We start from the raw sequence: 56,448 nt of genomic DNA on the forward strand, positions 1-56,448 counted from the left end.
GAGCTGGTCGCGGCCAACGCGGTGCTGTTCGCGCCCTTCGCGGAAATCGTGCGCACGCGGGACTGAAGGCCGGCGCTGCGGCCGGGCTGAAGCTGCTGCGACTGACGCCTCACGTCCTCCGCGACGGAACCCGCCGCCCCCCGCCCCCCACCGAGACGCATGTTCCGGCGGTAACGGCTGCAATCGGTGTTTTGCGATCGCGGTCAACGTGTGCAGCGCCTCGGGACCGATCCTGAGGGCATGATGGCAGGTCACGGCCAGCCTTCCGGCGGCTGGTTGCGAACCTGCCCCGATGCAGCCACGGCGGTTGCGGTTTCCATCCTGCGCCTGTCGCATTTCTGCGACAGCCCAGTCTCGCGGCATCGAACCGGCCCGCCGCGCGACGTTCCCGCTGTCCGCCCCGTTGACTCTGTCGGCCCTTGGGGCGACCGCTGGCTGGCGCCGCATGGGCGCGTCGGAATGTCGCGATGAGCCACTCTCCCCCCTCTTCGCCGGTGACGCAGGCCGGGGCCGCGTCCGGTTCGGCGCTGGCGACAGCGCCGCCCGCCGCCCAGCCCGCCGCCCAGCCCGTGGCCCGGCCCGCCCCACCGACGGCCACGCCGCGCGACAGGCAGGCGCTGGCGATCGGCATCATGTGCCTGGTCAGCTTTATCTTCGCCATCCAGGACGCGCTGTCGCGGCAACTGGGCGCGGCCTATCCGCCCGTGCTGATCGTGATGATCCGTTACTGGTTCTTTGCGCTGTTCGTCGTGACGCTGGCGGCGCGGTCGCAGGGGGGCCTGCGCGCGGCGGTGCGGTCGCGCCGGCCGGGGATGCAGGTCGCGCGCGGGCTGCTGCTGGTGGCCGAGGTGGTGGTGATGATCGTGGCCTATGTCCAGCTGGGCCTGGTCGAGACGCATGCGATCTTTACCGTCTCGCCCCTGCTGGTGGTGGCGCTGTCGGGGCCGGTGCTGGGCGAAAGGATCGGCTGGCGGCGCTGGGTCGCGGTGGCCGCGGGCTTCGCGGGCATTCTTGTCATCCTGCAGCCGGGGCTGCGGGTGTTCTCGCCCTGGGCGGCGCTGCCGCTGCTGGCGGCGCTGATGTTCGCGGCCTATGGCCTGCTGACGCGGATGGTGGCGCGCGACGACAGCGCGGCGGTCAGTTTCTTCTGGACCGGCCTGTCGGGGGCGGTCGGCATCACGCTGGTCGGCGTCTGGCGGATGGAACCCATCGCGCGGGCGGACTGGCCGGCGCTGGCGGCGCTGTGCGCCTGCGCGGCGGTGGCCCATTACCTGCTGATCCGCGCCTATGAGCTGGCCGAGGCGTCCAGCCTGCAGCCCTTTGCCTATACCCAGCTGGTCTGGGTCAGCCTGATCGGGTTCGTGGTGTTCGGCGAACGGGTCGGGCCGAACGTCGTGATCGGGGCGACGGTGATCGTCGCCGCCGGGCTGTTCACCTGGTGGCGGTCGGTCCAGCGGGCGCGTCCGGCAGCGCATACGCCCCGGGGCTGAGCCGCAGGATCGGCGCGGCGGGCCACGGGTCCGCGTCCAGCCCGCCGTCGGCCAGCGTGCGCGGGTCTGCGGCGGACGCAGGGGCGGCGACCGGCGCTTGCGCTGTCGCGACGGCGGCCGTCGGCGGGACGGCGGCGCGCCCGTCCGCCGACGCGACGGGGGCGGCCGGAGCAGCGGCCGCCAGCGCATCCTCGGCCGCGGCGCGGGCCAGCACCCAGCCGGGCGTCGTCCGCGGCCGGTCAGACAGCGCCAGCACCAGCCCCGAGATGCGGGGCGGCGGCATCAGCCCGCCCCCGCGCAGATCCCACGTCGGCACGAGGGGCACCGGATGCCCCGCGATCCGCGCGCGATACAGCGGCAGCGATTCCGCCACGCGCATGACATAGGTGCGGGTTTCATCGAAGGGGATCATCTCGACCCAGTCCACCGGGTCGGCCGCCCCGCGCCCGGTGCGCCGCAGGTCGCCGAAATCGCGCAGCCAGCGCGCCGATCGCCCCGGCCCCGCGTTATACCCCGCCGCGACCAGCGCGACCGAGGTGCCGAACCGCGCCTGCAGCCCGTCCAGATACGCCGCGCCCAGCCGCGCGTTATAGGCCGCGTCGGTGGTCAGGCGCGCCAGCTCATAGGGTTCGCCCAAGGTGCGGGCCATCATCCGGGCGGTGTCGGGCATGACCTGCATCAGCCCCAGCGCGCCCGCCGGGCTGCCGACGGTGTGGTTGAACTCGCTTTCGCGCCGCGCGATCGACAGCACCAGTTCCGGCGGCAGGCGCAAATCGGCGCGTTCCAGGCCGGTCAGCGGGAAATAGGCGGCGGGATAGATGCCGCCGCGGGCCGCCGCCGCCTTGGCCAGCCGCAGCGCGTCCCAGGGCCGGTGCAGTTCCAGCATCAGCCGCGCCATCCGCGCGATGTCGTCATGCGCCGCAGTCTCGGCCAAGTGCAGGAAGAACCGCTGCGCCTGCTGGGGCTGGCCGCCCGCGACCAGCCATATCCCGGCCTGGAACAACGGGCTTTCCATCAGCGCCGAACCCCGCCAGTCGGGCAATGTCTCGACCGCGCGCCCGGCGACGGCCAGCGCGGGGTCCATCGGCGCGCCGATCCGTTCGGCGGCAAGCTGGCCGTAAAAGGCCGACTGATGCGCCGCCGCGTCGGCAAAGGCTGTGCGGGCGGCGGCCGCATCGCCCATCGCCTCGGCGGCGCGGGCGCGCCAGTAATGGGTGCGCGACAGGGTGATGGGGCCGCTGTCGCGGTCGGGCAGCCGGGCGAAATGCGCCGCCGCGCGGTCGGGCGCGCCCGCGCGCAGCGCGGCGTAACCGGCCAGCCAGTCCAGATCGACCGCATCCTCGCCGCCCGGCAGGAAATGCGCGGCCGCCAGCCGTTCGGCCAGCGCCCAGTCGCCCGCCCGCAGCGCGGCGCGGGCGAAATCGCGGCGCGCGCCTGCCCACCGCGCAGGATCGCGCAGCGCCTCGGCCGAGGTCGAGCGTTCCAGCATCAGCGCCTGCGCGCCGTCGCGCTGCTTGACCGCCAGCCGCCAGCGGAACCGGTCCATCGCCAGCCCCGCGTCGTCGCGCAGGGGCGCGGGCAGCGCCAGGATCAGCGCATCGACGCCCGTGCGCCGCGCCTGCACCGCGATGCGCGCGCGCCAGATCGGCGTCGGGGCCGCCGACCAGCGCCAGCATCCGTTCGGCCGCGCGCCATTCGCCCGCGTCCAGCAGCGCCCGCAGCCGGGCGGCGTGGTGGGGCGCGGCCTCGGTGCCGAACTCGGTCAGGAACGCCGCCTCGTCGGCGGGTTCCAGCGCGGTGTGGGTCCAGAAATCGGCGATGGCATCGGCGCGCGCGGGGCCTGACAGCGCGGCGAACAGCGCCCGCGCCCCGACCGGCGTCTGCGGGCGGCGGCTGCCGAACCATGCCGCGACGTCGGGCGCGGGGGGGACCGGCAGCATCGCCGCCTCGCCCCGTTGCAACAGCAGGTCCATCCCCGGCCAGTCGGGATTGCGGGCCGCAAAGTCGCGGTATTGCGCCCATGTGCCCTGGCCCGCGCGCAGTTGCTGCCACGCCACCAGGTCGGCGGCGATCGGCCCCGACTGGCGGGCGGCCGCGTCCGCCGCGGCCCAGTCGCGCGCGCCCGCCGCTGCCAGCGCCCGGCGCAGCGCGCCCGCATCCTCGGCCACGGCAGCGGCCGGCAGGGCCAGCGCCGCGGCGGTCAGCCACGCGGTCAGGGTCAGACGGGTGCGCCTCATGCCCGCCAATCTGGGGGCACGGGTCGGGCGGGGCAACTCACATCCTCGGCAGGGCCGCTTGGCAACCCCGGCGCGCGGTTGTATGCCCCCCCAAACCCCTGTCAGGACGCCCCCGATGTTCAAAGGTTCCATGCCCGCGCTGGTCACGCCGATGACGGCCGACGGCGCCGTCGATCTGGCCGCGCTGGAACGCCTGGTCGAATGGCAGATCGAACAGGGCAGCCACGGGCTGGTCCCGGTCGGCACCACCGGCGAAAGCCCGACGCTGAGCCATGACGAACACCGCGAGGTCGTCGAGCGCGTCGTCCGCACCGCCGCGGGCCGCGTGCCGGTCATCGCGGGCGCGGGGTCGAACGCCACGGCCGAGGCCATCGACCTGGCAAGCCACGCGCAATCCGTGGGCGCCGACGCGGTGCTGGTCGTCACCCCCTATTACAACAAGCCGACGCAGGCCGGGATGGTCGCGCATTTCACTGCCGTGCACGACGCGACCGACCTGCCGATCATCATCTATAACATCCCCGGCCGGTCGGTCGTGGACATGACGCCCGAGACGATGGGCGAGCTTGCGCGCCTGCCCCGCATCGCGGGCGTCAAGGACGCCACCGGCAAGCTGGAACGGGTCTGCTGCCAGCGCATCACCTGCGGGACCGATTTCATCCAGCTGTCGGGCGAGGATGCGACCGCGCACGGGTTCAACGCGCAGGGCGGCGTCGGCTGCATCTCGGTCACGGCCAATGTCGCGCCGCGCCTGTGCGCGCAGATGCAGGAGGCCTGCCTGCGCGGCGATTACGCCGCCGCGCTGGAGCTGCAGGACCGGCTGATGCCGCTGCACATCGCCATCTTCCTTGAACCGGGGCTGGTGGGCGTGAAATACGCGCTGTCGCGGCTGGGCAACGGTTTCTGCGCCGAAACCGTGCGGCTGCCGCTGACGCCGCTGACCGCCGGGGTCCGCGCCCGCATCGACGCGGCGATGGCGCACGCCGGGCTGATCTGACCGGCAGGGGACCGCGCGCATGGCCTATGCCGTCCTGACCATCGCCATCGTGCTTGAGGTGATCGCCACCTCGTTCCTGATGATGTCGCAGCAGTTCACCCGCCCGCTGCCCACGATCATCATGGCGCTGTGCTATCTGCTGTCGTTCTATTTCCTGTCGCAGGCGCTGCGCTTTGTCCCCCTGGGCGTCGCCTATGCGGTCTGGAGCGGGCTGGGCATCGTGCTGACCGCCGGCATCGGCCTGGTCGTGTTCCGCCAACAGCCGGACCTGCCGGCGGTGATCGGGATCGGGCTGATCCTGGCGGGCGTGATCGTCATCAACGGATTTTCGCAGACCAGCCTGCACTGAGCGGCGCGGTCAGCCCCGCGCCTCAGACCCCGCCTCAGCCGCGCGCCTGCGCCAGCGCGCCGGGCAGCGTCTCGGCCAGCGCGTCCAGTTCCGCATCCGGGCCGCAGCTGACGCGGATGCAGCGGTCCTGCGGCGCCACCCACGGCATGCGCGCGAAGATCCCGCGCTCGGCCAGCCCCGCCAGCACCCGGCGCGACAGCGCGCCGTCCGCGCCGCAGTCGATGGTGACAAAGTTCGTGGCCGACGGCAGCGGGTCCAGCCCGTTGTCGCGGGCGATCCCGGCGATGCGGTCGCGGGCGGCGGCGACCTGCGCCACGGTCCGGGCCAGCCACGCGGCATCGTCCAGCGCCGCCAGCGCGCCCGCCTGCGCCATCAGGTTCACGCCGAAGTGATTGCGGACCCGGCCAAAGGCGCGGATCAGGTCGGGCGCGCCCAGGGCATAGCCGATCCGCGCGCCCGCCATGCCATAGGCCTTGGAAAATGTGCGGAACCGCAGCACGCGCGGGTCGTCGGGGTCGATCCGCGGCAGGGCGGGGGCGAACTCGGCATAGGCCTCGTCCAGCAGCATCACGCAGTCACCGGGCACCGCGGCCACCGCCGCCTCGATGATCTCGGGCGGATGCCAGCCGCCCATCGGGTTGTCGGGGTTGCACAGATAGATCACCCGCGCGCCGCTGTCCCGCGCCGCGGCGATCAGCCCGGCCGGGTCTTGCATGTCGGCGCGATAGGGCACGGTCCGGCGCAGTCCGCCAAAGCCCGCGACGTGGAAATCGAACGTCGGATAGCCCCCCTGCGAGGTCACGACCGCGTCCCCCGCCCCGACCAGCAGCCGCACGGCCAGACCCAGCAGCGCGTCGATCCCCTCGCCCATCACCAGATGGTCGGGGGTGCAGCCCAGCCGCGCGGCCAGCGCCGCACGCAGGTCGTGGCTGGTCGGATCGCCGTATTTCCACGCCTCGGGCGCGGCGGCCTGCATCGCGGCGATGGCGCGGGGCGAGGGGCCGAAGCCGTTCTCGTTCGCGCCCAGTCGCGCGCGGAAGGGGGCACCGCGCTGACGTTCCAGCGTTTCGGGGCCGACGAAGGGAACCGCGTCGGGCAGGCTGGCGGGGATGGGCGCAAGGCGTGGGGTCATGGCGAAGGCAAAGCGCAAAGCCGCGCGCCTTGCAAGGCTGCACCGGCGGCAGGGCGGGAAAGCGGCGAGTGGACGGTGTCCGCCTGACCTTGCCGACGCGCGCCGGTCCCGGTCCGGGTCCGGGTCTCGACCTCGGCTTCGGTCCCGTTCCCGGTCCCGGTCGCCGTCCCGGTCGCCGCCCCGCTCGCGGCTCCCGGCCCCTTCCCCGTTCTTGGGAAACGCGCCAAGGCCCCGTAGCTGCACAACATTTGTTTCGTTGCGCAACCAAACGCTCACGGCGTTGTTATGGCCCTGACAAGGCGCCGGCGACCTGGCCCTTTTGCAGTCAGGAGCAGGCATGAACAGACGCATCGTCGCCGTATCGGATTTCTGCGACTTCGCGCCCCCGTGCCCGTCCGAACTGGATTACAGCGACTTCCACGCCGCGTGGTCGCGGATGGCCCTGCCCGCGTCCGGCGCCCCCGGTCCCGGCCCCGTGGTCGGCGGCTATCTGGAACGCCTGCCGCTGGCGGCGGTGGCCGCCGGGCTTGCCGACACCGCCGAGGTCTGGAGCTTTGCGGGCCGCGACGACAGTCCCCGCGACAGCGCGGGGCTGGTCTCGGCCGCGCCCGCCGGGCTGACCCGGCGGGTGTTTCGCGCCGACGGCCATGCCGCGCCTTACGGGTCGGCCGACGCTCTCGCGCATATCGCGGTCCACGGCGCGCCCGACATCCTGTGCGTCTGGGGACTTGGCGTGAACGAGGCGCTGCTGGACGCCTGTCAGGACAGCGTCATCATCTATAACTCGATCGACGCGCCCGCGATCCGCATCCCGCCCGCGATCAGCCGGCATGTGGACATCTTCCTGACCGGGGCGGACTGGCAATCGGCCGAGATCCTGGCCCGCCACCCCGGCGCGCTGTGCAGCGTGCTGCCGATCGGCCCCGAGTTCGCGTCCGACATCACCTTTCACCCGACCGGCGCCGCCAAGGACTATGACGTCGTGTATGTGGCCGCGACCCAGCCCTACAAGCGTCACGACCTGCTGCTGGACGCGCTGGCGGGCCGGCCGGGCACGCGGGCGCTGTGCGTCGTGGGATACGGCCACCTGACCGGGGCGCTGCAGGATCAGGCCCGCGCGCGGGGCCTGGACATCGACTGGGTCGGCCCGGTCAGCCATGACGAGGTCAACGCCCTGATCAACCGCGCCCGCGTCGGCGTCGTCTGCGGGGTCGATGACGGCGCACCCGCGATCCTGACCGAATACATGCTGGCCGGGTTGCCCGTGCTGGCCAACGCGGGGCTGGTCTGCGGCCGCCAGTATATCCGCCCCGACACCGGCCTGACCGCAGCCGAACCCGACTTTGCCGCCGCGCTGGACCGGCTGATCGCCCGCCACGCCACCTATGACACCCGCGCCGTCGTGCAGTCCAAGTGGACCTGGCCCCATTCCGTCGGCCGCCTGTCCGACCTGATCGACGCAGCACTGGTCCGCCACGCCAGAAAGGTTTCCGCATGACCATCGCCCCGCTGAACGCGCCCGCCCTGCCCGTCCACGCCCCCGCCGTGGCCCCGCTGATCTGCTTTTCGCACCTGCGCTGGGATTTCGTTCTGCAGCGCCCCCAGCACCTGATGGGCCGCTTTGCCGCCGACCGCCCCGTCTGGTTCTGGGAGGAGGCGATCCCCGCCGACCACCACCTGCCCTATCTGGAGTTCCACGCCTTTTCCGGCACCACCGTGCAGGCGATCCGCCCGCGCGTGCCGCGGCATTTCTCGGCCGACGATACGACGCGGGCGCTGGCCGGGCTGCTGGACCAGATGCTGGCGGTGACGCGGACGCAAAAGCCGGTGCTGTGGTTCTATACGCCGCAGATGTGGCCCTTCGCCCGCCATGTGGACGCCGGCGCCGTGGTCTATGACTGCATGGACGAGCTGTCGAACTTCCGCTTTGCGCCCCCCGACCTTGCCCGGAACGAAAGCGACCTGCTGGCCGCCGCCGACGCCGTCTTTACCGGCGGCCACAGCATCTATGAGGCCAAGCGCGGCCGTCACGACAACATCCACCCGTTTCCGTCCAGCGTCGATGCGGCGCATTTCGCGCAAGCCCGCGGTGCCCGCCCCGACCCGGCGGATCAGGCGGGCATCCCGCGGCCGCGGCTGGGCTATTACGGGGTCATCGACGAACGGCTGGACCTTGACCTGATCCGCGCCACCGCCGCCGCCCGGCCGGACTGGCAGATCGTGATGGTGGGGCCTGTCGCGAAGCTGGCCCCCGGGGATCTGCCCCGCGCCCCCAACATCCACTGGCTGGGCCAGAAATCCTATCACGATCTGCCGTCCTATCTGGCGGGCTGGGACGTGGCGCTGATGCCGTTCGCGATCAACGACGCCACCCGCTTCATCAGCCCGACCAAGACACCGGAATACCTGGCCGGCGGCTGCCCCGTCGTGTCCACGCCGGTCCGCGACGTGGTGCGCCATTACGGCGACATCGCCGCCGTGCGCATCGCCGACGGCGCGGCGGCGTTCGTGGATGCCTGCGCCGCCGCCATCGCCTCGCGCGCGGACCCCGCCCCCTGGCGGGACGAGGCCGACCGCGCGCTGGCGACGCTGAACTGGGACACCACCTTCCGCCACATGAACCGCCTTGTGGCCGAGGCCGCGCACGCCCGCACCACGCGCCGGTCCGACGACCGCTTTCCCGCGCCGGGGATCCGGCGCGGGGCGCGCCGCTATGACGTGGTGATCGCGGGCGCGGGCTTTGCCGGGTCGGTGCTGGCCGAGCGGCTGGCCGAGGCGTCGGGCCAGCGCGTGCTGGTCGTGGACAAGCGCGACCATGTCGCCGGCAACGCCTATGACCACGCCGACGCCGCGGGGCTGCTGGTCCACCGCTATGGCCCCCACATCTTCCACACCAACAGCGACGACGTGGTCGGCTATCTCAGCCGGTTCACCCGCTGGCGCCCGTATGAACATCGGGTGCTGGCGCAGGTCGGCGACCGGCGCCTGCCGATGCCGATCAACCGCACCACGATCAACGGGCTGTATGGCCTGAACCTGACCACTGACGCCGAGGCGGCCGCCTTCCTGGCCGCGCAGGCCGAACCCGTGGCGGACATCCGCAACAGCCGCGACGTGGTGGTGAACGCCGTCGGAACAAGGCTTTACGAGACGTTCTTTCAGGGATACACCCGCAAGCAATGGGGGCTGGACCCGTCGCAGCTGGACAAGTCCGTCACCTCGCGCGTGCCGACGCGCACGAACGCCGACGACCGCTATTTCACCGACAGCTTTCAGGCGATGCCGCTGGACGGCTTTACCCGCATGTTCGAACGGATGCTGGATCATCCGCTGATCGACCTGGCGCTGGGGCAGGATTTCCACGACCTGCCCGCGCGCGACCTCGCGCCCCTGACGATCTATACCGGGCCGATCGACGCGTTCTTCGGCCACCGCTTCGGCCACCTGCCCTATCGCAGCCTGTCGTTCCGGCACGAGACGGTGAACCAGCGCCGCTTTCAGGAGGTGGGGGTCGTGAACTATCCGGCCGAGGACGTGCCGTGGACGCGCATCACCGAATACAAGCACCTGACCGGGCAGATCCACCCGCAGACCTCGATCACCTACGAGATCCCGTCCGACGTGGGCGAGCCGTATTACCCGATCCCGCGCCCCGAAAACCAGGCCCTGTTCAAGCGTTACGAGACGCTGGCGCTGGAACGCCCCGACGTGATCTTTGCGGGGCGGCTGGGCAGCTATCGTTACTATAACATGGATCAGGTCGTCGGGCAGGCGCTGTCGATCCATCGCCGCATGGCGGCGCGGCTGGCCGAGCGCCGGGCGGCGGGAACGCTGGTCGCCGGGGAATAAGACGTGATTTCAACTGCGACCGTGGTGCTGGCGACCGACAGCGCCGACCCCTCCGGCGTGGGCCGGCACATGCTGACGCTGGCCGCCGCGCTGGCGCGGGCCGATGGCGCGCCCGCGCCGCGGCTGCTGTTTCCGGCACACGCCCCCGGCCGCGCGCTGGTGGCCGAGGCGGCGGCGCGCGGGCTGGACGCCGCGACCGTCCGGCGCGACGGGTGGCCCGCGGCGCTTGCGGGCGCGCGGCTGGTCCACGTCCACGCCGGGATCGGATGGGAGGGGCACGGCATCGCCGCCGCCGCCCGCCGGGCCGGCGCGGCGGTGGTGCGCACCGAACACCTGCCGTGGCTGATCACCTGCCCGGACCAGCGCGCCGCCTATGCCGCAATGGTGGGCGGCGTGGACGCCGTCATCACCGTCAGCCGCGCCGCCGCGCATGGCTGGCGGCCGGTGCTGGCGACGATGCCCGGGCCGCGCCTGCCGATGGCCTGCATCCCCAACGGGATCGAGCCGCCCGAGCGTCCGGCCGCGCGCCCCGCAGGCGATGCGCCCACGATCCTGTGCGTGGCGCGCTTTACCCCGCAAAAGAACCATCGCACGCTGATTTCGGCGCTGGCGCGCCTGCGCCGCCGCCACCCGCGCGTGCGGCTGGCGCTGGTCGGTTCCGGCCCGGAACAGGCCGCGATCCGCGCCCGCGCCGCCCGGCTGGGGGTCAGCGACGCCGTCGATTTCCTGGGCAACCGCGCCGACGTGCCCGCGCTGATGGCGGCGGCGGATGTGGCCGTTCTGCCCTCGAACTTCGAAGGGCTGCCGCTGGTCGTGCTTGAGGCGATGGCGCTGGGCACCCCGGTCGTCGCCACCCGCATCGGCGGCGTGGTCGAGGCGCTTGGCCCCGATCACCCGTGGCTGGTCGCGCCCGGCTGCGCGCGCGCTGGCGGATGCGCTGGCCGACGCGCTGGACGACCCGGATCGCCGGGCCGACACCGCGCTGGCGCAGCGCGGGCGTTTCGACGATTTCTATACCGCAACCCGCATGGGCGACGACACCGCCCGGCTTTACGCCGCCGTCCTGCGCGGCAGACCAAGGACAGACCACATGACGACACGGCTGGGATTCATCGGCGCGGGCGGCATCGCGCACCGCCACTTTGGCGTGCTTGAGACGATGGACGACGTCCGCATCGTCGCCGTGGCCGACCCCGACCGGTCGCGCGCGGACGATGCCGCCCGCCGCTTTGGCGCCCAGTCGTTTTCAGACCACGCCGCGATGCTGGACGAGGTCGAACTGGACGCCGTCTATATCTGCGTGCCGCCCTTTGCCCACGGCGACGCCGAACGCGCCTGCATCGCGCGCGGCCTGCCGTTCTTTGTCGAAAAGCCGCTGTCGCTGGATCTGGCGCTGGCCGAAGAGATCGCGGCCGAGGTGGAACGCGCGGGCCTGATCACCGCCGTCGGTTATCACTGGCGCTATCTGGACACGGTGGACGAGGCACGCGCCCTGCTGGCGGGCAACCCGGCCCAGCTGATGACCGGGTTCTGGCTGGACCAGACGCCGCCCCCGCAATGGTGGTGGCGCGACGACGCCTCGGGCGGGCAGGTCGTCGAGCAGGCGACCCACATCATCGACCTGGCCCGGTTCCTGTCGGGCGACGTGACCGAGGTGTTCGGCCTGGCCAGCCACCGCGAGCGCGCCGATTTCCAGGGGCTGACGGTCCCCACGGCGACGACGGCCACGCTGCGCTTTGCGTCCGGCACCATCGCCAACCTGGCCGCGACCTGCCTGCTGCGCTGGAACCATCGGGTCGGCCTGCATGTCTTTGCGGATGCGCTGGCGATCGAGATCACCGACCACGACATCATGATCGACACCGGACAGGGACGCCCCGTCCGCCACGCGCAGGGCGATCCCGTCTGGCGCGAGGATCGCGACTTCATCGACGCCGTGCAGGGCCGCGAGAACCGCATCCGCTGCCCCTATGCCGAGGCGCTGGAGACCCACCGGGTCGCGCTGGCGGTGTCGAAATCCGCGGCCTCGGGCGCCCTCGTGACGATGGAGGTGCTGCGGTCCAACCCGCAGCCCTTTTTTCGTCCGTCCGCTGCGCAGGATGCCCACCCTGCCGCATGAGCACCGCCACATCCGCAGCCTTGGGGTCGAGCGTCCGAACGAGCCGTATTTCTTCGGCTATGACGAAGGGCCTGCGGGCGACGGGCAGGTGCGGCTGGACCTGATGTTCACGGGCCTGTCCGCGGGCACGGAACTGACCTTCATGAAGGGGACCAATCCCTATCTGCACAGCCGCTGGGACGACTGGCAGGGCGTGTTCGTCCCCGGAGAGCCTTCGGCGCGGTTCCCCGTCAACTTCATGGGCTATATGGAGGTCGGGCGCGTCATCGACAGCCGCGCCCACGGGTTCGCCCGCGGCGACGTGGTGGCGACGACATTCGGCCACAAGACCGGCCACACCGCCGACCCGGCCCGCGACCTGCTGCTGACCATGCCCGAGGGCATCGACCCGATGCTGGGCATCTTCGTGGCGCAGATGGGGCCGATCGCGGCCAACGGCATCCTGCACGCCGACGCCGAGCAGTTCGGCGCGGCCGTGCCCTATCTGGGCGCGGGGGTCGAGGGGCGGCCGGTCCTGGTCTGGGGGGGCGGCACGGTCGGCCTGTTCTGCGCGCTGTTCGCGCGCCAGGGCGGCGCATCCGACATCGTCGTCGTGGATCCCTCGCCCTGGCGGCAGGATCTGGCCCGGCGCATGGGCTTTGACGCGATGGGCGAGGACGAGGCGTGGCGCCACGCCAAGTCCCGCTGGCACCACAAGGTCGGCGGGCGCGGCGCGGATGTCGTGTTCCAGACCCGCGCCCGGTCCGAAAGCCTGAACCTTGCCCTGCGCGCGCTGCGCCCGCAGGGGACGGTGATCGACCTTGCCTTCTATCAGGGGGGGCTGGACTGCACCCGGCTGGGCGAAGAGTTCCACCACAACGGCCTGGCAATCCGCTGCGCGCAGATCAACCGCATGCCCCGGCAGCTGGCGCACGCCTGGGACCAGCGGCGGCTGGCGCAGGAAACGCTGCACCTGCTGGCCGACGAGGGCGAGCTGATCCGGGAACACATGATCACCCATGTCGTCCCCTATGATGACGCGCCGGGGTTCCTGCGCCATCTTCTCACCGACCGACCCGAGTTCCTGCAGATCGTGTTCGCCCATGAATGACCACCACCCGCTGACCGAACGCGACGCGGCGGCGCTGACCGTCTCGCCCGCCGCATCCGACGACCAGCCCGCCCACCACGGCGCGACCGGCCTGACGCAGCGTGAACTGGACGACCGCGAGGCGGCCGCGGCGATGCAGTCGGTCCACATCCCGCAGCCGAACCCCGACGCGGGCAAGATCCGCATCCTGTGGGTCTTTGCCTGGCTGGTCGTCGGCGGCGAGGAGACCGAGGTGCGCTTGCTCGCCCGCACGCTGGACCGCTCGCGCTATCGCATCGACGTGATCCCCTGTTTCCGGCGCGAGGGGATGCCGGACCAGAGCCACGAGCAGCTGCGCGCTTTGGGCGTGCATGTGGATACGACCGCCTATGGCCTCAGCTTCGAGGACACGATCGACTATCTGCGCCGCAAGCTGAACGGCGCGGACATCGTGATATCCTCGCAGGACGTGGCCGACATCTATCCGGCGCTGGAACGGCTGGCGGTGCGCCCGCCCCTGATCGAACACGGCGGCCTGGTGTCCGAGGCGCTGTCGGGGCCGAAGCACTTCACCGCCCGCTATGTCGGCGTCTGCGATTCCATCCGCGAGGCGGCCGCGTCCCGGATGCCCGACCGGCGGCAGCACGCGCTGGAAATCCCGTCGATGGTCGATCTGGCCGAGTTCCGCCCCGAGGCGCGCGGCCCGGTCCGCGCCAGCCTTGGCATCCGCGACGGCCAGATCCTGATCGGCTGGGTCGGCCGGCTGGATCGCAAGAAGCGGGTCGAGGATTTCATCCGCGCCGCGGCCATCGTCGCCGGGCAGGAACCGCAGGCGCGGTTCGTCGTGGTGGGCGGGGCCGACGCCTTCATGCCGGAATACCGGGACGAGCTGCACCGGCTTGCCGCGGACCTCGGGCTGGACGGGCGGCTGCAGTTCACCGGCGACCGCAAGGACGTGCCCGACCTGCTGGCCGCGATGGACGTGTTCTGCTGGCTGTCGCGCGGCGAGGGGATGCCCCATGTCATCGCCGAGGCCGGGGCCGCCGCCCTGCCGGTGATCGCCACGCCCGACAACGGCGCGCTGCAACAGATCCGCGATGGCGAGACCGGCATCTTCGTTCCCCACGAAGACCCGCAGGCGGTGGCCGAGGCGATGACACGCCTGATCCGCGACCCCGCCCTGCGCCGCCGCCTTGGCGACGGGCTGCGCGATCATGTCGTCGCCAGCTATTCGGCGGCGGTGGTCGTGCCCCAATGGGAACGGCTGTTCGCCGAGGTGCTGGCCGAACGACCCGCCGCGCCGCCGCCCTCGACCTTCGACAGCTTCGTGCTGGGCGGCTGGGAAAGTTCGACCCACCGGCTGCACCACGGGCGGCGGCTGGACCTGCTGGCGGCGACGGGCCACGACGCCCATGCCGCGCGCGATTACCGGCAGTTGCAGGGGCTTGGCATCCGCGCCTGCCGCGACGCCGCCCGCTGGCACCTGATCGACCGGGGCGGCGCGTATGACTTCGCCAGCCTGACCCCGATGATCACGGCCGCGCGCGACAGCGGAACGCAGGTCGTCTGGGATCTGCTGCATTACGGCTGGCCCGACGATCTGGACATCTGGTCGCCCGCCTTCGTCAACCGTTTTGCCGCCTTTGCCCGCGCCGTGGGCGAACATCACCGCAGCCTGACCGGCGCGGTGCCGTTCTGGTGCCCGGTGAACGAGGTCAGCTTTTTTGCCTGGGCGGGGGGCGATGCGCGCTATCTGAACCCCTTTGCCGCGGGCCGGGGATATGAGCTGAAGGTGCAGCTGGCCCGCGCCTGGCTGGCGGCCGCGGCAGAGCTGCGGGCGGTGGACGCGCGCGCCCGGTTCCTGATGGCCGAGCCGCTGATCGCCATCCACCACGCGGGCTGGACCGGCCTGCCGCTGTGGCAGGCGCATGGCTGGCACGACGCGCAGTTCCAGGCGTTCGATCTGGTCAGCGGCCGCATCTGGCCGCAGATCGGGGGCGATCCGTCATTCCTCGATCTGGTCGGGGTGAACTATTACTTCAACAACCAGTGGATCCACGGCGGACGGCCTGTGGACGTGGACGACGTCATCCATCGCCCGCTGTCCGACCTGCTGGTCGAGGTCGCGGCGCGCTATGACCGCCCGGTGGTCATCGCCGAAACGGGAACCGAAGGCGTCCGCCGCGCCGCATGGTTCAACCATGTCATGGACGAAACCCGCCGCGCCCGCGCCCGCGGCGTCCGGGTCGAGGGCGTGTGCCTTTACCCCATCGCCAACCATCCCGGCTGGGACGACGACCGGCTGTGCCCGAACGGCCTGCTGGGCGACCGCGTGCACGACGGCCGCCGCGAGGAACACGGCCCCCTGGCCGACGCCGTCCGGCGCGAGGCCGCGTTCTGGCGCGCGCTTTAGACGCGTTGGATGGCCGGGCAATCTGCTGGACCGGACCCTGCGCGCCTGCCGGCGGCCGCCCCGACGGGCCGACGGGCCGACTCCGCGCCTTCCTCAGCCGCCCTGCGCGGCCTCGCCCTGCGCGCGCACCTCGTCCAGCGTCGCGCCGGTGGTCAGCGCCTGCGGGTCCAGCCGCAGTTCGATGATGGCCAGCGTCCCCGCCGCCAGCGCCCGGCCGAACGCGGGGGCGAAGCCCGCGTCCTCGGTCACCGTCTCGCCATGCCCGCCATAGGCGCGGGCCAGCGCGGCAAAGTCGGGGTTGGCCAGATCGGTGCCGGACACCCGGCCGGGATAGTGCTTTTCCTGGTGCATGCGGATCGTGCCGTAACGCCCGTTGTTGGCCACCACCACGATCACCGCCGCGCCGTGCTGGGCGGCGGTGGACATCTCGTTCAGCGTCATCTGGATGTCGCCGTCACCCGCGATGCAGACCACCGTGCGGTCGGGATGGTGGATCTTGGCCGAGATCGCCGCCGGCAGGCCATAGCCCATCGATCCTGACGTGGGCGCAAGCTGCGTGCCCGCCCGCTTGAACCGGAAATAGCGGTGGATGAAGGACGCGAAATTGCCCGCGCCGTTGGTGATGATCGCGTCGTCGGGCAGGTTGGCGGTCAGCCAGGCGATCACCCGCTCCATCCTGACCGCGCCGGGGGTGCCGCGCGGGGTCTGCCACGCCTCATAGTCGGCGCGCAGGTCGGCGGTCCAGCCGGCCCACCGGCGCGGCGCGGGCGCGTCCGACAGCGCCGCCAGCACCGCGCGCGGGCAGGCGGCGATGCCGGGATCGGCGCGCCACAGATGCCCGATCTCGTCAGGGTCGGGGTGGACGTGGATGATGCGGCGGCCCTGCCCGCGCGGGTTCATCAGGTCATAACCGTTGGTCAGCGTGTCCCCCAGCCGCGATCCCAGCGACAGGATGCAGTCGGACTGGCGCAGCGCCTGACCCAGTTTCGGGTTCATGCCGACGCCCAGGTCGCCGACATACTGCGGCAGGCGGTTGTCAATCATGTGCTGGCGGCGGAAGGGTGCGGCGACCGGCAGCCCCCAGTCGGCGGCGAAGCGCGCCAGCCGGTCCGCGTCGCCCTGATCCCAGACCGACCCGCCGGGGATGACCAGCGGCCGTTCGGCCCCGGCCAGCGCGTCCGTGATCGCGGCAAGCTGCGCGGCCGATACGCCCGCCACCGGGCGCGGCGCGGGGGCCAGGTCGGGGGTATCGCAGGGGGCCGACAGCATGTCCTCGGGCAGGGCCAGCACCACCGGGCCGGGGCGGCCCGACATGGCAAGGTCGAAGGCGCGGGCGACGTATTCGGGAATGCGGTCGGTCTGGTCGATCTCGGCCGCCCATTTGGCGATGCCGCCGAACATCTGGCGGTAATCGACCTCCTGGAACGCCTCGCGGTCGCGGTCGGCGCGCGCGATCTGGCCCACGAACAGGATCATCGGCGTCGAATCCTGCCGCGCGACATGCACGCCCGCGCTGGCGTTGGCCGCGCCCGGCCCGCGGGTGACGAAACAGACGCCCGGCCGCCCGGTCAGCTTGCCATGCGCCTCGGCCATCATGGCCGCGCCGCCCTCGTGCCGGCAGACGATGTTCGGGATGCCCAGGTCGTAAAGCCCGTCCAGCGCCGCCAGAAAGCTTTCCCCCGGCACCGAGAACACCCGGCCCACGCCATGCGCCGCCAGCGCGTCCGCCAGAATCCGTCCACCGTGCCGCATCGCGTCCCCCCTTGCTGCTGCGGCCGGACCTTGGGGCAGCGGCGGCGCGGGGGCAAGCCCGGCACCGCGCGGCTTTACACGCGCGCCCCCCACCCCTATCTGAACCCGATCATGGCCCAAGCGAAATCCGACCCCAACTACAAGATCATCGCCGAGAACCGGCGGGCGCGGTTCGACTATTTCATCGAAAGCGACCTCGAGGTGGGCATCATCCTGACCGGGTCCGAGGTGAAATCCCTGCGCACCGGCCAGTCCAACATCGCCGAAAGCTATGCCAGCGTCGAACAGGGCGAACTGTGGCTGATCAACGGCTATATCGCCGCCTACAAGCAGGCCGGCGTCTTCGGCCACGAGGAACGGCGGCGCCGCAAGCTGCTGGTCAGCCGCAAGGAACTGGCGCGGCTGTGGCAGGCCGTCGGGCGCGAGGGGATGACCCTGATCCCGCTGGTGATGTATTTCAACGACCGCGGCATCGTGAAGCTCAAGCTGGGCGTGGCCAAGGGCAAGAAGAACCACGACAAGCGCGACACCGAGGCCAAGCGCGACTGGGGCCGCGAAAAGCAGCGCCTGCTGAAACAGGGCTGATCCCCTTTGCATGCGGCGCCGCCGGCAGCGATTGCAGCCCCCCGCCCCGCCCGCTAAACCCGGCCAAGGCGGTTGGGGAGAGGTGACATGACTGACGATCCGCGCACTGTGGTTTCCACCGACTGGCTGGCCGCGCATCTGAACGACCCCGACCTGCGGATCATCGACGCAAGCTGGCACATGCCCGCCACGGGGCGCGACGCGCAGGCCGAATACCGCGACGCCCACATCCCCGGCGCGCGGTTCTTCGACATCGACGCCATCGCCGACACGCGCAGCGACCTGCCCCACATGGCGCCGCAGCCGGAAATGTTCGTCAGCCGCCTGCGCGCGATGGGCATCGGCGACGGGCACCAGGTCGTGGTCTACGACAATTCCGACGTGCATTCGGCGGCGCGGGTCTGGTGGACCTTCCGCCTGATGGGCAAGTCCGACGTCGCCATGCTGGACGGCGGTTTTGCCAAGTGGCGGGCCGAGGGCCGCGCCACCGAGGACATGCCCCCCGTCACCCGCGACCGCCACATGACGGTCCAGCGCCAGGCCGCGCGGGTGCGCGACGTGACGCAGGTCGCGGCGGCGTCCAAGCTGGGCGATCACGTCATCATCGACGCGCGCCCGCCCGAACGGTTCCGCGGCGACGCGCCCGAGCCGCGCCCCGGCCTGCGCAGCGGCCACATCCCCGGCGCGCTGAACGTGCCGGTGGGCAGCCTCTATAACCCCGACGGCACGATGAAGGACGCGGCCGCCCTGCGCGCCGCCTTTGAATCGGCCGGGGTGGACCTGTCGCGCCCCGCCATCACCACCTGCGGGTCGGGCATCACCGCCGCCAGCCTGGCGCTGGCGCTGGAACGCATCGGCAAGCGGGACTGGTCGCTTTACGACGGCAGCTGGACCGAATGGGGCAGCTTTCCCGACCTGAAAATTGCAACCGGAGACGCCTGAATGTTCGCCGCCCTGAAACCACAAGCCCCCGACAAGATCCTGGCCCTGATGGGCGAGTTCAAGGCCGACACACGGCAGGGCAAGATCGACCTGGGGGTCGGCGTCTACAAGGATCCGACCGGGCTGACCCCGGTGATGCGCGCCGTCAAGGCCGCCGAAAAGCGCATCTGGGAAGCCGAGACGACCAAGGCCTATACCGCGCTGGCGGGCGAGCCTGCGTATCTGGCGGCGATGGCCCGCATGGTGCTGGGCGACGGGCTGGACGCGGGCCGCACCGCCTCGCTGTCCACGGTGGGCGGCACCGGCGCGATCCGGCAGGCGCTGGAGCTGGCGCGGCTGGGCAACCCCGGCGTGACCGTCCATGTGTCCGACCCGACCTGGCCCAACCACCTGTCGATCATGCAGTTCATGGGCGTGCCCTTCGTCGAATACCGCTATTTCGACGACGCCACCCGCGGCGTCGATTTCGAGGGGATGAAGGCCGATCTGGCGCGCGCGAAGCAGGGCGATGTCGTCCTGCTGCACGGCTGCTGCCACAACCCGACCGGCGCCAACCTGACGCTGGATCAGTGGGCCGAGGTGTCGGCGATCCTTGAGCGCACCGGCGCGGTGCCGCTGATCGATCTGGCCTATCAGGGCTTCGGCGACGGGCTGGAGGAGGACGCGGCCGGCACCCGGCTGATCCTGTCGCGCGCGCCCGAGGCGATGGTGGCGGCGTCCTGTTCCAAGAACTTCGGCATCTATCGTGAACGCACGGGCGTGCTGATGGTCCAGGTTGAGGGCGCGGGCGCCCGCGACGTGGCGCAGGGCACGCTGGCCTATCTGAACCGGCAGAACTATTCCTTCCCCCCCGACCACGGCGCGCGCATCGTGCAGACGATCCTTGACGACGACGGCCTGACCGCCGACTGGCGGGCCGAGCTGGAGGAGGTGCGGCTGGGCATGCTGGCCCTGCGCGAGCAGCTTGCGGCCGAACTGCGCGACCTGACCGGGACCGACCGCTTCGACTTCGTGGCGCGGCACCGGGGCATGTTTTCGCGGCTGGGGGCCTCGCCCGAACAGGTCCGCCGGATCAAGGAAGAGGCGGCGATCTATATGGTCGGGGATTCGCGCCTGAACATCGCCGGGCTGAACCGCGACAGCGTCCCGGTTCTGGCGCGCGCCATCGTGGACGCGGGCGTCTGACGCCTTTGCATGCAAAAGGCCGGGCGGCTGGCCCGGCCTGTGCGGCAGAGGGTGGAATGACGAAAGGCCGGGCAAGACCCGGCCTTTATCAATCCGGCGCGTGGCCGGTGCGGCGATTACAGGCCGCGGGCGACGCGCTCGATGTCGCTGCGGCTCAGGCCGATGTCGTCCAGCTCGCGGTCGCTGAGGCGGTTCAGCGCGTTGCGGGTGACGCGGACGTCGGCCCAGGACGAGATCATTTCGCGCAGCTTGGCGACGACGCCGAACGACGGGGCTGCGGGGGCGCGGAAGGTATCGAAGGTGGACATGATGGAACCTGTTTTTTCTTGCGGGCCTGCCGGATGCAGGCATCAGCGGGGAGTGCTTGGGATATAGCCACCCGCCCGTTCTGCGACCACGCGCAAGCGGGCAGGCCCGTCATGCGCCAGGCGCAAGGCACCCGCCACTCACGCCGGTGAAACATGGCTGACGGCGGCGTGAACCAAGCAACAAAGCCCCGCTTGGGTGCCCATCCCCGCGGTTTCTTTGCGCCCTGGCCTTATTCGGGTCAGCTTCCTTGCGCCGAACGCGGCCTTGACAGAAGGTTTACGCCCCCGGACATCTTGTCGCACGCGGAAAGCTTACCCCAACGTCAACTTGGCCGCCCGCTCATTTTGCGCTTGCACTCGCCTGCGCAGCCTTGCGCCAGTCGCCCAGCGCCGCCTGCCACAGCGTCAGCGCGGCGACCGCGGCCGTGTCGGCGCGCAGCACCCGCGGCCCCAGGCTGACCCGCGTCACGCCCGCCGTGCCCGACAGCCGCGCCCGCTCGGCCGGCGACCAGCCGCCCTCGGGCCCGATCAGGATCGCCCAGGGGCCGGGCGGCAAAGCGGCCAGCGTCTCGGCCGGGCCTACCAGCGCCTCGTCGGCCCACAGGACGCGGCGCGCGCTGTCCCAGCGGTCCAGCAGGCGCGACAGCGGCTGCAGATCCTCGACGGGCGGGACATAGGTGCCGCCGCATTGCTCGGCCGCCTCGACGGCGTGGGCCTGCAGGCGGTCGCGGCGGATGCGGTCGGCGTTGGTGTGGTCGGTCTGCACGGGCAGGATGCGGGCCGCGCCCAGCTCGGCCGCCTTTTCGACGATGAAGTCGGTCCGCGCCTTTTTCAGCGGCGCAAAGACCAGCCAGACGTCGGGCGGATCGACCTGCGGGCCGCTGGCGGCCAGCGGCTCGACCAGGCCGCCGCGCTTTCCCGCCTGCGTCAGCCGCGCCCGCCATTCGCCGTCGCGCCCGTTGAAGACCGCAAGTTCGTCCCCGGCGGCCAGCCGCATCACGCCGGACAGGTAATGCGCCTGCGCGCCGTCCAGCGGCACGGGTTGTCCGGCGGCAAGCGGGTGGTCTATGAACAGCCTGATTTTTCCCATCAGGCCGACCCTATGCAACGCCCCGCCCCGACGCAAACGGTGTCAGACGCGCCCAAGGGCAACTGGGTCGACCGGCTGGCGCCCGCGCCCTGGCGGCCGTGGCTGCGTCTGTCGCGCGCCGACCGCCCCATCGGAACGTGGCTGCTGCTGCTGCCCTGCTGGTGGGGGGTGGGGCTGGCGATGATCGTGGACCGCCCGGCGTGGGTCGATCTGTGGATCGTCGCCGTCTGCGCGCTGGGGGCCGTCGTGATGCGCGGCGCGGGCTGCACCTGGAACGACATCACCGACCGCGATTTCGACGCGCAGGTCGCGCGCACCCGGTCGCGGCCGCTGCCGTCGGGCCAGGTCACGCTGCGCGGGGCCTTTGCCTGGCTGGGCGCGCAGCTGGCCGTGGGGGCGCTGGCGCTGTTCACGCTGAACGTGGCGGCGGTCGTGCTGGGCGTGGCCTCGCTGGCGCTGGTCGCGGTCTATCCCTTTGCCAAGCGGTTCACCTGGTGGCCGCAGGTGTTCCTGGGGCTGGCGTTCAACTGGGGCGCGCTGCTGGCGTTCGCGGCGCATGGCGGCACGCTGCATCCTGCCGCGGCTCTCGCCTATGCAGCGGGGATCGCGTGGACGCTGTTCTATGACACCATCTATGCGCATCAGGACACCGAGGATGACGCCCTGATCGGCGTGAAATCCACCGCGCGGCTGTTCGGGGCCGACACGCCGCGCTGGTTGCTGACATTCGCCGCGGTCGCGGTGCTGTTTCTGGCACTGGCCGCGGCCGCGGCGCGCCCGACGCCAGTGCAGGCGGCGCTGGTCACGGTCGGCATCGCCGGTTTCGCCGCGCATCTGTGGTGGCAGATGCGCCGCTTTGACCCGGACGACAACGGCCGCCTGCTGGCGCTGTTCAGGTCCAACCGCGACGCGGGCCTGTGGGTTGCGCTGTTTCTTGCCGCGGCGGGGCTGGCCTGATTGCGCGCACGGGGTCGAGCGCCTAAGTCCCGTTGATCCGCCAACAGCGACAAGGCAGGCCTGATGGCCCGACCCACCCACGAACCTGACGCGCCCCAGCCTGCCCTGCAACGCCGCCGCGCCCGCCGCCGGTCGGCGGGTGGCGCGGTGGCGGCCGTCGTGGTGCTGGGGCTTGCGGGCGCGGGCGCGTGGGGCGCGGGCCAGCTGGCCGCCGACCTGATCGAACAGCGGTCCGCCCGCGATGTGCGCGCGGCGCTGGACGCGGCGGGCCTTGACTGGGCACACGTCGCCACCGACGGGCTGCAGGTGCGGCTGACCGGCACCGCCCCGGACGAGATCGCCCGTTTTCGCGCCGCCACCGCCGCCGGAACCGCCGTCGATGCCGCGCGCGTGCGCGACGCCATGACCGTGACCCCGCCCAAGGCGGTGCAGCCCCCCGCCTTTCGGGTCGAGCTGCTGAGCAACGATCAGGGCATCTCGGTCATCGGACTGGCGCCCGCGGGGCTGGATCAGGCGGCGCTTATTGCGCGGCTGGAACGCAGCGCAGGCGCGGGCCGGGTGACCGACCTGCTGGATTTGGCCGATTACCCCGCGCCGCCGGCGTGGGACGCGGCGCTGGACCTTGGGGTGCAGGCGGCCGGACAGGCGCGTCGCGGCAAGGTGTCGGTCACCGCCGGCGCGGTCGTCGTCACCGCCATCACCGACGGCGCGGCGGAACAGGCAAGGCTGACCGAGGCGCTGACCCGCGCGACGCCCCCGGGCGTCACCCTGACCACCGACATCAGCGCGCCGCGCCCGGTCATCACGCCGTTCACCCTGCGGCTGGTCCACACCGGCGCGGGGCTGCGCATCGACGCCTGTTCCGCCGACACGGACGCGGCGCGCAACAGCATCCTGTCGGCCGCTGCGGCCGCGGGGGTGGACGCGCAGCCCGACTGCGCGCTGGGGCTGGGTGCGCCCTCGCCGCAATGGGGCGCGGCCGCTGTCGCCGTCATCGACGCGCTGGCGGGGCTGCCCGCCGGATCGGTCACGCTGACCGACGCGGCGGTGGCGCTGGACGCCCCCGCGACCGTTCCGCAGGCGCTGTTCGACGAACAGGCCGCGCGGCTGGAACAGGCCCTGCCGGACGTGTTCTCGCTGACCGCGACCCGCGAACAGCCGCCCGCGGCCGACGACGCGACCCCCGCCGTCTTTACCGCCGAGGTCACGCCGGACGGTATCCGCATGCGCGGGCGGATCACCGACGAACGCATGCGCGCGGCGGTCGAAAGCCTTGCGCAGGCCCGGTTCGGCACGGCCGACAGCGCCCTGCGCGCGGATGGCACCGTGCCGTCCGGCTGGACCGTGCGCGTGATCGGCGCGCTTGAGGCGATGGCGCAGCTGCGCCGGGGCACCGTCACGGTCACGCCCGACCTGATCCGGCTGACCGGCGTGTCGGGCAGCCGCAACGCCTCGGCCGAGGCGGCGCAGCGGCTGGGCGCGCGGCTTGGTCCGGGCGCGCGGTATGAACTGGCGATCGCCTATGACGAACGGCTGGACCCGTCGCTGGGCCTGCCGACCGGCGCTGACTGCGTGGCCCGCCTGAACGCGGCGCAGGCCGCGACGCCGGTGGCGTTCGAACTGAACCGCGCGGTCTTTGACGGCGACCCCGCGCCGGCGCTGGCGGGGCTGGCCGGGGCGCTGGCCGACTGCGGCGATTTCCGCATCGAGATTGGCGCCCATACCGACGCGCAGGGGTCCGACAGCTTCAACGCGGAACTGTCGTCCGACCGGGCGCAGGCGGTGCTGGCCGCGCTGGGTCAGGCGGGCGCGCCGACGCGGAACCTGACCGCGCACGGATACGGCGAAAGCGATCCGGTGGCCGCCAACGACACCGACGCGGGGCGCGCCGCGAACCGCCGCATCGCGTTCCGGCTGCTGGCGGAAACGCCGGTCAACCCTGTTCCCGCGCCCGCCGCCGCTGTCACCGGCGTCACGGCCGAGGGTGCGACCCTGCCGCCCGCGCCCGCCCCCGCCCCCGCCGCCGAGGGTGTGGCGGACGCTGGTCTGCCCGCCCTGCCGCCTGCGCTTGCGGGCGCGGCCCCGCCGGGCGGCGCGCGCCCCGGCGCGGCGGCGACGATCATGACCGACCTTCGCCCCGCAACCGGACCCGCGGCGGACAGCCCGGCCGCGCCGGATCACGAGGCGATGGCGCAAAGCGAAGTCGGCGCCGAAAGCGACGACGGGGCCGAGGCGGTCGGCGGCCCCGAACCCGGCGACATCGAGGCCGAACCCGCCCCGGAGCCGAGCGCCGACGAAATGGCTGCGGACGAGACGACCGCGGGCGACGATGCCGCGGACACAGCCCCGCAGCCCCCCCTGCCGCCGACCCCCGACGAGATTGCCGCCCGCGAGGGCATCGCCCTGCGCCCCGCCGAGATCACCGTTGACGGCGACCGCATCACAACCCCCGTGCCGCCCGTTCTGCCGGGGGGTGCGGCCTCGACCGCCGGCCTTGGGGGCGCGCCCGGCGGCGGTGCGGCCGACCGCCCCCCGCCGCGCCCCGACGACCTGCCCTGACCGGCCGTCGCGGGCGGCGCAACGGGCCTTTCACAATGCCTGTCCGCGGGCATAGACTGGGCGCATGAACCGGTCGGACTTCATCATCGTCACCGCCGCCTCGCTGTTCGCGGCGTTCCTGCTGGGCTGGTTCGCCAGCTGGCTGATCCACCGCCTGTCCCGGCCCGCGCGCCCCGCGCCGGGCGAACTGGACCGCCTTGCCCGACAACTGCGCGACGCCGAAACGGCACGCGACCGGGCCGTGGCGGATCTGAAAACCCGCGAGGCCGAGCTGGCCGACCGCCTGACGACGGCCGAGGCCGAGGCAGCGGCCGCCGCGGACAGCCTGCGCGAAAGCCGGATCGAGATCGAGGAGCTGCGCGACTATATCGAAAAGCGCTTCTCGCGCAATCGCCCGGCGTAAGCCGCCGCCCTAGCCCTTGCGCGCGACCAGCGTCGCCCGGTCCCCCGGATCGTGGCGCGCGGCGACCGGGGCACTGGCCGCCATACCGACACAAGCGGTTCTCGCGCAATCGCCCGGCGTAGGCCGCCGCCCTAGCCCTTGCGCACGACCAGCGTCGTCCAGTCTCCCAGATCCTCGCGCGCGGCGACCGGGGCACCGGCCGCGGCATAGGCGGCGGCGACCTGATCGGCCTGCGTGGTCAGGATGCCCGACAGGATCGCCCGCCCGCCCGGCTCGAGGTTTTCGGCCATCTGCGGGGCCAGGTCGATCAGCGGCTGCTTGAGGATGTTGGCGAAGATCAGCCCATAGGGCGCGGCATCGGCCAGCAGCGGATGGGCGAAGCCTTGCGAGACGACGCATTCCACGCGACCCGCCAGCCCGTTGGCGATGACGTTGGCGGCGGCGGTTTCCACCGCCTGCGGGTCGATGTCGCCCGCCAGCACCACCCCCGGCAACACCCGGGCCGCGGCCATCGCCAGCACCGCCGTGCCGCAGCCGATGTCGGCCACGCGGCCCGACAGCGCCCCGGCCGTCGCCAGCCGGTCCAGCGCCAGCAGGCAGCCGCGCGTGGTGTCGTGGTGGCCGGTGCCGAAGGCCATCGCCGCCTCGATGCACAGGGCCTGCGCGCCGGGCGGCACCTTGTCGGCGTCATGCGCGCCGTGGACGAAGAACCGCCCCGCGACGACGGGCGTCAGCTCGCGCCGGACATGGGCGACCCAGTCCACCTCGGGCAGTTCGGACACCGCAAAGGGGCGCGCCCCGTGCGCGGCGGCCAGCAGCGACAGCGCGATCTGGTCGGGGCTTTCGGTGAAATAGGCGCCGACCTCCCACAGGCCGGAGCCGTCCTCGATCTCGAAGACGCCCGTGCCCGACGGCTCGGGCGCCAGATCCTCGCAGGCAAGGGCCAGCGCCTCGGCGGCCTCGCGCCCGGCCGCCGTGGTCAGCGCGGTCCAGGTGGGCATCAGGCGGCGCCGCCCGCGACCGCCGACCCGCCCCCCGACGACGAGGGTGAGGGTTCGGGATTGCCGTCGCCGCCGCCCGCCGCCGCCTCGTGCAGGGCAGCCGCCTGCGACGCCTGCACGCCGGTCCCGCGCAGCCCGCAATAGCCGTTAGGCACCTTGTGCAGGTATTGCTGGTGATCCTCTTCGCGGGCGCGCCAGAAACGGGTCAGCGGCGCGATCTGGGTGGTGATGGCGGGAAAGCCCGCCACGGCCAGCCGGTTGTTGTAATCGACGCGGCTTGCCTCGGCCGCGGTCTGCTGGCTGTCGTGGGTGGTGAAGATGACCGACCGATACTGGTCGCCCACGTCGTTGCCCTGGCGGTTGCCCTGGGTCGGGTCGTGGTTTTCCCAGAAAACCTTCAGGATCTGTTCCAGGCTGACGCGGCTGGGGTCGAAGACGACGCGCACCACCTCGGCGTGGCCGGTCCCGCCGGCGCAAACCTGCCGATAGCTTGGGTCGTCGGCCGTGCCGCCGGCAAAGCCGACCTCGGTCAGCCAGACGCCGTCCAGCTGCCAGAACAGCCGCTCGACCCCCCAGTAACAGCCCATGCCCAGCACGATTTCCTCGTATCCGTGGGGGGCCGGGGCGCCCATCGGACGGCCGAATATCGCGTGAATGGGGGCGGTCATGGCAGGCTCCTGTTCATGTTGCGCCACAGTTAGGGGCGGCAGGGCGATTGCACAACGTCTTGCGCTGCCACAAGGTTCTGCCAAGCTGCGTCGCGCGCGGAAAATGGGTGCGGAGGAGTAAACGATCATGCGGCTGACCGGCAGGACGGCAATCGTCACGGGGGGCGGGTCCGGGTTCGGCGCGGGGATCGCCCGCAAGCTCGCAGCCGAAGGGGCCGAGATCATGGTCGCCGACATCAACCCCGAGGCGGCCGGCGCCCTGGTGTCCGAGGTGGGGGGCCTCGCCCATACGGTGGACGTGTCGAACGCCGACAGCGTGGCCGAAATGGCCGCCGCGGCGCTGGCGGCCTGGGGGCGCGTGGACATCCTGGTCAACAACGCCGGCATCACCCATCTGCCGACCCCCATGCAGGACGTGGACGAGGCCGAGTTCGACCGCGTGTTCGCCGTCAACTGCAAGTCGGTCTATCTGACCGCGCGGGCGCTGGTCCCCGCGATGACCGACATGGGCCGCGGGTCGATCGTCAACATCGCGTCCACCGCCGGGCTGTCGCCGCGCCCGCGGCTCAGCTGGTACAACGCATCCAAGGGCTGGATGATCACCGCGACCAAATCGATGGCGATCGAGCTTGCGCCCGGCGGCGTCCGTGTCAACGCGCTGTGCCCGGTGGCGGGCGAGACGCCGCTGCTGGCCTCATTCCTGGGCGAGGACACGCCCCAGATGCGCGCCAAGTTCCTGGCGACGATCCCGCTGGGCCGCTTTTCCACGCCCGAGGATCTGGGCAACGCCGCCTGCTTTCTCGCCTCGGACGAGGCGGCGATGATCACCGGCGCGGTGCTGACCGTGGACGGCGGGCGCTGCATCTAGGCCATGCGACCGGGGCGGCTGAACCTGATCACCGACGTCGCCGGCCTGCGCGTCGGCCATGCCGATGACGCGGCGCTGAAATCCGGGGTGACGGTGCTGACGGCGGATGCGCCCTTTGCCGCCGGGGTGCATGTGATGGGCGGCGCGCCCGGCACGCGGGAAACCGACCTGCTGGCGCCCGACAAGCTGGTGCAGGCGGTGGACGCGCTGGTGCTGGCGGGCGGGTCGGCGTTCGGCCTTGGCGCCTGCGACGGGGTGATGGCGGGGCTGCGCGCGGCCGGGCGCGGCTTTGCCGTGGGTCCGGCGCTGGTCCCCATCGTGCCCGGCGCGATCCTGTTCGACCTGCTGAACGGCGGCGACAAGGGCTGGACCGACAACCCCTATCCGGCGCTGGGGCGGCGGGCGCTGGACGCGGCAGCAGCCCGCTTTGCCCTGGGCAGTGTGGGCGCAGGGACGGGCGCGATGACCGCGCAGTGGAAAGGCGGGCTGGGTTCCGCCTCGGCGGTGCTGGCGGATGGAACGACGGTCGGCGCGCTGGTCGCGGTGAACGCGCTGGGGTCGGTGACGGCGCCGTCTGGTCAGTTCTGGGCCGCGCCCTGGGAACTGGACGCCGAGTTCGGCGGCCTGGGCCTTGGCGGACCCTGGCGGCCCGCCGACGAGCCCGTGGCGCAAAAGCGGCTGGGCGAGGCCACGACCATCGCCGTCGTCGCGACCGACGCCGCGCTGGACAAGGCGGGGCTGACGCGGCTGGCGACGGCCGCGCACGACGGGCTGGCGCGCGCCATCGTGCCGTCGCACAGCCCGTTCGACGGCGACCTGGTGTTCGCCCTGTCCACCGCCGCGCGCCCCGCCGCCGACGCCTTCGCGCTGTCGCACGCCGACGCATTCATGCTGTCGCATGCGGCCGCCTGCGTGCTGGCGCGGGCCGTGGCGCGGGCGGTGTTCAGCGCCACGGCCGCCGCGGGCGACCTGCAACCCGCCTGGGCGCATGGCAAAGGGCGGGACCGTGCGGTCCCGCCCCATCGCCATGCCTTGGGTGAGGGATTACCCGGCGACGATCAGCGATAAATATAGACGATCCGGCGGTCCGTCGGGTTCACCAGCACCGGCTGGCCGTTGACCACGACATAGCGGTAATCGGGCTGCTCGGGGATCTCGTAAAGCGTCACCGAGTCGGGGATGCCGGCGCCCACCACGACCTCTCCGTCAAGGACGACGGGGGTCTGGGGATTGGCGGTGATATAGGTCTGGACCTCGGGGGCGGGCTGCATGTCGGCCGCGGCCCCGGCGGAACCGCCGATCGCGCCGCCCACGACCGCGCCCACCGGACCGGCGATCAGCGCGCCCATCGCGGCCCCGGTCGCGCCGCCCACGGCGGCGTCGGCGGCCTGGTTGGCCGGATCGGGGGCGGGCGCCTCGACCACGGTCACGCCGACGGCTTGGCGGTTGGGATAAAGCGGCTGGATCGCGTCACCGACCTTGGCAGTCAGATAGTCGCCATAGGCCCAGCCCTGCTGGTCCTTGTAGGTGACCTGGCACCAGTTGGCGGACTCAATGCAGCCGGTCACGGAAACCTCGTCGCCGTTGGCGATGACGCCGACCACCGGCGCGGTCGAATCCGGCCCGGACCGCAGGTTCAGGTCGGTCCCGGCGGTGGCCATCGTCTGGGCGGACGCCGCCCCGGCAAGGACGGTCACGGCGGCGGCGGTGGTCAGGAAAAGGTTGCGCATCGGTTCATTCCTTGTGTTCGGCCGCCTTTCAGCGGCTGGCGGGGTGACAACAGGCGGCGTGCCGGACCGGTTCGTTCACAAGATCGTTGCGTCGGGTGGCGGCTGGACAGGACGGTCCGGCGGGGTCAGGATGCGCGCAACCGTCCGCCGCCAATTTCCCCGAGGATCCGATGACCGCCCATTCGACCGACCTGCGCACCCTGCTGAAAGACCCGTCGCTGCTGGAAACCCGCGCCTTCGTGGCGGGCGAATGGGTCGATGCCGACGACGGCCGGACCTTTCCGGTCCGCAACCCCGCCCGCGGCGATGTCATCGCCGAGGTCGCGGACCTGTCGCGCGCCGAGGTCAGGCGCGCCATCGGGGCGGCGGCGGCCGCCATGAAGGACTGGGCCGCGCGCACCGCCAAGGACCGCGCGCAGGTGATGCGGCGCTGGTTCGACCTGATGATGGCGAATCAGGACGATCTGGCCCGCATCCTGACCGCCGAACAGGGCAAGCCCCTGCCCGAGGCCAAGGGCGAGATCGCCTATGGCGCGTCGTTCATCGAGTGGTTCGGCGAGGAGGCCAAGCGCGTCTATGGCGAGACGATCCCCGGCCACATGCCCGACAAGCGCCTGACCGTGCTGCGCCAGCCGATCGGGGTCGTCGGCTCGATCACGCCCTGGAACTTTCCCAACGCCATGATCACCCGCAAATGCGGCCCGGCGCTGGCCGTCGGCTGCGGCTTTGTCGCCCGTCCGGCCGCCGAAACGCCGCTGTCGGCGCTGGCGCTGGCCGTGCTGGGGGAACGCGCGGGGCTGCCCAAGGGCATCCTGTCGGTCGTGACCTCGTCGCGGTCGTCCGACATCGGGAAAGAGTTCTGCGAGAACCCGGCGGTGCGAAAGTTGACCTTCACCGGATCGACCGAGGTCGGGCGCATCCTGCTGCGGCAGGCGGCGGATCAGGTGCTGAAATGCTCGATGGAGCTGGGCGGCAACGCACCCTTCATCGTCTTCGACGACGCCGACCTGGACGCGGCGGTCGATGGCGCGATGGCGTCCAAGTTCCGCAACAACGGCCAGACCTGCGTCTGCGCCAACCGCATCTATGTGCAGGCGGGCGTCTATGACGAGTTCGCCCGGCGGCTGGCCAAGGCGGTGGACAAGCTGACCGTGGGCGACGGGCTGAAGGACGGGACCACCACCGGCCCGCTGATCAACGCCGACGCGGTGGAAAAGGTCGAGGAGCATATCGCCGACGCGCTGGACCGCGGCGCGCAGGTCGTCACGGGCGGCAAGCGCCACGACCTGGGCGGCTCGTTCTTCCAGCCGACGGTGGTGACGGGGGTTCCGGCGGACGCCAAGGTCGCGACCGAGGAAACCTTTGGCCCCCTTGCGCCCCTGTTCCGCTTCGACACCGAGGACGAGGTGGTCGCCAAGGCCAACGACACGATCTTCGGCCTTGCCGCCTATTTCTATGCCCGCGACATCGGCCGCATCACGCGCGTTCAGGAATCGCTGGAATACGGCATCGTCGGCGTGAACACCGGCATCATCTCGACCGAGGTCGCCCCCTTCGGCGGCGTCAAGCAATCGGGGCTGGGCCGCGAGGGGTCGCGCCACGGGATCGAGGACTATCTGGAACTGAAATACGTCTGCCTGTCGGTTTGATCGGGGGCGGGGCGGATTTCAAAATGGCGTTCGCCCTTGAGAACGGGGCGGCCTTGGAACTGCCTGCCAGGCTGATCGGGGCGGCCTTGGAGCTGCCTGCCAGGCTGATCGAGGGGGGCGGGGAACGGTCCCCGCCATGTCTGCCGGTCTCGTCGGCGTAAGGGGAAGCCCTGATCGGGACAGGGGAGGTCCTGAGGACAGGGCGCCCCTCCGCCCTGCTTGCCTGCTTGATGGACGGGGCGGGGGGCAGATCCCGCCACGCCTGTCGGTCTGACCGGGGGCGGAGGACAGCCTCACCGTGCCCGCCTGTCCGACCGGGGGGGGACCGTCCCCCCGATCGGACGGAATCTCAGATCAGGATCAGATCGTCGTGCAACGAGGCGGTGGTCGCCCCGTCGATGACCAGCCGCGCGCCGTTGATCCACAGGCTGACGCCGGTGGCGGTCTCGACCGCGCCGGCCAGCACGTCGGCGGCGGTCACGCCGGCCCGCCCGGTCACGATCCGCAGCACGTCCACGTCGTCCTGCCAGTCGGCGATGCGGCCGCCGCTGCCGGCGCGGAACTGGAACACGTCCGCGCCGCCGCCGCCGGAGATCACATCCCAGCCGCCGCCGCCGTCGATGACATTGCCCGCGCCATTGCCGACGATGGTGTTGGACAGCGCATTGCCCATCACGCGCGATGCGGCGGTGCCGGTCAGGGTGGCGTGTTCGACATGCGCGCCCAGCACGAGGTCGCCGGCGCTGAGGATGCGATCGATGCCGCCGCCCGCCACCTCGACCACGGTGTCGGCCGAATCCTTGACATAGACGTCGTTGCCCGCGCCGCCCACCAGCCGGTCGGCACCCAGGCCGCCGGTCAGCGTGTCGTTCCCGGCCATGCCGGTCAGCGTGTCGGCCCCTGCCCCGCCCAGCAGCCGGTTCGCCGCCCCGTTCCCCAGCAGCCAGTTGTTCAGCACGTTGCCGGTGCCGGTCACGGCCCCCGCCAGCAGCTGCAGGTTTTCCAGATGCGCGCCCAGCGTCAGGTTCAACGCCGTCTGCACCGTGTCGGTGCCGGCGTTCGCAAGCTCGACCACCGTGTCGCCCGGGGTCACGATGAACAGGTCGTCGCCCATCCCGCCGGCCAGCCGGTCGGTTCCCGCGCCGCCGATCAGCGTGTCGGCGCCCAGCCCCCCCTGCAGGGTGTCGGCGCCGCCGTTCCCCAGGATGCGGTTGCCCGCGGCATTGCCCCAGACCGCGTCGGCCCCCGATCCGCAGGACAGGTTCTCGATCACCGTGCCGCGCGCGATGGACAGGTTCCCGACCAGCCCATAACAGCTGGAGACGGTCCCCCCCGTCATGCTGACGCGCTGCGCCTGGGCGTCGTTGGCCAGGTTCAGCAGATCGACGCCGCCCTGGTCCAGGATCGTCATGGTGATGTCGGCGCCATTGGCCATCATCCGCGAGGCGATGCCCATCGCGCCCCCGACATTCGCCCCCGCCCCCCAGACGTTGTCGCCCGCGAACAGGTTGCGCGGCGCGCCGTAAAGTTCCTGCACCGCCAGGATGTCGGCGATCATCGGCGTCACGACATAGGCGCGGGACGCATCGACCCAGGTGTTGTCCAGCTGGTCGAAATACGACATCACCGTCGCCTGCCAGCTGTCGTTGGCATAAAGCGCATCGGTCGCGTAATCGCCGGTGCCGTTGTAAAGCCCGGCGTGGCCCAGACCCAGCGCGTGCCCGATCTCGTGGATATAGGTCTGGTATTCATAGCTGTTATAGCCCGTGCCGGGGCTGTCGAACCAGTATTGCGGGATGCGGACCAGCGCCTGGGTGTCATAGCCGCCCGACGACCGCAGGACGGTGGAATAGGCCCCCTGCCCGTCGTCGACCTCGTCGAACATGATGTTGGCGTCGCCGTGGGTGACGGCCTGGAACTGCAGCCCCGACACCTGCGACCAGGCCGACAGCGCCGCCAGCGCCAGATCCCTGGCGACCGGGCGCAGCGCCGTCAGGTTGACGGTCAGCGTGTCGCCGGCTTGCGCGTCGAAATGGTGCCGGTCCCATCCCGTCGCCTGCCAGAACCCGTCGGTCAGGTAATCGGCGATGCGGTCCATCGTCCAAGGCTGGTCGGGCGGGGTGATGTGTTCGACCCGCAGCGCATAGTCGCCCGTCGATCCGCCATAGCCGCTGGCGTCGATGTAATAGGTTCCCGTCGTCGTGGCCGTCCATGTCACGACCGAATTGTCCCAGGTGCCGGTGTCGTCGTTCGACGCCAGCACCCCGCCGCCCGGCCCGCGCAGCGCCACGATCGTGTCGCCCATCGCGTAGTGGCCGTTCCCGGTCATCGTCACCCGATAGGTCTGCCCGGCGGTCAGCGTGACGGCGACCCAGTCGTGATCGTACGAGTTCGCGATCGTCCCGCCAAAGACCTGCCCCGGCGCCATGCGCGCGGTGGTCGCCCGGCTCTCCGCCGCATCGCCGGATTCCCAGACCGTAGGCGTCAGATAGGTGGCGAACACCGGGCGGGGTCCGGCGTCGGTCGGGGAATTGGGCATCACGTCTCCGTCGGCGGTTGTGACTGGGGCCACGGGCATGCGCGGCCCGGTCAGGGCAGCCCTTACCACGCCATATGTTACGATTCCATTAGCGCGCGGCGATCACAGCCGTTCGATGGCAATGGCCGTGCCTTCGCCGCCACCGATGCAGATCGCGGCGATGCCGCGGGTCTTGCCGCGGCGCGCCAGCTCGTTCAGCAGCGTCACGACGATCCGCGCGCCCGATGCCCCGATGGGATGACCCAGCGCGCAGGCGCCGCCATTGACGTTCACCCGGTCGGCGTCCAGCCCCATTTTCTGCATGAACGCCATCGGCACCACGGCAAAGGCCTCGTTCACCTCCCACAGATCGACGTCCGAGCGGTCCCAGCCCAGCTTTTCCAGCAGCTTTTCGGCGGCGGGAACGGGGGCGGTCGGGAACTCGGCCGGGGCCTGGGCGTGGCCGGCGTGGCCGACGATGCGGGCCAGCGCGCCCTCGGCCCGGTCCGACAGCACCAGCGCCGCCGCGCCGTCGGAAATCGACGACGAGTTCGCCGCCGTCACCGTGCCGTCCTTGCGGAACGCGGGCTTCAGCGTGGGGATCTTGTCGGGGCGGGCGTTGCCGGGCTGTTCGTCGGTGTCCACCACGACGTCGCCCGACCGGCCGCGGATGGTGACCGGCACCACCTCGGACGCGAAACGCCCGTCGTCGATGGCCGCCCGGGCGCGGGTCAGCGAGCGCAGGGCATAGTCGTCCTGCGCCTCGCGGGTGAACTGGAACTGCGACGCGCAATCCTCGGCGAAGGTGCCCATCAGGCGGCCCTTGTCATAGGCGTCCTCAAGCCCGTCGAGGAACATGGAATCCTTGACCTCGGCATGGCCCAGCCGCGCGCCGCCCCGCATCTTGGCCAGCAGATAGGGCGCGTTCGTCATGCTTTCCATGCCGCCCGCGACGATGGTGCGGGCCGACCCCGCGCGGATCGAATCGGCGGCCGACATCAGCGCCTGCATCCCCGATCCGCACATCTTGTTCAGCGTGACCGCCGGAACCGACTGCGGCAGGCCCGCGCCCAGCGCCGCCTGCCGCGCGGGCGCCTGCCCCTGCCCGGCGGGCAGCACGCAGCCCATCAGCACCTCGTCCACCGTGTCGCCTCCGATGCCGGCGCGGTCCAGCGCGGCGGCAATGGCGGCCGCGCCCAGTTCCGGCGCGCTCAGGCCCGACAGCGCACCCTGCATCCCGCCCATCGGGGTGCGGACGGCGGCGTGGATATAGACTTCGGTCATGATCGCTCCTGTCGCGGTAACGGGATGGTAAGGGTTTTGCCGTAGGCATGGGCTAAGCACGGATTCGCTGCAAGGGGGCCAGAATGCCGCTGATGACCGAGGAAATGGCTTGCGGGGTCAGGGTGTGCGTCCTGGAAAACCGCCTGGACGCCGCGCTGGCGATCCGGTTCAAGGACCGCCTGCGCGAGATCGCCGCGCGCAACGGGCCGGTGATCCTGCTGGACCTGTCGCGCGTCGACTTCATGGACAGCTCGGGCCTGGGCGCGATCCTGGCGATCCGGCGCACGCTGCCGCCGGACCGGCGGATCGAGCTGACGGGGCTGACGCCCAATGTCGAACGGGTGCTGCGGCTGACGCGGATGGACATGGTCTTTGTCATCCACCCGCCCATCGGCCCGGAGCAGCCCGAACCGACGGCCCGGGTGCAGGAGGGCGCGCCATGAGCGATCCCGACCGCGGCAAGCTGCGCGGGTTCATGGCCGGGGGGCGCGCCCCCCATGACCTGATGCGCCGGGCGGGCGGCGCGGGGAACCGCCGGGACGGGGACCGCGCCCTGCCGGCCAAGTCACGGGGCTGGCCCATGTTTCACCGCGTCCTGCCGGCCGACACCGGCGCGATCCAGGCCACGCTGCTGGACATGCGCGACCGCTTCGGGCCCGAGATCGACGCGGACGCGCTGGCGCGGGTCGAACTGGTGCTGGCCGAGGTGATGAACAACGTGGCCCAGCACGGCACCGGGCGCGGCAAGACGGCGGACCCGGCCCGGCCCGGGCGGGCGCTGACCATCCATCTGTCGGTCGCCGCGCACGACCGCGGCCTTGCCTGCGCCGTGACCGACGACGGCCCGCCGCTGCCGGCCGGCTGCCTTGCCGGCCCCGAGGTCGAGCGGACGCCCGAACACGCCGCGATGGCGGCCTGCGGGTTCGGCTGGATGATCATCCGCGACCTGACCCAGTCGCTGTTCCATTTCCGCGAGGATCAGCGCAATGTCCTGTGCTTCAACATTCCCGGACAGCTGCAACTGACGCCGGAATCGCGCCCTGACGTGGCTTGAAACGGGCGGCGGGCGGCGGGCAGCGACGCGGCACGACGGCGTGAGGCAGGCGGCGGCGGCTGGCCTGGCACATGCGGCGTGAGGCAGGCGGACGCGGCTGGCGTGGGACGTGAGACAGGCGGCGTGGCATGGGCGGGTGGCGTGACACAGGCGGCGGGTCGCGGCTGGCGCGACGCAGGCGGCGGGTCGCGGCTGGCGTGACGCAGGCGGCGGGTCGCGGCTGGCATGACGCATGCGGCCGGTGCCGGGCAACCGCGCCCCCGCAGCCCCCGCCTCCGCTTATCCCTTGGCGTGGAAATGGTCGTGGATCGTCGCGGCCAGCGTGGCCGAGATGCCGTCCACCGCCTGCAGGTCGGCCAGTCCGGCGCGGGCCACCGCCTTGGCGCTGCCGAAATGCGCCAGCAGCGCGCGCTTGCGCGTGGCGCCGACGCCCGCGATCTCGTCCAGCGGGTTCGCCATCACCTGCTTGGCGCGGCGGGCGCGGTGGGTGCCGATCGCCCAGCGGTGCGCCTCGTCCCGCAGGCGCTGGGTGAAATACAGCACCGGGTCGTTCATCGGCAGCGCCATCGGCCGCTTGCCCGGGCGGTGGAACTCTTCCTTCCCGTGGTCGCGGTCCACGCCCTTGGCGACGCCGATCACGGGGATGTCCTCGACCCCCAGCTCGGCCATGATGCCCGCCACCGCCGACACCTGCCCCGCGCCGCCGTCGATCAGCAGCAGGTCGGGCCACGCCTCGGACTGGCGGTCGGGATCGTCCTTCAGCAGGCGGGCGAAACGGCGGGTCAGCACCTCGCGCATCATGCCGAAGTCGTCGCCGGGCGTGATCTCGGTGCCCTTGATGTTGAACTTGCGATACTGGCTTTTCATCCAGCCGTCCGGCCCCGACACGACCATGCCGCCCACGGGCGCCGTGCCCTGGATGTGGCTGTTGTCGTAAACCTCGATCCGGCGCGGCGGCGCGGGCAGGTCGAACGCCTCGGCCAGCCCGTCCAGCAGGCGGCGCTGGGTCGCGCTTTCGGCCATGCGGCGGGCCAGGCTTTCGCGGGCGTTCCGGGCGGCGTTGGCGACCAGCTCGGCCTTTTCGCCCCGCTGCGGCACGCCGACCGCGACCCGCCGCCCGGCGCGCGCGCGCAGCAGTTCCGCGATCAGGTCGGCGTCCTCGACCTCGTGGCTCAGCAGCACCATGCGTGGCGGCACCTTGTCGTCATAGAACTGCGCGACAAAGGCCTGTATGATCTCGGCCGGGTTCTCGGCCCCGCCGGTCTTGGGATAGAAATCGCGGTTGCCCCAGCTCTGGTTGCCGCGGATGAAGAACACCTGCACGCAGGCCTGCCCCCCGTCCAGGTGCAGCGCGATCACGTCGGCCTCGGCCACGCCCTTGGGGTTGATCGCCTGCACCGACTGCACCGCCGTCAGCGCCTTGATCCGGTCGCGCAGCGCCCCCGCGCGCTCATACTCCATCGCCTCGGCGGCCGCGGCCATCTCGGCCGCCAGATTGGACTGCACGGCCGTGGACTTGCCCTGCAGGAACCGCTCGGCGTCGCTGACCAGCGCCTGATAGGCGTCGCGGTCGATCCGCCCCACGCAGGGCGCGCTGCACCGCTTGATCTGGTGCAGCAGGCAGGGCCGCGTGCGCGAGGCGAAGGTCGCATCCGTGCACGACCGCAGCAGGAACACCCGCTGCAGCTGGTTCAGCGTGCGGTTGACCGCACCGGCGCTGGCGAACGGCCCGTAATAGTCGCCCGTTTCCGACTTGGCGCCGCGATGCTTCTTGATCTGCGCAAAGGGATGGGACTTGGCGACCAGGATGTTCGGGAACGACTTGTCGTCCCGCAGCAGCACGTTATAGCGCGGCTTGAGCTGCTTGATCAGGTTCTGCTCAAGCAGCAGCGCCTCGGTTTCGGTGCGCGTCGTCAGGAACATCATCGACGCGGTGTCGCGGATCATCAGGGCGATGCGGCCCGAATGGCCCGACGGGCGCGCATAGTTCGACACCCGCGCCCGCAGGTTGCGGGCCTTGCCTACGTAAAGCACCGCGCCCTGCGCATCCAGCATCCGATAGACGCCTGGGCTGGAATCCAGCCGGCGGCAGTAATCCTGGATCAGCGCGTGGCCGGTCGGCGCGGGGGTCAGCGCAGGGGTCGGGGCGGCGTCGGCGCGGTCCGCGGAGGCGACGCCCTCGGGCGGACCGGGCGGCGGTTCGGGGGGCAAGCTGGCAGTCATCGGACCAAGAAAGTGATTCCTCGGCCCGCCCGCAAGTCCGGCACCGGCGCAAGCAGAAACCTGTCCACGGAATCTGTGGATAAACCTGTGGAGCCGCTGTTGCCGGAAACCCGGTTCGGCAGCAAAGGCAGGCCATCATTTGATCTGCCTGTTTTTTGGGCAGGTTTGCACAAGGTTGTTTTCACTTGATTTTTTATCTCGATGACCGAAGGCGCTGAAATAGCAGGAACTTTCCTGACAGTTCTGTGACGGGCGCAAGTAAAGTGGACAAACTGCCGCAACGTCGCCCCGCGGGGTCAGTCCAGCCCCAGCACGTCGGGGGTCCGCCAGCCCAGATGCTGCCCGCCGTCGACGCAGATCAGCTGACCGGTGACCGCCCGCGCGTCCAGCAGATACATGAGCGCGGCGGTCACGTCCTGCGGGTCGGCGCCGCGCTGCAGGATGGTGGCGGCGCGCTGACGGGCAAAGTGATCCTCGGTCTGCCGCGCGGCGCGCAGGGTCGGGCCGGGGCCGATGGCATTGACGCGGATGCGCGGCGCCAGCGCCTGCGCGGCGGTGCGGGTCAGCGTCCACAGCGCGGCCTTGGCCAGCGAATAGGTCATGAACTCGGGCGTGGGCTTCAGCACCCGCTGATCGACCATGTTCACGACCAGCGCGCGGGCCTCGGGTTCGGCCCCGCCCGTCAGTTCCGGCACCTGCGCGGCGAAATGCTGGGTCAGCACGAAGGGCGCGCGCAGGTTCGACCCCATGTTGCGGTCCCATCCCGCCCGCGTCGCCCCGGCGAGATTGTCATAGTCAAAGGTCGAGGCGTTGTTGACCAGCACCCCCAGCGGCCCCATCCGGGCCGCGACCGCGGAAACCAGCGCCTGCGCGGCGTCCTCGTCCAGCAGGTCGGCGCGGAACGTCTCGGCGCGCACCCCCAGCGCGCGGGCCTCGGCGGCGGTCGCCTCGGCCTCGGCGGCCGAACGGTCATAGTGGATGGCGACGTCATGGCCGCGCCCGGCCAGCGCCAGCGCCATCGCCCTGCCCAGCCTGCGGGCCGCGCCGGTGACCAGCGCCGCGCCCTCAACGGCCACGCGTCAGCCCCAAAAGCCGCGCGACGATGCGGCGGAACCCCGGCCCGGCCGCCAGCGCGATCGCCACCATGATCAGCAGGAACAGCAGAACCGTCTTGACCATCGCGCGCCCCTAACCTTGCGGCGTGACGCGGGCGAAGGCCGCGCGTTCGGTCGCCGCATCGACCCAGTCGTCGGCCGAGATGCCGAACCGGCGCAGGAACGGCACCCGCTGGCCATAGGACACCAGCCGCACCTTGTCGCCAAACATCTGCCGCATCGTGGGTTCCAGATGGCCGATGCCGTCGGCCAGCCCGACCTCGACCGCCTCGCGCCCGACCCAGATCTCGCCGGTGAACAGGTCGCGGCCGGCCGCCAGCCGGTCGCCCCGCCGCGCCGCGACCTGCGCCTTGAACGCGGCGTGGATCGGTTCCAGCAGGCGGTGCAGGCGGTCCACATCCTCGGGCGTTTCCGGGCGGAACGGGTCCAGCCACGATTTCGACCGCCCCGCCGTGTGGACGCGCCGTTCGATGCCGTGCCGCGCGATCAGCTCGGCAAAGCCGAACCCGGCCGAGATGACGCCGATCGACCCCAGGACCGACGACTCGTCGGCCCAGATCCGGTCGGCGGCGGTCGCCAGCCAGTATCCGCCGGACGCGGCCACATCCTCGACAAAGGCATGGACGGGGACGTCGTGGCGTTCCGACAGCCGCCGGATGCGGGCGGCGATCAGCGACGACTGCACCGGCGAGCCGCCGGGCGAGTTGATCGCCAGCGCCACGGCCACGGGCTTGCCGCGCCGGAACGCCCGGTCCAGCAGCGCCGCCAGGCCCGCGTCCGACAGCCCGGCCGCGCCGTGGCGGGCCGGAATGCCGATCGCGCCCTGCAGGCGGATGACGGCGACGGTCGGGCGCCGGGGGCTGAAAAAGGGAATGCGCATGACCGGCAGATAGGCAACCACGGGCCGCGGGGCAAGCGTCCCGTGACCAAGGGGCGCGCGGCCCTCAGGGGTGACGGGACAGAAACGCCTCGACCTCGGCGCGGTCGGGCATCGCGTCGCCCGCGCCCGGCCGCGTGACCTGGATCGCGGCGGCGGCGGCGGCCCGGCGCATCGCCTGCGGCACGTCGTTGCCCGCGTCCAGCGCGGCGGCGAACCAGCCCGCGAAGCAGTCGCCCGCGCCGGTCGAATCCACCGCGCGCACGGGGAACGCCGGCTGGTGCGTCACGGTGCCGGCCAGCAGGTCGCGATACTCGGCCCCGCGCGCGCCGCGCGTCACCAGCATCGCGGGGACCGGCGGCGGGGCGCCCAGCGCCTGTTCCAGCGCCGCCGCCTCGGGTTCGTTCAGCGCAAGGATCGAGACATGGGGCATGACCGCGCGCAGGGGCTCCACCTCGAACGGGGCGGCGCTGTAGATGACGCGGGCGCCGGCGGCGCGGCCTTCGGCTGCGGCCTGCACCTGCAGGTTGGTTTCGTTCTGGATCAGCAGCGTGTCGGCCGGGCCGATCCGCGCCAGCGCCGCGCCGACCGCGTCGGCCGACAGCGCGCGGTTCGCGCCGGGATGCACAACGATGGCGTTTTCACCCGCGTCGTCCACAAGGATCAGGGCGTGGCCGATGGCGTGCCCCGCCAGCCGGGCGACATGGGTGCAGTCGATCCCGGCGGCGGCCAGCCGTTCGATCACCCAGTCGTCGCCCGCCCCCATCGCGCCCACGTGGCGGACGGTCGCGCCCGCCCGCGCGGCGGCGGCGGACTGGTTCGCGCCCTTGCCGCCCAGACCATGCGACAGGCTGGCGGCGTTCACCGTCTCGCCGGGGGCGGGCAGGCGGGCCATGCGATAGACGTGGTCGATGTTGATCGACCCCAGGTTCCAGATTGCCATGCCGGTCGCCCCCTCTCGTGCCCGGAAATGCGAACGCGCCCCGCAGGGCGCGTCCGGCTGATGGTGCAGGCCGTGGTCACATGCCGTCGCCGGGCACGTCCGGCCGGTGCTTGACGCGCCACCACAACCGCTTGTTGGTCAGGTACAGCAGCGCCCACAGCACGATCAGGAACAGCACCGACACCAGCCCGATCTGCTTGCGGTCCATCATCTTCGGCTCGGCCGTCCACATCAGGAAGGCCGCCAGATCCATCGACGCGCTGTGCGCATCGGCGGGGGCGCCGTCCTCGAACGTGACCTGGTCGTCGGCCAGCGGCGGCGGCATCGAGATCCAGCCGCCCGGGAAGGCGGTGTTCTCATAAAGCACGGTGCCCGCCTGCTCCATCTCTTCGCCGGTATAGCCGGTCAGGATCGAGACGATGTATTCCGGCCCGCCGATGCCGTTGAACAGCTGGCTGAGGCCGCTGCCATAGGGTCCGTGGAACCCGGCGCGCGCCTTGGCCATCAGCGACAGGTCCGGCCCCATCCCCTCGCCGGTGACGGTCGGGAAGTGGTCGGTCGGCAGGCGCGGGCGGTCCTCGCCGGTTTCGGCGTCCATGATGGACATTTCCGCGGCATAGGCGCGGACTTGGTCCATCGGCAGTTCCGGCCCGCCCGGATCGGCCAGCGTGCGCAGCGGCACCTGCTTCATGCCGTGGCAGGCGGCGCAGACCTCGGTATAGACCTGCAGGCCGCGCTGCAGCTGGAACTGGTCGAACTTGCCGAACGGCCCTTCGAAGCTGAACGACACATCCTCGATGTGCTGCTCGTGCGAGGCGCCGGGGGTCTCGGCGTGCGCTTCCTCTTGCGCGGGCGCGCCGCCCTCGCTGCCGGTGTTGGTCTGGGCGGTGTCCTCGCCGGGCTCGGGCTCGGCGTCGGGGGTGGCCCCGGCCTCGGGCATGGATTCGGACGCGGGGCCGGCCTCGACGTCACCGGCGGCATCGACGGTCGGGGCCTCGGCCTCGATGGCAGGCTCGCCTTCGGGTGCTGCGGCGGTGGCGTCGGCTTCGGCGGCGGTTGCCGTCTCGCCCTCGGACTCGGTGCCCGGAGGCGCGGCCTGCGATGCCGTATCGGCGGCGGCATCGCCGTCGGTGCCGGCAGCGGTCGTCGCCGCAGCGTCAGCCGCGGGCGCGTCCGTGGCGTCGGTCGCCGTGGCGTCGGTCGCCGTGGCTTCGCCTTCGCCCGACGCGGCGGTCTGGCTTTCGGTCGGTTCCTCGACCGGCTGCGCCTCGGCGTCGGGGCCGGGCGCCCCGGCTTCGGCGGGGGCCTCGGCGTCGGCGGGGGCCGCGTCCGTGGCGCCCGCGTCGGTGGCGGCGGCGGGCAGGCCCTCTTGCGGGGCAGCCGGCGGCTCCTCGGGGGTGGCGGTCGGCTGCGGGGTCGCGGGGTCGATGCCCGTCGCCGCGGTGCCGGTCTCGGCGGCGGTGGCCGCCTCGGCGTCGCTCGCCGCCGGGGCGGGCGTTTCGGCCGTGGCCGCCGCGCCCGCGTCCGGCGCGGGAACCGCGGTCGTGTCGACCGTGGTCGTGCCGTCCGGGTTCCGCGTCAGCGTCGTGCCGGGGCCTGCCGGCGCGGGGGTCGCCGCGCCGGGTTCGTTCATCGGCACGGTGATCGTGCGCGTCTGGGCATGCGCCGCCATCCCGAAGGACAGGGCCGCGACCGCCGTGAGCGTAACGTTTCTCAGGGACATTCGCGCCTCTCCTTATTCGGCCGGATGGTTGGCAAGCCCGTAATGGGCGTCAAAGTCTTGCTCGATCGTCGCGGGCATCGGCTCGGGACGCTCGATCACACCCAGCAGCGGCAGGATGATGAGGAAATAGGCGAACCAATAGGCCGCGCCCGCCAGCGAGATATAGGGATAGATCCCCTCGGCCGGCATCGCCCCCGCCCAGGTCAGGACGACGAAGTCGATGGCCAGCAGCCAGTACCACCACTTGAACTGCGGGCGATAGCGGCCCGACCGCACGCGGCTGGTGTCCAGCCACGGCACCAGCGCCATCACGATGATCGCGCCGAACATCGCCAGCACGCCGAAGAACTTGGCGTCGATGATGCCGAAGGACAGCCAGTTGACCGCGATCACCACCCAGACGTCGGCGGTAAAGGCGCGCAGGATCGCGTAGAACGGCAGGAAATACCATTCGGGCACGATATGGGCGGGCGTCACCAGCGGGTTCGCCTCGATATAGTTGTCGGGGTGGCCGAGATAGTTCGGCATGAAGCCGACGACCGCGAAGAACAGCACCAGGATCAGGGCCAGCGCCAGCAGATCCTTGATGACGAAATACGGCCAGAACGGCAGGGTGTCGCGGTCAGCCTCCTCGCGCGAGGTGCGGCGCACCTCGACCCCGGTGGGGTTGTTGTTGCCGGTGGTGTGGAACGCCCAGAAGTGGACGATCACCAGCGCCGCGATCACGAACGGCAGCAGATAATGCAGCGAGAAGAAGCGGTTCAGCGTGGCGTTGTCCACCGCCGGGCCACCCAGCAGCCAGGTCTGGATCGGCTCGCCGATGCCCGGGATCGCGCCGAACAGGCCGGTGATGACCGTGGCGCCCCAGAACGACATCTGGCCCCAGGGCAGGACATAGCCCATGAACGCCGTCGCCATCATCGCGACATAGATCAGCATCCCGATGATATAGGTGATCTCGCGCGGGGGCTTGTAGCTGCCGTAATAGAGGTTGCGGAAGATGTGCAGATACACGGCGAAGAAGAACAGCGACGCGCCGTTGGCGTGCAGATAGCGCAGCATGTGCCCGCCGTTCACGTCGCGCATGATGTGTTCGACCGACCGGAAGGCCAGATCGACATGCGGGGTATAGTGCATCGCCAGCACGATGCCGGTGACGATCTGCAGCACCAGGCAGAAGGTCAGCACGATGCCCCAGATCCACATCCAGTTCAGGTTCTTGGGCGTGGGAAGCGTGGTGAAATCGACGATCAGTTCCACGATGGGCAGGCGGCGGTGGATCCAGCGCTCTGCCTTGGTTCTGGGTTCGTAGTGGTCAGTTGGAATACCGGCCATGGTCGCGTCTCCTCAGCCCAGCTGGATGGTGGTGTCGTTGATGAAGGCAGCGACGGGAATAGGCAGGTTGGTCGGCGCCGGACCGCGGCGGATGCGGCCCGAGGCGTCATAATGCGACCCGTGGCAGGGGCAGAACCACCCGCCGAAGTCGCCCGCGCCGTCGCCGATCGGCACGCAGCCCAGGTGGGTGCAGACGCCGATCATGACCAGCCATTTGCCCTCTTCGTCCAGGGTGCGGTTGGCGTCGGTCGCGGGTTCGCCGGGCTTGTTGGCGTTCTCGGCGTTGGGGTCGATCAGCGCGGCGGTGTCGTCGGCGCGGGCGCGTTCGATTTCCTCGGCGGTGCGGTGGCGGATGAAGACCGGCTTGCCCAGCCACTTGACGGTCAGCTGCGTCCCTTCGGCGACCGCGCTGATGTCGACCTGGATCGACGACAGCGCCTGCACGTCGGCCGAGGGGTTCATCTGGTTGATCAGGGTCCAGGCGGCAGCACCAGCCGCGACCGCGCCGGCACCGGCGGTCGCGTAATAGAGGAAGTCCCTCCGGGTGGCGCCGTGGTCTCCTGCGTGATCGTCAGCGTGGGACACGGTGGTTCTCCGATTTCGTGGCCCTTGGGACGGGCCGGAACGACAGGTCGGGCCGCGCCTTGCGGCAGGCCCTCGCAGGCGCGGTTCTAGCGATCAATATTCTGTCAGTCCAGCCGCCAGCCGCGTGGCGGGTGACGCATTTGGCCGCAGGTGTGGGATTTGGGACGCGGCCCGTTTGCGGTGCGCGACCGTGCCCCATCCCGCCGCCCGCACGAGCGGTAAGGGAGGATGTTGTCGCAGGCGCGGCATCGGGCGCGGCGCTTGATGTCGCGGGACGCGGCATGGGGCGCGGCGCTTGATGTCGCGGGCCGGGGCAGCAAAACCGGCGCTTCCCGTCGCGGGCGCGGCGTTCCGCTCAGCCGCGGGGGTCTTCGGCGGCTGCGTCCTGCGGCGGGGTGCCGGTGGCGGGGTCCGCCGCCTGCGCGGGTCCGTCCCCCGCCGGCGGCACCGGCGCGACGCCTTCGCCGTCCGCGCCGCCTTCGGACGCGTCGTCGCCAGCCGGTGCGGGCGTCGCCTGCGGGGGCGCGCCCGTGGCCGGGTCGGCGGGGGGCGCGACGGGCGCCGCCGCCCCTTCGTCGTTCAGGCGGTCGTCGTGCCAGTCGCCCTGCGCCACGCGGCCGCTGGCATAGGTCATCACGCCCTGCCCCTGCCGCTTGCCCGCGACGAAATGGCCGCGATACAGGTCGCCGTTGGCATAGGTGGCGGTGCCCTCGCCGTCGATCTCGCCGCCCGTCCAGCCGCCGTCATAGCGGAAGCCGTCGGCGGTGGTCAGCACGCCCGGCCCCTGCCGCAGCCCGTCCACGAAGCCGCCCTGATAGACGGTGCCGTCGGGATAGGTGGCGGTGCCGGTGCCGTGGCGCTGCCCGGCCTTCCATTCGCCGTCATAGACATAGCCGTCGGGATAGGTCATGCGGCCCTGTCCCTCGTTCCGGGCAGCTTTGAAACTGCCCTCATAGACCATGCCGCTGGCATAGGTGGCGCGGCCCTGCCCCTCGATCACGCCGCCGACCCAGCCGCCCTCATAGGTGGCGCCGTCGGCATAGGTGATGCGGCCGGTGCCGTCGGGCTGGTCGGCCTTCAGCGCGCCCTCATAGACGGACCCGTCGGGATAGGCGATGCGGCCCTGCCCCTCCATCCGGCCGTCGACCCAGTCGCCCTGATAGACATAGCCGTCCATGCCGGTGAACACGCCCTGCCCGTGCCGCTTGTCGGCCCGGAAGCCACCGTCATAGACGTCCCCGTTGGCATAGGTGGCGCGGCCCAGCCCCTCGCGGCGGTTGTCGCGCATCTGCCCCTCATAGATGTCGCCGTTGGCCTGCGTCAGCTTGCCCTGCCCGGACATCTGCCCGGCCGCCCAGATCCCGTCATAGACAAGCCCGTCGGGCATCGTCAGCACGCCCTTGCCCGCGCGCATCCCCGCCAGCATGCCCCCCTGATAGACCGAGCCGTCGGGATAGGTGATGGTGCCCTGCCCCTCTTTCACGCCGCCCGCCCAGTCGCCGTCATAGCGATAGCCGTTCTGCTGGGTCATCACGCCCCGGCCGTGGTGCAGCGCCTTCAGGAACCCGCCCTGATAGCTGGACCCGTTGGGATAGGCGGCGGTGCCGGTGCCGGTGATCTCGCCGTCCTGCCAGTCGCCGTCATAGCTGCCGCCGTCGGCATAGGTGATCTTGCCGCGCCCGTGCGGCTTGCCCCGGGCGAACTGCCCTTCGTAGACCGAGCCGTTGGGATAGGTCGCGCGCCCCTGCCCCATGATCTCGCCGTCGATCCAGTCGCCGTCATAGCGATAGCCGGAGGGCAGCGAATAGCTGCCGCGCCCGTGCTGGCGGCCGTTGCGGAACGTGCCTTCATAGACGCCGCCGTCGTCGTATTGCTTGGTCACCACCGGCTGCGCCTGCCCGGCCGTGGGCGCGGCCGCCCCGGCGGCCAGCCCCACGGCCACGGCGGCCGCCCAGATTGCGGGTTTCATCGGCTGAGCCTTCCTTCGCGCGGGTCTGATCGGGCGGGTCCGGCGCCCGCCTGCGGGCATCGGTCTAACCCAGCGGGCCGCCCGACGCAAAGCCTGACCGACGGGCAATGGGGGTGGGCCGGCGGCGCGCCGCCTGCATCTTTCCCTTGCCTGCGGCCCGCCCTATCGTTGCCGCGACCCGCTTGCTTGAGGCCGCCGATGACCGACCGCTTTCGCCTGACCATCGCCCAGCTGAACGCCACGGTGGGCGATCTGGCCGGCAACGCCGCCAAGGCGCGCGACGCGTGGGAACAGGCACGCGCGGCGGGGGCCGACATGCTGGCCCTGCCCGAGATGTTCATCACCGGCTATCAGACGCAGGATCTGGTGCTGAAGCCCGCGTTCCTGCGCGACGCGATGGCGGCGGTGGAGCGGCTGGCCGCCGACTGCACGGACAGCCCCGCCATCGGCGTCGGCGGCCCCTGGGCCGAGGGGGGCAAGCTGCACAACGCCTGGCTGGTCCTGCAGGGCGGCCGCATCGCCGCCCGCGTCTATAAACACGAACTGCCCCACAAGGAGCTGTTCGACGAGCTGCGCCTGTTCGACCCCGGCCCGATCAGCGGCCCCTATGCGGTCGCGGGCGTCCGCATCGGGTCGCCCATCTGCGAGGATGCCTGGTGGCAGCCCGTGACCGAGACGCTGGCCGAGACGGGGGCCGAGATCCTGGTGGTGCCCAACGGCAGCCCCTATCACCGCGACAAGCTCGACCTGCGCATGGGCCACATGGTCGCCCGCGTCGTCGAAAGCGGGCTGCCGCTGGTCTATGTCAACATGGTCGGCGGGCAGGACGATCAGGTCTATGACGGCGCGTCCTTCGTGCTGAACCCCGGCGGCCACAAAGTCGTGCAGCTTGCCCCGTTCGAGGAGGCGCTGGCCCACGTCGATTTCACCCGTGGCGCGGATGGATGGCGGGCCGAACCCGGCCCGATGGTCCCGCAGCCCGACGCGTGGGAACAGGACTATCGCGCGATGGTGCTGGCGCTGTCGGACTATATGCGCAAGTCGGGGTTCCGCCGCGTGCTGCTGGGCCTGTCGGGCGGCATCGACAGCGCACTGGTCGCGGCCATCGCCGCCGACGCGCTGGGGCCGGACAACGTGCGGGGCGTGCGGTTGCCGTCGGAATATTCCAGCCAGCATTCGCTGGATGACGCCGCCGATCTGGCGGCGCGGCTGGGCATCCGCCTGGACACGGTGCCGATCAACGGCCCGGTCGATGCGGTGACGCAGGCGCTGGCCCCGGTGATGGCCGGGACCACGCCGGACCTGACCGAGGAGAACATCCAGTCGCGCCTGCGCGGGCTGCTGCTGATGGCGATGTCGAACAAGTTCGGCGAACTGCTGCTGACCACCGGCAACAAGTCCGAGGTCGCAGTCGGCTATGCCACCATCTATGGCGACATGGCGGGCGGCTATAACCCGATCAAGGATCTCTACAAGACGCGGGTGTTCCAGACCTGCCGCTGGCGGAACGAGAACCACCGCGACTGGATGCAGGCGCCGGCGGGCGAGGTGATCCCGCCGGTCATCATCGACAAGCCGCCCTCGGCCGAACTGCGCCCCGACCAGAAGGACGAGGATTCGCTGCCCCCGTATGAGGTGCTGGACGCGATCCTTTACGGGCTGGTCGAACGCGACGGGTCAGTCGCGGACCTTGTGGCGCAGGGCCACGACCCCCAGACGGTCAGGCAGGTCGAGCGGCTGCTGTATGGCAGCGAATGGAAACGCTATCAGGCGGCGCCCGGCCCGCGCGTGTCGCCGCGCGCGTTCTGGCTGGACCGGCGCTATCCGCTGGTCAACAAGTGGCGCGACCGGGGATAGGGCGGCGGCATCCCGCCGACGCGGCGTCGCAATGGGACAAGCGTGCGAACCTATGGGTTACACAACCAAAGTTGTGAAGATTATCGGGTGTTCCAGAGTCAGCCCCGGTCAGGACCATGATCCGGGCTGCCAGATCCGGCACCTTGGGACGGCCAAGACCACCGCCAACGTTTCGACGACGCCCACGAATCTGTTCCATCCCGCCTGACCCAACACCGGCATCCTGACCTTCGCGGAGGCCGCGGCTATTCATTGCCTTGCCGCTGGCACCCGGATCGAGAATGCGGACGGCCTGCGTCTGGCCGAACAGCCTGAACCCGGCGATCCGGTCAGGACCAACGGCCACAGGATGCAGCCGATCCGCTGGATCGGGTCCGAAAGGCCGCGCCGCGATGCCGGACGCCAATCCCGGCCAGCGGCCGATCCGCATCAAGGCGGGCGAGTTGGGCCAGCCGCTGGTCGTGGCGTGAACCGTCCGGCCGCAAGGGGGCGCGCGCAGCGGCGCGTGTGATCGGCTGCCACCGACCGCAAGGCCGTCGCATCGCGGGGGCCTTCGCGCTTGGTCCTAGACGATCACGCCGGACCGGACCTGTTCGCCCACCCCGAAGACGCGGCGGTAATGCGCGATCGCGTCCGCCGGGCCGGTCGCCTTGTTGGGGTTGTCCGACAGCTTGACGGTCGGCCTGCCATCCGCCGCGACCGCCTTGCACACCAGCGAGAACGGCGCCAGCCCGTCGCCCGGCACCAGCCCGCGAAAATCGTTGGTCAGCAGCGTGCCCCAGCCGAAGCTGACCTTGACGCGCCCGTGAAAGCGCCCGAACAGCGCCGCGATCTGGGCCACGTCCAGCCCGTCCGAGAAGATGACCAGTTTCTGCGTCGGGTCTTCGCCGCGCGATCTCCACCATTCGATGGCGTATTCCGTTGTCGCCACCGGGTCGCCGCTGTCCACCCGGATGCCGGTCCAGCCCGCCAGCCAGTCGGGCGCGCCCGACAGGAACCCCGGCGTCCCATAGGTGTCGGGCAGGATGATGCGCAGATTGCCGTCGTGTTCCTCGTGCCAGTCGGCAAGCACCTTGTAAGGGGCCTGCCGCAACGCCTCGTCCGTGTCGGCCAGCGCGGCATAAACCATCGGCAGTTCGTGGGCGTTGGTGCCGATCGCCTCGATGTCGCGGCGCATCGCGATCAGGCAGTTCGAGGTGCCGGTGAACCGGTTGCCCAGCCCCTCGATCAGCGCCTGCACGCACCAGTCCTGCCACAGGAAGGAATGACGCCGGCGGGTGCCGAAATCGGCGATGCGAAGATCGGGGCCGAGCGCCCGCAGCGCCTCGATCTTTTCCCAGATGCGGGTCATGGCGCGGGCATACAGCACCTGCAGCTCGAACCGGCCCAGATCCTTCAGCACGGCGCGCGACCGCAGTTCCATGATGATCGCCAGCGCCGGGATTTCCCACAGCATCACCTGAGGCCACGACCCCTCGAACGTCAGCTCATACTGGCCGTCGCGCTTTTCCAGGTGATAGGGGGGCAGGCGCAGCCCCTCCAGGAACTCCATGAAGTCGGGGCGGAACATCTGGCGCTTGCCATAGAACGTGTTGCCGCGCAGCCAGGTCGATTCGCCGCGCGCCAGCGACAGGCTGCGCACATGGTCCAGTTGCTCGCGCAGCTCGCCCTCGTCGATCAGCTCGGCCAGGCGGATGGATTTCGTGCGGTTGATCAGGCTGAAGGTGACGTTCACGTCGGGCCGGTTGCGGAACACCGACTGGCACATCAGCAGTTTATAGAAATCGGTGTCGATCAGCGACCTGACGATCGGGTCGATCTTCCACTTGTGGTTATAGACGCGGGTGGCGATGTCGGCGGTCGGGATCATCATGAAAGCGTCACCCCCGCGGCGCGCATCGCCGCCTGCGCCGCGGCGCGCGATCCGTTCAGGTCGATGGCGCGGGTCGCGTCCTCGACCACCGTGGCGCGAAAGCCAAGCCGGGCGGCGTCGATGGCCGACCAGGCGACGCAGAAATCATGGGCAAGGCCGACGAACGTCAGGTCTGCCAGCCCCCGGTCGCGCAGGTATCCTGCCAGCCCGGTGGGCGTCGTGCGGTCGTTGTCGAAGAACGCGGAATAGCTGTCGATCCGCGCCCGGAACCCCTTGCGGATCACCAGATCCGCCACGTCCACGGCCAGCCCCGGATGGAACGCGGCGCCGGCCGAGCCGATGACGCAGTGGCGGGGCCACAGCACCTGCGGGCCGTAAGCCATCGGCACGGTCGAGAACGGTTCGGCGCCCGCGTGGTTGTCGGCAAAGCTGGAATGGTCCGGCGGGTGCCAGTCCTGGGTCAGCACGACGGCGTCGAAATCGGGCATCAGGTCGTTGACCGCGCCCACGATCCCGTCCCCTCCGGCGACGGCCAGCGCGCCGCCCGGGCAGAAATCGACCTGCAGGTCGACGACGATCAACGCCCGCATGGCACCCCCCCCCGTTTTCGTTCGCCGGACCCTAGGAACGTCGGCCGGTTGCGTCAATGTCACGCGGCCGTTATGGGGCGCGGCATGCTGACCGTCGCCGCGCTTTATCATTTCGCCGCCCTGCCCGACGCGCCGGCCCGGCGCGACCCGCTGCTGGCGGCCTGCACGGCGGCGGGCGTGCGTGGGACGCTGATCCTGGCGGCCGAGGGCGTGAACGGCACCATCGCCGGCCCCGCCGAGGGCGTCGCGGCGGTGCTGGCCCATATCCGGGGATGGCCGGGCTTTGGTGGGCTGCGGTGGAAGGAAAGCCGCGCAGGCGCGATGCCCTTCGGCCGCATCAAGATCCGGCTGAAGCCCGAGATCGTGACGATGGGCCAGCCCGGCGTGGACCCCACGGCGCGGGTCGGCGCGCGGGTCGCGCCCGCCGACTGGAACGCGCTGATCGCCGCGCCCGACGTGGCGGTGATAGACACGCGCAACGCCTATGAGGTGGCGATCGGCACGTTCCGCGGCGCGGTCGATCCGGGCACACGCTCGTTCCGCGACTTTCCGGCGTGGTGGCGCGCCAACGCCGGCCGCTTTGCCGGAAAGCGCATCGCGATGTTCTGCACCGGCGGCATACGCTGCGAGAAATCGACCAACTTCCTGCTGGCCCAGGGCGTCCCCGAGGTGTTCCACCTGGACGGCGGGGTGCTGAAATACCTCGAGGACGTGCCGGTGGACGACAGCCTGTGGAACGGCGCCTGCTTTGTCTTCGACCGCCGCGTCAGCCTGACGCACGGGCTGGAACCCGGCGGCCATGTGCTGTGCCACGCCTGCCGCCGCCCGCTGGCCCCCGCCGACACCGCCCGCCCGGAATACGAGGAGGGCGTCGCCTGCCACCTGTGCGCGGACGAATACGGCGAGGCCGACCGGGCCCGGTTCCGCGAGCGCCAGCGGCAGGTGGACCGGGGCGAGCTGTTCGCCGGGTGAGGGCTCAGCCCTGCCAGTCCTCGCGCTGGTGGCGGATGCGCAGGATGAACGCGGTGCCGTCCGGCGCCACGTCCCACAGGATCACATGAGAGCCAGCGAGATGGCTGCGCGGGGCACCGGGCAGATGGCCCCGGACCGCCCCAAGCAGCGGATTGTCCCCGATCAGATCCAGCACGCGGTCCAGCCGGTCCAGATAGGCTTCGGCCTGTCGGCGACCGAATAGTGCGACACCTTCGATATAAAGCTGAAGATAATCCTCTTCGGCCGGCTCGCTGAGGATATGCCCCATTACTCGGCGAGAGCGGCGGCGCGCCTGCGCGCTTCCTGCCGCAACTCCTGCAGGGTGCGGGTGCCCGGACCGGCGGCCCGCGCCTCTTCCACCAGACGCTGCCAGCGGGCGATCTTCTCGGCCCGCTCCTGATCCCGGCGGATCAGGTCGCGGACATAGTCGCTGGCATTGGCATAGCGGTCCGAGGCGGACTGGCGTTCGACCCAGTCCTTCATCCCCTCGGGCAGCGAGACGTTCATCGTAGCCATGACACCCTCCGTTTGGCAAAGTTTGCCAAAACATCGCGAGGCTGTCCAGCCGTTCACCGCACCTGCCCCAGCCGCCCCGCCGCGAACGCGGCCATGTTCAGGATGTCGTTCACGGTGGAATTGGTGCCGCAGATCTGGATGGGCCGGGGCACCCCGGTCAGGATCGGACCGATCACCGTCGCGCCCGCCATTTCCTGCATCAGCTTGACGCTGATCGACGCCGAATGGCGCGCCGGGACGACCAGCACGTTGGCCGGGCCGGTCAGGCGCGAAAACGGGTATCGCGCCGCCTGTTCGGGGTTCAGCGCCACGTCCGCGGTCATCTCGCCCTCGTATTCGAAATCGGCGCCGCGGGCGTCCAGCACCCTTGGCGCCTCGGCCATCTTGGTCGCCCGCTCGCTGACCGGATAGCCGAAGGTGGAAAACGACAGGAAGGCCACGCGGGGTTCCAGCCCCAGGCCGCGGGCGACATGGGCGCCGCGGGTGGCGATCAGTGCCAGATCCTCGGCCTCGGGCCATTCGTGGACAAGGGTGTCGCCGATCAGCACGATCCGGCCCTTGTGCAGGACCGCCGTGATGCCGACCGCCCCGTCCTGCGGGCGCACGTCGAAGACCTGGCCCAGCTGCGCCAGCACATGCGGCCCCTTGCGCGTGGCCCCCGTCACCAGCCCGTCGCCATGCCCGTGCGCCAGCATCAGCGCGGCAAAGACATGCCGGTCGCGGTTGACCAGCTTGCTGGCATCCTCGCGGTCCACGCCCTGCCGCTGCAGGCGGCTGTAAAGGAAATCGTGATATTGCCCCAGCGCGGCCGAGGTCGCGGCATTCACGACGGTCAGTTCCCGCACCGCGTCGCCCAGACCGGCAAGGCCCAGCTTTTCGGCCACGTCGGCCTCGCGCCCGACGACCAGCGACTGGCCCATGCCGCCGCGCTGCCAGGCGACGGCCGCGCGCAGGACGCGCGGGTCGTCGCCCTCGGCAAAGATCATGCGCGCCTGCACCGACCGCGCGCGGGCGTGGATGCCCTGCAGGATCGCGGCGGTCGGGTCCATGCGCTGTTTCAGCGACTGGACATAGCCGTCCATGTCGATGATCGGCCGCCGCGCGACGCCGGTGTCCATGCCGGCCCGCGCCACCGCCGGCGGGACCACATGGATCAGCCGGGGATCGAACGGCGTCGGGATGATGTAATCGCGCCCGAAGGTCAGCTTGCGCCCATAGGCGACCGCGACCTCGTCGGGCACGTCCTCGCGCGCCAGTTCGGCCAGGGCGCGGGCGCAGGCGATCTTCATCTCGTCGTTAATCGCGCGCGCGTGGATGTCCAGCGCGCCGCGGAACAGATAGGGGAACCCCAGCACGTTGTTGACCTGGTTCGGGTAATCCGACCGCCCGGTGGCGACGATGGCGTCGGGGCGGACCTCGTGCGCCTCTTCGGGGGTGATCTCGGGGTCGGGGTTGGCCATCGCGAAGATGACCGGGTTCGGGGCCATCGACTGCACCATCGCCTGCGTCACCGCGCCCTTGGCCGACACGCCCAGGAACACGTCGGCGCCGCGCATCGCATCCTCCAGCGTGCGGGCCTCGGTCTGGGCGGCATGGGCCGATTTCCACTGGTTCATGCCCTCGGTCCGGCCCTTCCAGATGACCCCCTTGGTGTCGGCCATGATGCAGTTGTCGTGCCGCGCGCCCATCGTCTTGAGCAATTCAAGGCAGGCGATCCCGGCCGCGCCCGCGCCGTTCAGGACGATCTTCACGTCCTCGATCCGCTTGCCCGACAGTTCCAGCGCGTTCAGCAGCCCCGCCGCGCAGATCACCGCCGTGCCATGCTGGTCGTCGTGAAACACGGGGATGTCCATCAGCTCTTTCAGGCGGCTTTCGATGATGAAGCACTCGGGCGCCTTGATGTCTTCCAGGTTGATGCCGCCGAAGGTCGGGCCCATCAGCCGCACCGCCCGGATGATCTCCTCGGGGTCTTCGGTGTCCAGCTCGATGTCGATGGCGTTCACGTCGGCGAAACGCTTGAACAGCACCGCCTTGCCCTCCATCACCGGTTTGGACGCCAGCGCGCCCAGATTGCCCAGGCCCAGGATGGCGGTCCCGTTCGAGATCACGGCGACCAGATTGCCCTTGGTGGTATAGTCATAGGCCAGTTCCGGCCGCGCGGCGATCGCCTCGACCGGGACGGCCACGCCGGGGGAATAGGCCAGGCTCAGGTCGCGCTGGGTGGCCATCGGGGTGGACGGCACCACGTCGAACTTGCCCGGCCGCGGTTCCAGGTGATAGGCCAGCGCCTCTTCGGCGGTGATGCGCGATCTGCGCGGCGCGTTGCTGTCGGTCATTGCTTTCCCCTCGTTGCGCCAACTCTATGCGCCCGCGTCCCGCGGCAGCAACAGCCGCGACGCTGGAACGGCCCGCGCCCGCGTGCTAAGGGCACCGCGCAATTCCCGCGAGGCCACGATGACCGATCCCGACAGCTTGCGTTCCACCTGGCTTGCCCGCGTCGCCGAGGCCGAAGGCGTCACGGCGCTGGAGGAGGTGCGCCTGGCCGCCCTGGGGAAAAAGGGCGAGATCGCGCTGATGATGCGCGAACTGGGCCGCATGACCCCCGAGGAACGCCAGACGACCGGCGCCGCCCTGAACCGCGTCAAGGACGAGATCGACGCCGCGCTGCGCGCCCGCAAGCTGGCGCTGGACGACGCGGCGCTGGACGCGCGGCTGGCGGGCGAATGGCTGGACGTGACCCTGCCCGGCCGCCCGCGCCCGCAGGGCACGATCCATCCGGTGTCGCAGGTGATGGACGAGGTCACCGCGATCTTCGCCGACATGGGCTTTTCCGTGGCCGAGGGGCCGCAGGTCGAATCCGACTGGTTCAACTTCGACGCGCTGAACATCCCGCCCGAACACCCCGCGCGGCAGGAACACGACACCTTCTTCATGGCGCGCGCGCCGGGCGACGACCGCCCGCCCCACGTCCTGCGCACCCACACCAGCCCCGTGCAGATCCGCGCGATGCAGGCGATGGGCGCGCCCCTGCGCATCATCTGCCCCGGCCGCGTCTATCGCATGGACATGGACCAGACCCACACGCCCATGTTCCACCAGGTCGAGGGGCTTGCGATCGGCAAGGGCATCTCGATGGCCAACCTGAAATGGACGCTAGAAGAGTTCTGCCGCGCCTTCTTCGAGGTGCCCGAGGTCGAACTGCGTTTCCGCGCCTCGCATTTCCCCTTCACCGAGCCCTCGGCCGAGGTCGATATCCGCTGCGACTGGTCCGGCGGGCAGCTGAAGATCGGACAGGGGGATTCGTGGTTGGAGATCCTCGGGTCCGGCATGGTGCATCCCAAGGTGCTGGCCGCTGGGGGCATCGACCCGGCCGAGTGGCAGGGCTTTGCCTTCGGCATGGGCATCGACCGGATCGCCATGCTGAAATACGGGATTCCGGACCTGCGGGCGTTCTTCGAGAGCGACCTGCGCTGGCTGCGGCATTACGGGTTTGCAGCAGGGGATGTGCCGTCGGTGAGTGGAGGGTTGAGCAGGTGAAACGCGATGATGATTTTCTGCGTGATTTGTTGCTGAGCCTTGAAGCTGATCCTGAGTGGGTCTTTGTCCATCGCGCTCAACTTCTGAAATCAAGTGATCCAGGG

Annotated in this window: 48 protein-coding genes and 1 pseudogene (1 of these 49 only partly in view); 26 read left to right on the forward strand and 23 right to left on the reverse strand. The window is 71.1% G+C overall.

Going from position 1 to position 56,448, the window contains the following annotated elements; all coding sequences use genetic code 11:
- The first annotated feature begins 632 nt into the window (after nt 1-632).
- Complete coding sequence (locus EPA64_RS13065; protein ID WP_167626675.1) at nt 633-1,490, forward strand: DMT family transporter; 858 nt, start codon at nt 633-635, stop codon at nt 1,488-1,490.
- Here the strand turns inward: EPA64_RS13065 and EPA64_RS13070 are convergent.
- The gene (locus EPA64_RS13070; protein ID WP_246026760.1) at nt 1,432-3,114 is read right to left on the reverse strand and encodes a lytic transglycosylase domain-containing protein; all 1,683 of its coding nucleotides are present in this window, start codon (nt 3,112-3,114) and stop codon (nt 1,432-1,434) included. The genes EPA64_RS13065 and EPA64_RS13070 overlap by 59 nt on opposite strands.
- A 4-nt stretch (nt 3,115-3,118) precedes the next feature.
- On the opposite strand from EPA64_RS13070, the gene EPA64_RS16760 reads away from it, so the two are divergent.
- From EPA64_RS16760 to EPA64_RS13080, 3 genes are all read left to right on the forward strand, one after another.
- Nucleotides 3,119-3,334: a hypothetical protein gene (locus EPA64_RS16760; protein ID WP_246026761.1), complete on the forward strand. Its 216-nt coding sequence runs from the start codon at nt 3,119-3,121 to the stop codon at nt 3,332-3,334.
- A gap of 508 nt (nt 3,335-3,842) precedes the next feature.
- Nucleotides 3,843-4,724 (forward strand): 4-hydroxy-tetrahydrodipicolinate synthase, encoded by an 882-nt coding sequence (dapA, locus tag EPA64_RS13075; protein WP_134726802.1) that lies wholly within the window; start codon nt 3,843-3,845, stop codon nt 4,722-4,724.
- A 19-nt stretch (nt 4,725-4,743) separates the two neighbouring features.
- Entirely contained in the window at nt 4,744-5,073 is a 330-nt protein-coding gene (locus EPA64_RS13080) for a DMT family transporter (RefSeq protein WP_134726803.1), read from the forward strand.
- A 34-nt stretch (nt 5,074-5,107) separates the two neighbouring features.
- Here the strand turns inward: EPA64_RS13080 and EPA64_RS13085 are convergent, their stop codons facing one another.
- A complete protein-coding gene (locus tag EPA64_RS13085; RefSeq protein ID WP_134726804.1) occupies nt 5,108-6,205 on the reverse strand; it encodes a pyridoxal phosphate-dependent aminotransferase in 1,098 nt (365 codons plus the stop codon).
- A 337-nt stretch (nt 6,206-6,542) separates the two neighbouring features.
- Between EPA64_RS13085 and EPA64_RS13090 the strand changes: the two genes are divergently transcribed.
- From EPA64_RS13090 to EPA64_RS13115, 6 genes are read left to right on the forward strand one after another with little or no spacing between them, the layout of a single operon-like run.
- The gene (locus tag EPA64_RS13090; RefSeq protein WP_134726805.1) at nt 6,543-7,703 is read left to right on the forward strand and encodes a glycosyltransferase family 4 protein; all 1,161 of its coding nucleotides are present in this window, start codon (nt 6,543-6,545) and stop codon (nt 7,701-7,703) included.
- The gene (gene glf / locus EPA64_RS13095) at nt 7,700-10,054 is read left to right on the forward strand and encodes a UDP-galactopyranose mutase (protein WP_220443757.1); all 2,355 of its coding nucleotides are present in this window, start codon (nt 7,700-7,702) and stop codon (nt 10,052-10,054) included. Before EPA64_RS13090 ends, glf begins: the two co-directional genes overlap by 4 nt.
- 3 nt (nt 10,055-10,057) lie before the next feature.
- On the forward strand, nt 10,058-11,209 hold the full coding sequence (locus tag EPA64_RS16765; RefSeq protein ID WP_134726806.1) for a glycosyltransferase: 1,152 nt from the start codon (nt 10,058-10,060) through the stop codon (nt 11,207-11,209).
- Between the two features lie 4 nt (nt 11,210-11,213).
- Nucleotides 11,214-12,173, forward strand: a complete 960-nt coding sequence (locus EPA64_RS16480; protein WP_246026763.1) for a Gfo/Idh/MocA family protein — start codon at nt 11,214-11,216, stop codon at nt 12,171-12,173.
- On the forward strand, nt 12,154-13,263 hold the full coding sequence (locus tag EPA64_RS16485) for a zinc-dependent alcohol dehydrogenase (RefSeq protein WP_134726808.1): 1,110 nt from the start codon (nt 12,154-12,156) through the stop codon (nt 13,261-13,263). Before EPA64_RS16480 ends, EPA64_RS16485 begins: the two co-directional genes overlap by 20 nt.
- A complete protein-coding gene (locus EPA64_RS13115) occupies nt 13,256-15,655 on the forward strand; it encodes a glycosyltransferase family 4 protein (protein WP_220443758.1) in 2,400 nt (799 codons plus the stop codon). The genes EPA64_RS16485 and EPA64_RS13115 overlap by 8 nt, the downstream gene beginning before the upstream one ends.
- 93 nt (nt 15,656-15,748) lie before the next feature.
- Here EPA64_RS13115 and EPA64_RS13120 read toward each other — a convergent pair whose 3' ends face one another.
- Nucleotides 15,749-17,407: a thiamine pyrophosphate-binding protein gene (locus EPA64_RS13120; RefSeq protein ID WP_134726809.1), complete on the reverse strand. Its 1,659-nt coding sequence runs from the start codon at nt 17,405-17,407 to the stop codon at nt 15,749-15,751.
- A gap of 111 nt (nt 17,408-17,518) precedes the next feature.
- Between EPA64_RS13120 and smpB the strand changes: the two genes are divergently transcribed.
- From smpB to EPA64_RS13135, 3 genes are all read left to right on the forward strand, one after another.
- Nucleotides 17,519-17,992 (forward strand): SsrA-binding protein SmpB, encoded by a 474-nt coding sequence (gene smpB / locus EPA64_RS13125; RefSeq protein ID WP_134726810.1) that lies wholly within the window; start codon nt 17,519-17,521, stop codon nt 17,990-17,992.
- An 87-nt stretch (nt 17,993-18,079) separates the two neighbouring features.
- Nucleotides 18,080-18,934 (forward strand): 3-mercaptopyruvate sulfurtransferase, encoded by an 855-nt coding sequence (sseA, locus tag EPA64_RS13130; protein ID WP_134726811.1) that lies wholly within the window; start codon nt 18,080-18,082, stop codon nt 18,932-18,934.
- Nucleotides 18,935-20,119, forward strand: a complete 1,185-nt coding sequence (locus tag EPA64_RS13135; RefSeq protein WP_134726812.1) for an amino acid aminotransferase — start codon at nt 18,935-18,937, stop codon at nt 20,117-20,119. It begins immediately after the preceding gene.
- Nucleotides 20,120-20,235: 116 nt separating this feature from the next.
- Here the strand turns inward: EPA64_RS13135 and EPA64_RS13140 are convergent, their stop codons facing one another.
- Nucleotides 20,236-20,427, reverse strand: coding sequence for a DUF1127 domain-containing protein (locus tag EPA64_RS13140; protein WP_134726813.1), 192 nt, complete (start codon nt 20,425-20,427; stop codon nt 20,236-20,238).
- Nucleotides 20,428-20,767: 340 nt separating this feature from the next.
- Nucleotides 20,768-21,517 carry a 16S rRNA (uracil(1498)-N(3))-methyltransferase gene (locus EPA64_RS13145; RefSeq protein WP_134726814.1) on the reverse strand — a complete coding sequence of 250 codons (750 nt, stop codon included), beginning with the start codon at nt 21,515-21,517 and terminating at the stop codon, nt 20,768-20,770.
- A 12-nt stretch (nt 21,518-21,529) separates the two neighbouring features.
- Between EPA64_RS13145 and ubiA the strand changes: the two genes are divergently transcribed.
- The 3 genes from ubiA (at nt 21,530) to EPA64_RS13160 (ending at nt 25,436) form a co-directional block, all read left to right on the forward strand.
- Entirely contained in the window at nt 21,530-22,474 is a 945-nt protein-coding gene (ubiA, locus tag EPA64_RS13150) for a 4-hydroxybenzoate octaprenyltransferase (protein WP_134726815.1), read from the forward strand.
- Nucleotides 22,475-22,537: 63 nt separating this feature from the next.
- Entirely contained in the window at nt 22,538-25,033 is a 2,496-nt protein-coding gene (locus EPA64_RS13155) for an OmpA family protein (protein ID WP_134726816.1), read from the forward strand.
- Nucleotides 25,034-25,097: 64 nt separating this feature from the next.
- The gene (locus EPA64_RS13160; RefSeq protein WP_134726817.1) at nt 25,098-25,436 is read left to right on the forward strand and encodes a hypothetical protein; all 339 of its coding nucleotides are present in this window, start codon (nt 25,098-25,100) and stop codon (nt 25,434-25,436) included.
- Nucleotides 25,437-25,567: 131 nt separating this feature from the next.
- Here EPA64_RS13160 and EPA64_RS13165 read toward each other — a convergent pair whose 3' ends face one another.
- Both EPA64_RS13165 and msrA read right to left on the reverse strand, forming a co-directional pair.
- On the reverse strand, nt 25,568-26,437 hold the full coding sequence (locus EPA64_RS13165; protein WP_134726818.1) for a 50S ribosomal protein L11 methyltransferase: 870 nt from the start codon (nt 26,435-26,437) through the stop codon (nt 25,568-25,570).
- On the reverse strand, nt 26,437-27,105 hold the full coding sequence (msrA, locus tag EPA64_RS13170) for a peptide-methionine (S)-S-oxide reductase MsrA (RefSeq protein ID WP_134726819.1): 669 nt from the start codon (nt 27,103-27,105) through the stop codon (nt 26,437-26,439). Before msrA ends, EPA64_RS13165 begins: the two co-directional genes overlap by 1 nt.
- A 127-nt stretch (nt 27,106-27,232) precedes the next feature.
- Between msrA and EPA64_RS13175 the strand changes: the two genes are divergently transcribed.
- Together EPA64_RS13175 and EPA64_RS13180 are read left to right on the forward strand one after the other, a co-directional pair.
- Nucleotides 27,233-27,973 (forward strand): glucose 1-dehydrogenase, encoded by a 741-nt coding sequence (locus EPA64_RS13175; RefSeq protein WP_134726820.1) that lies wholly within the window; start codon nt 27,233-27,235, stop codon nt 27,971-27,973.
- A gap of 3 nt (nt 27,974-27,976) precedes the next feature.
- A complete protein-coding gene (locus EPA64_RS13180) occupies nt 27,977-29,041 on the forward strand; it encodes a P1 family peptidase (protein ID WP_134726821.1) in 1,065 nt (354 codons plus the stop codon).
- Here the strand turns inward: EPA64_RS13180 and EPA64_RS13185 are convergent.
- On the reverse strand, nt 29,032-29,703 hold the full coding sequence (locus EPA64_RS13185) for a DUF1236 domain-containing protein (protein WP_134726822.1): 672 nt from the start codon (nt 29,701-29,703) through the stop codon (nt 29,032-29,034). The genes EPA64_RS13180 and EPA64_RS13185 overlap by 10 nt on opposite strands.
- 170 nt (nt 29,704-29,873) lie before the next feature.
- Between EPA64_RS13185 and EPA64_RS13190 the strand changes: the two genes are divergently transcribed.
- On the forward strand, nt 29,874-31,352 hold the full coding sequence (locus EPA64_RS13190; RefSeq protein WP_134726823.1) for an NAD-dependent succinate-semialdehyde dehydrogenase: 1,479 nt from the start codon (nt 29,874-29,876) through the stop codon (nt 31,350-31,352).
- Between the two features lie 349 nt (nt 31,353-31,701).
- Here EPA64_RS13190 and EPA64_RS16935 read toward each other — a convergent pair whose 3' ends face one another.
- Both EPA64_RS16935 and EPA64_RS13200 read right to left on the reverse strand, forming a co-directional pair.
- Entirely contained in the window at nt 31,702-33,891 is a 2,190-nt protein-coding gene (locus EPA64_RS16935; protein WP_167626673.1) for a M10 family metallopeptidase, read from the reverse strand.
- 102 nt (nt 33,892-33,993) lie between these two features.
- The gene (locus tag EPA64_RS13200; RefSeq protein ID WP_134726825.1) at nt 33,994-35,154 is read right to left on the reverse strand and encodes a thiolase family protein; all 1,161 of its coding nucleotides are present in this window, start codon (nt 35,152-35,154) and stop codon (nt 33,994-33,996) included.
- 83 nt (nt 35,155-35,237) lie between these two features.
- Between EPA64_RS13200 and EPA64_RS13205 the strand changes: the two genes are divergently transcribed.
- Both EPA64_RS13205 and EPA64_RS13210 read left to right on the forward strand, forming a co-directional pair.
- A complete protein-coding gene (locus tag EPA64_RS13205) occupies nt 35,238-35,597 on the forward strand; it encodes an STAS domain-containing protein (protein WP_134726826.1) in 360 nt (119 codons plus the stop codon).
- Nucleotides 35,594-36,208, forward strand: coding sequence for an ATP-binding protein (locus EPA64_RS13210; protein ID WP_134726827.1), 615 nt, complete (start codon nt 35,594-35,596; stop codon nt 36,206-36,208). Before EPA64_RS13205 ends, EPA64_RS13210 begins: the two co-directional genes overlap by 4 nt.
- Before the next feature lie 279 nt (nt 36,209-36,487).
- Here EPA64_RS13210 and uvrC read toward each other — a convergent pair whose 3' ends face one another.
- The 8 genes and pseudogenes from uvrC to EPA64_RS13250 form a co-directional block, all read right to left on the reverse strand.
- Entirely contained in the window at nt 36,488-38,431 is a 1,944-nt protein-coding gene (uvrC, locus tag EPA64_RS13215) for an excinuclease ABC subunit UvrC (protein ID WP_134726828.1), read from the reverse strand.
- A 296-nt stretch (nt 38,432-38,727) separates the two neighbouring features.
- On the reverse strand, nt 38,728-39,507 hold the full coding sequence (locus EPA64_RS13220) for an SDR family oxidoreductase (protein WP_134726829.1): 780 nt from the start codon (nt 39,505-39,507) through the stop codon (nt 38,728-38,730).
- A gap of 112 nt (nt 39,508-39,619) precedes the next feature.
- The gene (locus EPA64_RS13225) at nt 39,620-40,426 is read right to left on the reverse strand and encodes a S49 family peptidase (RefSeq protein WP_134726830.1); all 807 of its coding nucleotides are present in this window, start codon (nt 40,424-40,426) and stop codon (nt 39,620-39,622) included.
- 64 nt (nt 40,427-40,490) lie between these two features.
- The gene (locus tag EPA64_RS13230; protein WP_134726831.1) at nt 40,491-41,366 is read right to left on the reverse strand and encodes a ribokinase; all 876 of its coding nucleotides are present in this window, start codon (nt 41,364-41,366) and stop codon (nt 40,491-40,493) included.
- Nucleotides 41,367-41,442: 76 nt separating this feature from the next.
- Nucleotides 41,443-42,168 (reverse strand): annotated as a pseudogene (locus tag EPA64_RS16785) (cytochrome c1); the annotation flags it as partial.
- Between the two features lie 933 nt (nt 42,169-43,101).
- Nucleotides 43,102-44,424 (reverse strand): cytochrome b, encoded by a 1,323-nt coding sequence (petB, locus tag EPA64_RS13240; protein ID WP_134726832.1) that lies wholly within the window; start codon nt 44,422-44,424, stop codon nt 43,102-43,104.
- A gap of 12 nt (nt 44,425-44,436) precedes the next feature.
- Nucleotides 44,437-45,009 carry a ubiquinol-cytochrome c reductase iron-sulfur subunit gene (gene petA / locus EPA64_RS13245; RefSeq protein ID WP_134726833.1) on the reverse strand — a complete coding sequence of 191 codons (573 nt, stop codon included), beginning with the start codon at nt 45,007-45,009 and terminating at the stop codon, nt 44,437-44,439.
- 355 nt (nt 45,010-45,364) lie between these two features.
- Entirely contained in the window at nt 45,365-46,978 is a 1,614-nt protein-coding gene (locus EPA64_RS13250; RefSeq protein WP_134726834.1) for an MORN repeat-containing protein, read from the reverse strand.
- A 198-nt stretch (nt 46,979-47,176) separates the two neighbouring features.
- Between EPA64_RS13250 and EPA64_RS13255 the strand changes: the two genes are divergently transcribed.
- Both EPA64_RS13255 and EPA64_RS17105 read left to right on the forward strand, forming a co-directional pair.
- Entirely contained in the window at nt 47,177-48,835 is a 1,659-nt protein-coding gene (locus tag EPA64_RS13255) for an NAD+ synthase (RefSeq protein ID WP_134726835.1), read from the forward strand.
- 247 nt (nt 48,836-49,082) lie between these two features.
- Nucleotides 49,083-49,346, forward strand: coding sequence for a Hint domain-containing protein (locus tag EPA64_RS17105; RefSeq protein ID WP_425467036.1), 264 nt, complete (start codon nt 49,083-49,085; stop codon nt 49,344-49,346).
- A 54-nt stretch (nt 49,347-49,400) separates the two neighbouring features.
- Here the strand turns inward: EPA64_RS17105 and pncB are convergent, their stop codons facing one another.
- Both pncB and pncA read right to left on the reverse strand, forming a co-directional pair.
- Nucleotides 49,401-50,708, reverse strand: a complete 1,308-nt coding sequence (gene pncB, locus EPA64_RS13265) for a nicotinate phosphoribosyltransferase (RefSeq protein WP_134726836.1) — start codon at nt 50,706-50,708, stop codon at nt 49,401-49,403.
- On the reverse strand, nt 50,705-51,298 hold the full coding sequence (gene pncA, locus EPA64_RS13270) for a bifunctional nicotinamidase/pyrazinamidase (RefSeq protein ID WP_134726837.1): 594 nt from the start codon (nt 51,296-51,298) through the stop codon (nt 50,705-50,707). The genes pncB and pncA overlap by 4 nt, the downstream gene beginning before the upstream one ends.
- Before the next feature lie 84 nt (nt 51,299-51,382).
- Between pncA and trhO the strand changes: the two genes are divergently transcribed.
- A complete protein-coding gene (trhO, locus tag EPA64_RS13275; RefSeq protein WP_134726838.1) occupies nt 51,383-52,270 on the forward strand; it encodes an oxygen-dependent tRNA uridine(34) hydroxylase TrhO in 888 nt (295 codons plus the stop codon).
- 4 nt (nt 52,271-52,274) lie between these two features.
- On the opposite strand, the gene EPA64_RS13280 is transcribed toward trhO, so the two are convergent.
- Genes EPA64_RS13280 through EPA64_RS13290 form a run of 3 tightly spaced genes read right to left on the reverse strand, consistent with a single transcriptional unit; the run spans nt 52,275 to nt 55,143 of the window.
- Nucleotides 52,275-52,559, reverse strand: coding sequence for a type II toxin-antitoxin system RelE/ParE family toxin (locus EPA64_RS13280; RefSeq protein WP_134726839.1), 285 nt, complete (start codon nt 52,557-52,559; stop codon nt 52,275-52,277).
- Nucleotides 52,559-52,807 (reverse strand): type II toxin-antitoxin system ParD family antitoxin, encoded by a 249-nt coding sequence (locus EPA64_RS13285; protein WP_134726840.1) that lies wholly within the window; start codon nt 52,805-52,807, stop codon nt 52,559-52,561. Before EPA64_RS13285 ends, EPA64_RS13280 begins: the two co-directional genes overlap by 1 nt.
- 53 nt (nt 52,808-52,860) lie before the next feature.
- Nucleotides 52,861-55,143: an NADP-dependent malic enzyme gene (locus EPA64_RS13290; protein WP_134726841.1), complete on the reverse strand. Its 2,283-nt coding sequence runs from the start codon at nt 55,141-55,143 to the stop codon at nt 52,861-52,863.
- Nucleotides 55,144-55,261: 118 nt separating this feature from the next.
- Here EPA64_RS13290 and pheS point away from each other — a divergent pair, with 118 nt between their 5' ends.
- Together pheS and EPA64_RS13300 are read left to right on the forward strand one after the other, a co-directional pair.
- Entirely contained in the window at nt 55,262-56,344 is a 1,083-nt protein-coding gene (gene pheS / locus EPA64_RS13295; RefSeq protein WP_134726842.1) for a phenylalanine--tRNA ligase subunit alpha, read from the forward strand.
- On the forward strand, nt 56,341-56,448 hold the 5' end (the start) of the coding sequence (locus EPA64_RS13300) for a DUF2513 domain-containing protein (protein ID WP_167626674.1). It continues 246 nt past the right edge of the window; the window shows 108 of its 354 coding nt (coding positions 1-108); the start codon lies at nt 56,341-56,343; the stop codon falls past the right edge of the window. The genes pheS and EPA64_RS13300 overlap by 4 nt, the downstream gene beginning before the upstream one ends.

It is taken from the genome of Paracoccus luteus, from assembly GCF_004522155.1.
Lineage (GTDB): Bacteria > Pseudomonadota > Alphaproteobacteria > Rhodobacterales > Rhodobacteraceae > Paracoccus > Paracoccus luteus.

What these genes read in the sequence shown, in the direction of transcription:
- EPA64_RS13065 (WP_167626675.1), top strand. Translation starts at nt 633, where the DNA reads ATGTGCCTGGTCAGCTTTATCTTCGCCATCCAGGACGCGCTGTCGCGG.
- EPA64_RS16760 (WP_246026761.1), top strand. Translation starts at nt 3,119, where the DNA reads ATGCGCGCGCGCCAGATCGGCGTCGGGGCCGCCGACCAGCGCCAGCAT.
- dapA (WP_134726802.1), top strand. Translation starts at nt 3,843, where the DNA reads ATGTTCAAAGGTTCCATGCCCGCGCTGGTCACGCCGATGACGGCCGAC.
- EPA64_RS13080 (WP_134726803.1), top strand. Translation starts at nt 4,744, where the DNA reads ATGGCCTATGCCGTCCTGACCATCGCCATCGTGCTTGAGGTGATCGCC.
- EPA64_RS13085 (WP_134726804.1), bottom strand. Translation starts at nt 6,205, where the DNA reads ATGACCCCACGCCTTGCGCCCATCCCCGCCAGCCTGCCCGACGCGGTT.
- EPA64_RS13090 (WP_134726805.1), top strand. Translation starts at nt 6,543, where the DNA reads ATGAACAGACGCATCGTCGCCGTATCGGATTTCTGCGACTTCGCGCCC.
- glf (WP_220443757.1), top strand. Translation starts at nt 7,700, where the DNA reads ATGACCATCGCCCCGCTGAACGCGCCCGCCCTGCCCGTCCACGCCCCC.
- EPA64_RS16480 (WP_246026763.1), top strand. Translation starts at nt 11,214, where the DNA reads ATGGACGACGTCCGCATCGTCGCCGTGGCCGACCCCGACCGGTCGCGC.
- EPA64_RS16485 (WP_134726808.1), top strand. Translation starts at nt 12,154, where the DNA reads ATGCCCACCCTGCCGCATGAGCACCGCCACATCCGCAGCCTTGGGGTC.
- EPA64_RS13115 (WP_220443758.1), top strand. Translation starts at nt 13,256, where the DNA reads ATGAATGACCACCACCCGCTGACCGAACGCGACGCGGCGGCGCTGACC.
- EPA64_RS13120 (WP_134726809.1), bottom strand. Translation starts at nt 17,407, where the DNA reads ATGCGGCACGGTGGACGGATTCTGGCGGACGCGCTGGCGGCGCATGGC.
- smpB (WP_134726810.1), top strand. Translation starts at nt 17,519, where the DNA reads ATGGCCCAAGCGAAATCCGACCCCAACTACAAGATCATCGCCGAGAAC.
- sseA (WP_134726811.1), top strand. Translation starts at nt 18,080, where the DNA reads ATGACTGACGATCCGCGCACTGTGGTTTCCACCGACTGGCTGGCCGCG.
- EPA64_RS13135 (WP_134726812.1), top strand. Translation starts at nt 18,935, where the DNA reads ATGTTCGCCGCCCTGAAACCACAAGCCCCCGACAAGATCCTGGCCCTG.
- EPA64_RS13140 (WP_134726813.1), bottom strand. Translation starts at nt 20,427, where the DNA reads ATGTCCACCTTCGATACCTTCCGCGCCCCCGCAGCCCCGTCGTTCGGC.
- EPA64_RS13145 (WP_134726814.1), bottom strand. Translation starts at nt 21,517, where the DNA reads ATGGGAAAAATCAGGCTGTTCATAGACCACCCGCTTGCCGCCGGACAA.
- ubiA (WP_134726815.1), top strand. Translation starts at nt 21,530, where the DNA reads ATGCAACGCCCCGCCCCGACGCAAACGGTGTCAGACGCGCCCAAGGGC.
- EPA64_RS13155 (WP_134726816.1), top strand. Translation starts at nt 22,538, where the DNA reads ATGGCCCGACCCACCCACGAACCTGACGCGCCCCAGCCTGCCCTGCAA.
- EPA64_RS13160 (WP_134726817.1), top strand. Translation starts at nt 25,098, where the DNA reads ATGAACCGGTCGGACTTCATCATCGTCACCGCCGCCTCGCTGTTCGCG.
- EPA64_RS13165 (WP_134726818.1), bottom strand. Translation starts at nt 26,437, where the DNA reads ATGCCCACCTGGACCGCGCTGACCACGGCGGCCGGGCGCGAGGCCGCC.
- msrA (WP_134726819.1), bottom strand. Translation starts at nt 27,105, where the DNA reads ATGACCGCCCCCATTCACGCGATATTCGGCCGTCCGATGGGCGCCCCG.
- EPA64_RS13175 (WP_134726820.1), top strand. Translation starts at nt 27,233, where the DNA reads ATGCGGCTGACCGGCAGGACGGCAATCGTCACGGGGGGCGGGTCCGGG.
- EPA64_RS13180 (WP_134726821.1), top strand. Translation starts at nt 27,977, where the DNA reads ATGCGACCGGGGCGGCTGAACCTGATCACCGACGTCGCCGGCCTGCGC.
- EPA64_RS13185 (WP_134726822.1), bottom strand. Translation starts at nt 29,703, where the DNA reads ATGCGCAACCTTTTCCTGACCACCGCCGCCGCCGTGACCGTCCTTGCC.
- EPA64_RS13190 (WP_134726823.1), top strand. Translation starts at nt 29,874, where the DNA reads ATGACCGCCCATTCGACCGACCTGCGCACCCTGCTGAAAGACCCGTCG.
- EPA64_RS16935 (WP_167626673.1), bottom strand. Translation starts at nt 33,891, where the DNA reads ATGCCCAATTCCCCGACCGACGCCGGACCCCGCCCGGTGTTCGCCACC.
- EPA64_RS13200 (WP_134726825.1), bottom strand. Translation starts at nt 35,154, where the DNA reads ATGACCGAAGTCTATATCCACGCCGCCGTCCGCACCCCGATGGGCGGG.
- EPA64_RS13205 (WP_134726826.1), top strand. Translation starts at nt 35,238, where the DNA reads ATGCCGCTGATGACCGAGGAAATGGCTTGCGGGGTCAGGGTGTGCGTC.
- EPA64_RS13210 (WP_134726827.1), top strand. Translation starts at nt 35,594, where the DNA reads ATGAGCGATCCCGACCGCGGCAAGCTGCGCGGGTTCATGGCCGGGGGG.
- uvrC (WP_134726828.1), bottom strand. Translation starts at nt 38,431, where the DNA reads ATGACTGCCAGCTTGCCCCCCGAACCGCCGCCCGGTCCGCCCGAGGGC.
- EPA64_RS13225 (WP_134726830.1), bottom strand. Translation starts at nt 40,426, where the DNA reads ATGCGCATTCCCTTTTTCAGCCCCCGGCGCCCGACCGTCGCCGTCATC.
- EPA64_RS13230 (WP_134726831.1), bottom strand. Translation starts at nt 41,366, where the DNA reads ATGGCAATCTGGAACCTGGGGTCGATCAACATCGACCACGTCTATCGC.
- petB (WP_134726832.1), bottom strand. Translation starts at nt 44,424, where the DNA reads ATGGCCGGTATTCCAACTGACCACTACGAACCCAGAACCAAGGCAGAG.
- EPA64_RS13250 (WP_134726834.1), bottom strand. Translation starts at nt 46,978, where the DNA reads ATGAAACCCGCAATCTGGGCGGCCGCCGTGGCCGTGGGGCTGGCCGCC.
- EPA64_RS13255 (WP_134726835.1), top strand. Translation starts at nt 47,177, where the DNA reads ATGACCGACCGCTTTCGCCTGACCATCGCCCAGCTGAACGCCACGGTG.
- pncB (WP_134726836.1), bottom strand. Translation starts at nt 50,708, where the DNA reads ATGATGATCCCGACCGCCGACATCGCCACCCGCGTCTATAACCACAAG.
- pncA (WP_134726837.1), bottom strand. Translation starts at nt 51,298, where the DNA reads ATGCGGGCGTTGATCGTCGTCGACCTGCAGGTCGATTTCTGCCCGGGC.
- trhO (WP_134726838.1), top strand. Translation starts at nt 51,383, where the DNA reads ATGCTGACCGTCGCCGCGCTTTATCATTTCGCCGCCCTGCCCGACGCG.
- EPA64_RS13280 (WP_134726839.1), bottom strand. Translation starts at nt 52,559, where the DNA reads ATGGGGCATATCCTCAGCGAGCCGGCCGAAGAGGATTATCTTCAGCTT.
- EPA64_RS13285 (WP_134726840.1), bottom strand. Translation starts at nt 52,807, where the DNA reads ATGGCTACGATGAACGTCTCGCTGCCCGAGGGGATGAAGGACTGGGTC.
- EPA64_RS13290 (WP_134726841.1), bottom strand. Translation starts at nt 55,143, where the DNA reads ATGACCGACAGCAACGCGCCGCGCAGATCGCGCATCACCGCCGAAGAG.
- pheS (WP_134726842.1), top strand. Translation starts at nt 55,262, where the DNA reads ATGACCGATCCCGACAGCTTGCGTTCCACCTGGCTTGCCCGCGTCGCC.